General features: G+C 41.3%; 57 protein-coding genes (1 of these 57 running past the window's edge). 31 read left to right on the top strand and 26 right to left on the bottom strand.

Annotated elements, in window-relative coordinates:
• Window positions 1-395: hypothetical protein (locus Q0L00_RS15330; protein WP_297337763.1), on the top strand; the 395-nt coding region annotated here is incomplete at its 5' end.
• Window positions 396-425: 30 nt separating this feature from the next.
• Here Q0L00_RS15330 and Q0L00_RS15335 read toward each other — a convergent pair.
• From Q0L00_RS15335 to Q0L00_RS15355, 5 genes are all read right to left on the bottom strand, one after another.
• Window positions 426-1,295 carry a hypothetical protein gene (locus Q0L00_RS15335; protein ID WP_297337764.1) on the bottom strand — a complete coding sequence of 290 codons (870 nt, stop codon included), beginning with the start codon at window positions 1,293-1,295 and terminating at the stop codon, window positions 426-428.
• A 171-nt stretch (window positions 1,296-1,466) separates the two neighbouring features.
• Complete coding sequence (typA, locus tag Q0L00_RS15340; protein ID WP_297337765.1) at window positions 1,467-3,272, bottom strand: translational GTPase TypA; 1,806 nt, start codon at window positions 3,270-3,272, stop codon at window positions 1,467-1,469.
• A gap of 216 nt (window positions 3,273-3,488) precedes the next feature.
• On the bottom strand, window positions 3,489-4,187 hold the full coding sequence (locus Q0L00_RS15345) for a hypothetical protein (RefSeq protein ID WP_297337766.1): 699 nt from the start codon (window positions 4,185-4,187) through the stop codon (window positions 3,489-3,491).
• Entirely contained in the window at window positions 4,184-4,870 is a 687-nt protein-coding gene (locus tag Q0L00_RS15350; protein ID WP_297337767.1) for a hypothetical protein, read from the bottom strand. Before Q0L00_RS15350 ends, Q0L00_RS15345 begins: the two co-directional genes overlap by 4 nt.
• A 114-nt stretch (window positions 4,871-4,984) precedes the next feature.
• Window positions 4,985-5,329, bottom strand: coding sequence for a helix-turn-helix transcriptional regulator (locus Q0L00_RS15355; protein WP_297337768.1), 345 nt, complete (start codon window positions 5,327-5,329; stop codon window positions 4,985-4,987).
• A 128-nt stretch (window positions 5,330-5,457) separates the two neighbouring features.
• Between Q0L00_RS15355 and Q0L00_RS15360 the strand changes: the two genes are divergently transcribed.
• Window positions 5,458-6,372: a glutaminase gene (locus tag Q0L00_RS15360; protein WP_297337769.1), complete on the top strand. Its 915-nt coding sequence runs from the start codon at window positions 5,458-5,460 to the stop codon at window positions 6,370-6,372.
• 14 nt (window positions 6,373-6,386) lie between these two features.
• Here Q0L00_RS15360 and Q0L00_RS15365 read toward each other — a convergent pair whose 3' ends face one another.
• Window positions 6,387-6,839, bottom strand: coding sequence for a YciI family protein (locus Q0L00_RS15365; RefSeq protein ID WP_297337770.1), 453 nt, complete (start codon window positions 6,837-6,839; stop codon window positions 6,387-6,389).
• A 762-nt stretch (window positions 6,840-7,601) separates the two neighbouring features.
• Between Q0L00_RS15365 and Q0L00_RS15370 the strand changes: the two genes are divergently transcribed.
• The 4 genes from Q0L00_RS15370 to Q0L00_RS15385 all read left to right on the top strand — a co-directional run bounded on the left by Q0L00_RS15370 (window position 7,602) and on the right by Q0L00_RS15385 (window position 10,544).
• Window positions 7,602-7,961: a response regulator gene (locus Q0L00_RS15370; RefSeq protein ID WP_297337771.1), complete on the top strand. Its 360-nt coding sequence runs from the start codon at window positions 7,602-7,604 to the stop codon at window positions 7,959-7,961.
• Between the two features lie 62 nt (window positions 7,962-8,023).
• Window positions 8,024-8,821, top strand: a complete 798-nt coding sequence (locus Q0L00_RS15375; RefSeq protein WP_297337772.1) for an ABC transporter permease — start codon at window positions 8,024-8,026, stop codon at window positions 8,819-8,821.
• Window positions 8,821-9,573 (top strand): ATP-binding cassette domain-containing protein, encoded by a 753-nt coding sequence (locus Q0L00_RS15380; RefSeq protein WP_297337773.1) that lies wholly within the window; start codon window positions 8,821-8,823, stop codon window positions 9,571-9,573. Before Q0L00_RS15375 ends, Q0L00_RS15380 begins: the two co-directional genes overlap by 1 nt.
• Entirely contained in the window at window positions 9,570-10,544 is a 975-nt protein-coding gene (locus Q0L00_RS15385) for an MlaD family protein (RefSeq protein ID WP_297337774.1), read from the top strand. Before Q0L00_RS15380 ends, Q0L00_RS15385 begins: the two co-directional genes overlap by 4 nt.
• 11 nt (window positions 10,545-10,555) lie before the next feature.
• Here Q0L00_RS15385 and Q0L00_RS15390 read toward each other — a convergent pair whose 3' ends face one another.
• Window positions 10,556-11,602 (bottom strand): endonuclease/exonuclease/phosphatase family protein, encoded by a 1,047-nt coding sequence (locus tag Q0L00_RS15390; protein ID WP_297337775.1) that lies wholly within the window; start codon window positions 11,600-11,602, stop codon window positions 10,556-10,558.
• Window positions 11,603-11,752: 150 nt separating this feature from the next.
• On the opposite strand from Q0L00_RS15390, the gene acnA reads away from it, so the two are divergent.
• Window positions 11,753-14,527 (top strand): aconitate hydratase AcnA, encoded by a 2,775-nt coding sequence (gene acnA / locus Q0L00_RS15395; RefSeq protein ID WP_297337776.1) that lies wholly within the window; start codon window positions 11,753-11,755, stop codon window positions 14,525-14,527.
• Window positions 14,528-14,558: 31 nt separating this feature from the next.
• Here the strand turns inward: acnA and Q0L00_RS15400 are convergent, their stop codons facing one another.
• Window positions 14,559-15,338 (bottom strand): hypothetical protein, encoded by a 780-nt coding sequence (locus tag Q0L00_RS15400; RefSeq protein WP_297337777.1) that lies wholly within the window; start codon window positions 15,336-15,338, stop codon window positions 14,559-14,561.
• Window positions 15,339-15,462: 124 nt separating this feature from the next.
• On the opposite strand from Q0L00_RS15400, the gene pgi reads away from it, so the two are divergent.
• Window positions 15,463-17,106, top strand: coding sequence for a glucose-6-phosphate isomerase (gene pgi, locus Q0L00_RS15405; RefSeq protein ID WP_297337778.1), 1,644 nt, complete (start codon window positions 15,463-15,465; stop codon window positions 17,104-17,106).
• Window positions 17,107-17,163: 57 nt separating this feature from the next.
• Here pgi and Q0L00_RS15410 read toward each other — a convergent pair whose 3' ends face one another.
• From Q0L00_RS15410 to recQ, 4 genes are read right to left on the bottom strand one after another with little or no spacing between them, the layout of a single operon-like run.
• Complete coding sequence (locus Q0L00_RS15410) at window positions 17,164-17,616, bottom strand: gliding motility lipoprotein GldH (protein WP_297337779.1); 453 nt, start codon at window positions 17,614-17,616, stop codon at window positions 17,164-17,166.
• The gene (gene ricT / locus Q0L00_RS15415; RefSeq protein WP_297337780.1) at window positions 17,609-19,027 is read right to left on the bottom strand and encodes a regulatory iron-sulfur-containing complex subunit RicT; all 1,419 of its coding nucleotides are present in this window, start codon (window positions 19,025-19,027) and stop codon (window positions 17,609-17,611) included. The genes Q0L00_RS15410 and ricT overlap by 8 nt, the downstream gene beginning before the upstream one ends.
• A 40-nt stretch (window positions 19,028-19,067) precedes the next feature.
• A complete protein-coding gene (purD, locus tag Q0L00_RS15420) occupies window positions 19,068-20,357 on the bottom strand; it encodes a phosphoribosylamine--glycine ligase (RefSeq protein WP_297337781.1) in 1,290 nt (429 codons plus the stop codon).
• Window positions 20,358-20,372: 15 nt separating this feature from the next.
• Window positions 20,373-22,553 (bottom strand): DNA helicase RecQ, encoded by a 2,181-nt coding sequence (recQ, locus tag Q0L00_RS15425; RefSeq protein ID WP_297337782.1) that lies wholly within the window; start codon window positions 22,551-22,553, stop codon window positions 20,373-20,375.
• A 97-nt stretch (window positions 22,554-22,650) separates the two neighbouring features.
• Here recQ and Q0L00_RS15430 point away from each other — a divergent pair, with 97 nt between their 5' ends.
• The gene (locus tag Q0L00_RS15430; protein WP_297337783.1) at window positions 22,651-23,619 is read left to right on the top strand and encodes a KpsF/GutQ family sugar-phosphate isomerase; all 969 of its coding nucleotides are present in this window, start codon (window positions 22,651-22,653) and stop codon (window positions 23,617-23,619) included.
• An 8-nt stretch (window positions 23,620-23,627) separates the two neighbouring features.
• The gene (locus Q0L00_RS15435) at window positions 23,628-24,701 is read left to right on the top strand and encodes a mannose-1-phosphate guanylyltransferase (protein WP_297337784.1); all 1,074 of its coding nucleotides are present in this window, start codon (window positions 23,628-23,630) and stop codon (window positions 24,699-24,701) included.
• 21 nt (window positions 24,702-24,722) lie between these two features.
• Here Q0L00_RS15435 and rlmB read toward each other — a convergent pair whose 3' ends face one another.
• Entirely contained in the window at window positions 24,723-25,499 is a 777-nt protein-coding gene (rlmB, locus tag Q0L00_RS15440; RefSeq protein WP_297337785.1) for a 23S rRNA (guanosine(2251)-2'-O)-methyltransferase RlmB, read from the bottom strand.
• A complete protein-coding gene (locus Q0L00_RS15445) occupies window positions 25,472-26,707 on the bottom strand; it encodes a GWxTD domain-containing protein (RefSeq protein WP_297337786.1) in 1,236 nt (411 codons plus the stop codon). Before Q0L00_RS15445 ends, rlmB begins: the two co-directional genes overlap by 28 nt.
• Window positions 26,708-26,768: 61 nt before the next feature.
• Between Q0L00_RS15445 and Q0L00_RS15450 the strand changes: the two genes are divergently transcribed.
• Window positions 26,769-27,545: a class I SAM-dependent methyltransferase gene (locus Q0L00_RS15450; RefSeq protein ID WP_297337787.1), complete on the top strand. Its 777-nt coding sequence runs from the start codon at window positions 26,769-26,771 to the stop codon at window positions 27,543-27,545.
• 50 nt (window positions 27,546-27,595) lie between these two features.
• On the opposite strand, the gene Q0L00_RS15455 is transcribed toward Q0L00_RS15450, so the two are convergent.
• Window positions 27,596-30,580 (bottom strand): DUF2723 domain-containing protein, encoded by a 2,985-nt coding sequence (locus Q0L00_RS15455; protein WP_297337788.1) that lies wholly within the window; start codon window positions 30,578-30,580, stop codon window positions 27,596-27,598.
• Window positions 30,581-30,741: 161 nt separating this feature from the next.
• Here Q0L00_RS15455 and trxA point away from each other — a divergent pair, with 161 nt between their 5' ends.
• The 13 genes from trxA to Q0L00_RS15520 all read left to right on the top strand — a co-directional run bounded on the left by trxA (window position 30,742) and on the right by Q0L00_RS15520 (window position 42,949).
• The gene (trxA, locus tag Q0L00_RS15460) at window positions 30,742-31,062 is read left to right on the top strand and encodes a thioredoxin (protein WP_297337789.1); all 321 of its coding nucleotides are present in this window, start codon (window positions 30,742-30,744) and stop codon (window positions 31,060-31,062) included.
• Window positions 31,063-31,149: 87 nt separating this feature from the next.
• Window positions 31,150-32,571, top strand: coding sequence for an MBL fold metallo-hydrolase (locus Q0L00_RS15465; RefSeq protein ID WP_297337790.1), 1,422 nt, complete (start codon window positions 31,150-31,152; stop codon window positions 32,569-32,571).
• 90 nt (window positions 32,572-32,661) lie between these two features.
• Window positions 32,662-34,074, top strand: coding sequence for a hypothetical protein (locus Q0L00_RS15470; RefSeq protein WP_297337791.1), 1,413 nt, complete (start codon window positions 32,662-32,664; stop codon window positions 34,072-34,074).
• Window positions 34,075-34,111: 37 nt separating this feature from the next.
• On the top strand, window positions 34,112-34,684 hold the full coding sequence (locus Q0L00_RS15475) for a YeeE/YedE thiosulfate transporter family protein (protein WP_297337792.1): 573 nt from the start codon (window positions 34,112-34,114) through the stop codon (window positions 34,682-34,684).
• Window positions 34,685-34,696: 12 nt separating this feature from the next.
• The gene (locus tag Q0L00_RS15480) at window positions 34,697-35,185 is read left to right on the top strand and encodes a DUF6691 family protein (protein ID WP_297337793.1); all 489 of its coding nucleotides are present in this window, start codon (window positions 34,697-34,699) and stop codon (window positions 35,183-35,185) included.
• Window positions 35,186-35,429: 244 nt separating this feature from the next.
• Window positions 35,430-36,584 carry an MFS transporter gene (locus tag Q0L00_RS15485; protein WP_297337794.1) on the top strand — a complete coding sequence of 385 codons (1,155 nt, stop codon included), beginning with the start codon at window positions 35,430-35,432 and terminating at the stop codon, window positions 36,582-36,584.
• A complete protein-coding gene (locus Q0L00_RS15490; RefSeq protein WP_297337795.1) occupies window positions 36,581-37,327 on the top strand; it encodes an acyl-ACP thioesterase domain-containing protein in 747 nt (248 codons plus the stop codon). Before Q0L00_RS15485 ends, Q0L00_RS15490 begins: the two co-directional genes overlap by 4 nt.
• Before the next feature lie 75 nt (window positions 37,328-37,402).
• The gene (locus Q0L00_RS15495; protein WP_297337796.1) at window positions 37,403-38,467 is read left to right on the top strand and encodes a c-type cytochrome; all 1,065 of its coding nucleotides are present in this window, start codon (window positions 37,403-37,405) and stop codon (window positions 38,465-38,467) included.
• On the top strand, window positions 38,464-39,816 hold the full coding sequence (locus Q0L00_RS15500) for a hypothetical protein (protein ID WP_297337797.1): 1,353 nt from the start codon (window positions 38,464-38,466) through the stop codon (window positions 39,814-39,816). The genes Q0L00_RS15495 and Q0L00_RS15500 overlap by 4 nt, the downstream gene beginning before the upstream one ends.
• A 487-nt stretch (window positions 39,817-40,303) precedes the next feature.
• Entirely contained in the window at window positions 40,304-41,293 is a 990-nt protein-coding gene (locus tag Q0L00_RS15505; RefSeq protein WP_297337798.1) for an acyl-CoA desaturase, read from the top strand.
• Window position 41,294: 1 nt separating this feature from the next.
• The gene (locus Q0L00_RS15510; RefSeq protein ID WP_297337799.1) at window positions 41,295-42,491 is read left to right on the top strand and encodes a DEAD/DEAH box helicase; all 1,197 of its coding nucleotides are present in this window, start codon (window positions 41,295-41,297) and stop codon (window positions 42,489-42,491) included.
• Between the two features lie 9 nt (window positions 42,492-42,500).
• Window positions 42,501-42,749, top strand: a complete 249-nt coding sequence (locus tag Q0L00_RS15515; RefSeq protein WP_297337800.1) for a cold-shock protein — start codon at window positions 42,501-42,503, stop codon at window positions 42,747-42,749.
• A 5-nt stretch (window positions 42,750-42,754) separates the two neighbouring features.
• Window positions 42,755-42,949, top strand: coding sequence for a cold-shock protein (locus Q0L00_RS15520; protein ID WP_087937637.1), 195 nt, complete (start codon window positions 42,755-42,757; stop codon window positions 42,947-42,949).
• Between the two features lie 55 nt (window positions 42,950-43,004).
• On the opposite strand, the gene Q0L00_RS15525 is transcribed toward Q0L00_RS15520, so the two are convergent.
• Window positions 43,005-43,994, bottom strand: coding sequence for a 2-hydroxyacid dehydrogenase (locus tag Q0L00_RS15525; protein ID WP_297337801.1), 990 nt, complete (start codon window positions 43,992-43,994; stop codon window positions 43,005-43,007).
• 2 nt (window positions 43,995-43,996) lie between these two features.
• A complete protein-coding gene (locus Q0L00_RS15530) occupies window positions 43,997-45,184 on the bottom strand; it encodes a hypothetical protein (RefSeq protein WP_297337802.1) in 1,188 nt (395 codons plus the stop codon).
• 124 nt (window positions 45,185-45,308) lie between these two features.
• On the opposite strand from Q0L00_RS15530, the gene Q0L00_RS15535 reads away from it, so the two are divergent.
• Window positions 45,309-45,734 carry a Dabb family protein gene (locus tag Q0L00_RS15535; RefSeq protein WP_297337803.1) on the top strand — a complete coding sequence of 142 codons (426 nt, stop codon included), beginning with the start codon at window positions 45,309-45,311 and terminating at the stop codon, window positions 45,732-45,734.
• Here the strand turns inward: Q0L00_RS15535 and Q0L00_RS15540 are convergent, their stop codons facing one another.
• Window positions 45,735-46,136, bottom strand: a complete 402-nt coding sequence (locus Q0L00_RS15540) for a hypothetical protein (protein WP_297337804.1) — start codon at window positions 46,134-46,136, stop codon at window positions 45,735-45,737.
• A gap of 99 nt (window positions 46,137-46,235) precedes the next feature.
• Here Q0L00_RS15540 and Q0L00_RS15545 point away from each other — a divergent pair, with 99 nt between their 5' ends.
• Window positions 46,236-46,841: an alpha-ketoglutarate-dependent dioxygenase AlkB gene (locus Q0L00_RS15545; RefSeq protein ID WP_297337805.1), complete on the top strand. Its 606-nt coding sequence runs from the start codon at window positions 46,236-46,238 to the stop codon at window positions 46,839-46,841.
• On the opposite strand, the gene Q0L00_RS15550 is transcribed toward Q0L00_RS15545, so the two are convergent.
• Window positions 46,838-47,224: a response regulator gene (locus tag Q0L00_RS15550; RefSeq protein WP_297337806.1), complete on the bottom strand. Its 387-nt coding sequence runs from the start codon at window positions 47,222-47,224 to the stop codon at window positions 46,838-46,840. The genes Q0L00_RS15545 and Q0L00_RS15550 overlap by 4 nt on opposite strands.
• Window positions 47,225-47,557: 333 nt before the next feature.
• Window positions 47,558-48,658: a peptide-methionine (S)-S-oxide reductase MsrA gene (msrA, locus tag Q0L00_RS15555; protein ID WP_297337807.1), complete on the bottom strand. Its 1,101-nt coding sequence runs from the start codon at window positions 48,656-48,658 to the stop codon at window positions 47,558-47,560.
• Between the two features lie 182 nt (window positions 48,659-48,840).
• On the opposite strand from msrA, the gene Q0L00_RS15560 reads away from it, so the two are divergent.
• On the top strand, window positions 48,841-49,437 hold the full coding sequence (locus tag Q0L00_RS15560) for an outer membrane beta-barrel protein (protein ID WP_297337808.1): 597 nt from the start codon (window positions 48,841-48,843) through the stop codon (window positions 49,435-49,437).
• On the opposite strand, the gene Q0L00_RS15565 is transcribed toward Q0L00_RS15560, so the two are convergent.
• Window positions 49,438-50,091 carry a GDSL-type esterase/lipase family protein gene (locus Q0L00_RS15565; RefSeq protein WP_297337809.1) on the bottom strand — a complete coding sequence of 218 codons (654 nt, stop codon included), beginning with the start codon at window positions 50,089-50,091 and terminating at the stop codon, window positions 49,438-49,440.
• A 220-nt stretch (window positions 50,092-50,311) separates the two neighbouring features.
• Here Q0L00_RS15565 and Q0L00_RS15570 point away from each other — a divergent pair, with 220 nt between their 5' ends.
• From Q0L00_RS15570 to Q0L00_RS15580, 3 genes are all read left to right on the top strand, one after another.
• A complete protein-coding gene (locus Q0L00_RS15570) occupies window positions 50,312-51,412 on the top strand; it encodes a DUF4407 domain-containing protein (RefSeq protein WP_297337810.1) in 1,101 nt (366 codons plus the stop codon).
• Window positions 51,413-51,493: 81 nt separating this feature from the next.
• On the top strand, window positions 51,494-51,751 hold the full coding sequence (locus tag Q0L00_RS15575; protein ID WP_297337811.1) for a DUF6364 family protein: 258 nt from the start codon (window positions 51,494-51,496) through the stop codon (window positions 51,749-51,751).
• Window positions 51,748-52,164 carry a PIN domain-containing protein gene (locus tag Q0L00_RS15580; protein ID WP_297337812.1) on the top strand — a complete coding sequence of 139 codons (417 nt, stop codon included), beginning with the start codon at window positions 51,748-51,750 and terminating at the stop codon, window positions 52,162-52,164. Before Q0L00_RS15575 ends, Q0L00_RS15580 begins: the two co-directional genes overlap by 4 nt.
• Window positions 52,165-52,182: 18 nt before the next feature.
• Here the strand turns inward: Q0L00_RS15580 and Q0L00_RS15585 are convergent, their stop codons facing one another.
• The 5 genes from Q0L00_RS15585 to Q0L00_RS15605 form a co-directional block, all read right to left on the bottom strand.
• Entirely contained in the window at window positions 52,183-52,941 is a 759-nt protein-coding gene (locus tag Q0L00_RS15585; RefSeq protein WP_297337813.1) for a DUF5995 family protein, read from the bottom strand.
• A complete protein-coding gene (locus tag Q0L00_RS15590; RefSeq protein ID WP_297337814.1) occupies window positions 52,938-53,669 on the bottom strand; it encodes a VIT1/CCC1 transporter family protein in 732 nt (243 codons plus the stop codon). The genes Q0L00_RS15585 and Q0L00_RS15590 overlap by 4 nt, the downstream gene beginning before the upstream one ends.
• Window positions 53,670-53,813: 144 nt before the next feature.
• Window positions 53,814-54,101 (bottom strand): hypothetical protein, encoded by a 288-nt coding sequence (locus Q0L00_RS15595; protein ID WP_297337815.1) that lies wholly within the window; start codon window positions 54,099-54,101, stop codon window positions 53,814-53,816.
• A 423-nt stretch (window positions 54,102-54,524) separates the two neighbouring features.
• The gene (locus tag Q0L00_RS15600; protein WP_297337816.1) at window positions 54,525-54,941 is read right to left on the bottom strand and encodes a DUF779 domain-containing protein; all 417 of its coding nucleotides are present in this window, start codon (window positions 54,939-54,941) and stop codon (window positions 54,525-54,527) included.
• Window positions 54,942-54,992: 51 nt separating this feature from the next.
• Window positions 54,993-56,519, bottom strand: a complete 1,527-nt coding sequence (locus Q0L00_RS15605; protein ID WP_297337817.1) for an aldehyde dehydrogenase family protein — start codon at window positions 56,517-56,519, stop codon at window positions 54,993-54,995.
• Between the two features lie 173 nt (window positions 56,520-56,692).
• Here Q0L00_RS15605 and Q0L00_RS15610 point away from each other — a divergent pair, with 173 nt between their 5' ends.
• Window positions 56,693-57,005: the 5' portion of an AraC family transcriptional regulator gene (locus Q0L00_RS15610; protein ID WP_297337818.1), read on the top strand. It continues 614 nt past the right edge of the window; the window shows 313 of its 927 coding nt (coding positions 1-313); its start codon is at window positions 56,693-56,695; its stop codon lies off the right edge, out of view.

Raw genomic sequence — 57,005 nt, forward strand, 5'->3', positions numbered from 1 at the left:
AAAATTATGTACTTATTATTTCTGAAAACTGTGTAATGTTATTTTCTGGTGACATTCCCCGGTCAAAGTATTTGAAGTATAAAGAAATTGAATTTAAAAAAGAATACTTAGGCTTAAATGCAAGAGAACAAAGCCAATTCCGTGAGGATATTTTGATTGATATGGTGGTAGTTGATGATTGGTTTTTACAATTATGGGCTATTTTTGGGGATTTCGGGGAGGATATTACCTATAAGCAGCTTCTATTAGTGTCTGATGGGGAAAGGATGAAAGAAAAAATTGTAGAACCCAATTTTCTAAATTTTGATAAGAAAGGAAACAGCTATCAATTAGTTCAATCAAAAGGAAAATCCATGTTGATTACCCATCCGATTTTGGAATTGGTAGATTGGTAAAGTGAAATATTTTAAAAAATTTTCTCTCTTTTATTTTTTAAAAAAGGGGTGATTTTCCGTCAAAAGCAAATAATTGGTGATTCCATTATCATCCCTTTCCATTAGGGTAATAGAGTCTTCTTTGTAGCTGATGACTTTCAACTGATTTGATTTTGCCCGAAGTGAGGGGATGGTGACAAAAATCGCATCTTCTGATCGGGTGATTTTTTCGATATTGAGTGCAATGCTTTCCCCTGAGTCGGTAAAAGAGGGTTTATCAAAGGTTTTTGGAGACCAGCCATTTCTTTTTAATACGACTTTTTGAAATGAGGTCAATTGCTGAGTTTTTAACAACTCCTCAATTCCATCCAGATTCAGTTTTTTGTTCGAAAAGGCCATTCCCGAATAAGAGGTCTGAGTACTGTTCCCCGGGGTGTACTCATTTCCATATTGATTTCCTCTTTGATATTGGTTTCCGATATAGACCGCATTGGCACCCATCATGGCAGCTTCGTACTTCAATTTTTCTAAGGCTCGATTGTTGACATTATTAATGCTGGAGAGGGTGGTGACACCTGTAGCTTTTGAGAAGAGATTGCCCAAATTATAAAGTCCTGTTACTTCATCGGGGTTAAACGTGAGGTAAACATCTTTGGCATCTGCTAAATTATAAACCGGTTTCAGTGGTGATTTGAAATTCTCCACTCTACCGCTTTTAAATTCTACTTTGGAAACCAAAAACTTATTGATGGAGTAAACGACCTCCTCGTCTGGATAAGTGTATTTAATATTGGATTGGCCTATTTCTTTGACCTTGACTTCTTTGGGGCCTTCGGGAAGGTAAAGAATATCGTGGTTTGATTGAGCCAATGATTGAAAGCCAATTAAAAAAACAGAGAAAATAAGAAGGATAAGACGCATGATTAGAAATTAAAGTTTCAATGAATACACGGTTAAGAACTTAAAAAAGTTTAAGTTAATCAAAGAGAAATTCATGAATCGCTGGATAATAGGCAAGAAAAAAGACCTCAGTAAGGTTCTCACTGAGGTCTTTGATCAAATTTTTAAATTACTAATAACTCCCTTTTATGATCAGGATTCTTTCTTAGCCATTCGATTTCGCTCGTTTTCATCCAAGTAAATTTTTCTCATTCGGATGGATTTTGGCGTAATCTCCAAGTATTCATCTTTTTGGATATATTCCATGGCTTCCTCTAAAGAGAATTTCTTTGCTGGAGCAATTCTGACGTTATCGTCTGAACCTGAGGCTCTCATGTTAGTCAGTTTTTTGCCTTTCTGCACATTAACAACAATATCACTGTCCCTTGAGTTTTCACCGATTACCTGTCCTGCATATAGTTCATCTCCCGGCTCGATAAAGAAGGTTCCTCGATCCTGCAATTTGTCAATCGCATAAGCGGTGCACTGTCCAGCTTCCATGGAAATTAACGAACCGTTATTTCGTTCAGGGATATTTCCCTTGAAAGGCTCGTAAGCAGAAAACCGATGGTTCATGATGGCCTCTCCTTGAGTGGCAGTTAGGACGTTGTTTCTTAAACCAATCAATCCTCTGGAAGGAATTTTGAATTCCAAATGTTGTAAATCACCTTTTGGCTCCATGACAAGCAATTCACCTTTTCGTTGAGTGGCCAGTTCGATTACTTTTCCAGCAGTTTCCTGAGGAACATCGACTACGAGCGTCTCGATCGGTTCGTGCTTCACTCCATCGATTTCTTTGAAAATCACCTGTGGCTGGCCTACTTGAAGTTCATAGCCCTCTCTTCTCATCGTCTCGATCAAAACCGACAAGTGAAGAATACCGCGACCATAAACCAAAAACTTATCCTCGGAGTCGGTTGGTTCTACGCGAAGCGCCAAGTTTTTCTCCATTTCTTTCATCAAACGATCTCTTAAGTGACGAGAAGTCACGAATTTTCCTTCCTTGCCAAAGAAAGGAGAGTTGTTGATGGTAAAGAGCATATTCATCGTAGGCTCGTCAATGGCGATTCTTGGAAGTGCTTCAGGCTTTTCCAGGTCTGCCAACGTATCTCCGATTTCAAAATCATCGATTCCGGTTACCGCACAAATATCTCCGGCGACCACTTCTGAAACTTTTGCTTTTCCAAGGCCTTCGAATACATGAAGTTCTTTAACTTTTACTTTTTTGAAAACGCCATCTGCTTTGCAAAGGGTGAGTTGGGCACCTTCTTTGATCGTTCCTCTTTTTACTCGTCCGATGGCGATACGGCCTACGAAATTGGAGTAATCCAAGGAAGTGATTTGCATCTGCAAAGTACCTTCATCAATTTTAGGTTCTGGAATATATTCCAAAATGGCATCTAAAAGCGGAAGAATGGAATCAGTTGGGTTTTTCCAATCAGGCCCCATCCAGTTGTTTTTGGCCGAACCATACAGGGTATGGAATTCCAATTGCTCTTCGGTTGCATCCAAGTTGAACATTAAATCAAAAACTGATTCGTGCACCTCATCTGGACGGCAGTTTTCTTTATCCACCTTGTTAACGACCACAATTGGGGTTAATCCCAAAGCAAGCGCCTTCCCCAATACAAATCGAGTTTGAGGCATAGGGCCTTCGAAAGCATCCACCAATAGGATTACTCCATCGGCCATTTTCAATACGCGCTCTACTTCTCCTCCAAAGTCAGCGTGACCCGGAGTATCAATGATATTGATTTTGGTGTCTTTGTAACGAACCGATACGTTCTTTGAAAGAATGGTGATTCCACGCTCTCGTTCCAAATCATTGTTGTCCAGGATCAAGTCTTCAAACTGCTGATTTTCCCGGAAGATTTTGGAAGCATGGATGATTTTGTCCACTAGCGTAGTTTTGCCGTGGTCAACGTGTGCGATAATCGCGATATTTCTGATATTCTGCATGATCTGCGTTTTTCGAGCCGCAAAGGTAGCGAAAAATAATGGGAGTTAGATTATGGTATTGTGAAGTAAAATTTGATCCAAGCAAAGGGTAAAAGTAATCAGAGGTTAGGGATTTTGACATCTAAGGTAAAAAATTGGATAAAGTGGGCAGTTCCAGTGGTCAAAAAAGAGGACCTACGCTCCAAGGTGGAAAACCTAGGAAGTGGAAAAAGACGCTTACTTTTCCGCTGATTCATAGCGTTTTTTGAGCCTTTCAGTCTCAGTGATCGATTGCTCGAGAAGTTTGGGAAGAATAAACGAGCTGATGGCGCATCCAACAAGTATTAAAATGATCAAAATTTTGAAAATGAAGAGGAAAAGAAATGACCCCTCTTCGGTGGATTTATAAACGAACTGATAGGAATAGAGGCTAGCCAAGATTCCCATATTCAAGGCTTGAAAGACTTGAGTCGAACCTATAAACGAAGCAAAATTTTTTAAGTATTGGTATTTTTTCCAATAAGTAAAGATAAAAATAGAATTGCCCCCTAAAACGAAACCTGCCAAGACTAAAACCCAAGCTTCGGGGTCTTTCAATAGAATGGAGGTTTGGTAAATAAGTAGACCCAGTAGAATAGGAAATAAGAGCCTATAGCTGGTTAGAAGGTGTTTTAACTCTTTCCAATAATTCAACCGTATTCTTTTCTCGATAGCCTTTTTGTAAGATTCTTCCAACTCACTAAATCCAAAAATTCCAAAACTGGCATGTACTTTTCGAAAGGCGTCTTCTAAATTTAAAGAAGGGTGGTCTTTGAGTAAATCCTCGATTTTACAGGCCACATGATCAAGAATCTCATATTGCACGTCAATCTCCGAATAGCCTTTTTTGGAGATCAGTTTTTTGAGCTGTTTGATTTGGTCTTTAGAGCATGTCATACCCAGGCAGTTTTAGATTTGATTTTCCAGACTTCCATCAAGGAAAGAAAATACAGAATTAAACCAGCAGTCAATAGGGTAGCTAGTGGAGCTTGGATTTGATCATAGGGTATAGGAAGTTCAAAAAGTCTGGAAAGAAAGAAATTTGCCGTATAAATCAGTAAAACCGGCAAATGCATGCGTTCTGAAATAGGCAAAGCCAGAGAGGATTGAATCGGGATGCCATTTCCCCTAAAGGCTTTTTTTATCGGCTTCAGTTTTACATAATTTTTCCAATGGAAAATAAAGGAAGTGATCGTTAGTAAAACCAAAGGAGAAAGTACTAAAAGCTGGGTTTCTCGTTCGCTTCGGGACTGAGTTGCAATTAAAAAAATTATCACCAAAACCCCTGCTAAAAACAACCACCGAGAAGTACAGAAATAGGATCGGATCACTTTCCATTGAGTTTGATAGATGTCCTTTTTCGCCTCTGTTTTAAAATTGGCTTGCAGTGCATGGCAATACCCATAGGTGAATTTTTGATCCAATTCAAAAAGCTGATTTGAAAATTCTGATAGGGAATATTCCTCTAAATGACTGATGTAATGGTCATATATTTCCATCAGAATTTCGGCTGAGGAAATTTCTTTCCGCAGGATGGATTTGCGTATTTCTTGGAGTTCTGGGTCTGTAAGTTGGCGCATAGTCTTTGGTTTCTCATGACGGGCGCATAGTTTTCGCCGTGTAATCCTTTTTCTTTGGTGTCCTAGTTATGAAATTACTTTTTATAATTGCTTTGCGTGTGTTAGGTTAAATAATTAGGCTAATCCCGGCTTCCACTCTGGATCTAGGATGCGTTGGAGGTGGCCAACGAAACGCTGAAACTCGCTCATTTTGGCGCTAACTTCCTTTTGACCGTCTTGGGTCAGGCTATAGTATTTCCGTACCCTATTGTCAACCTGCTGGATTTCGGTGGTCAACATTCCCTCTGCCTCCAACTTGTGCAGGGCAGGATAAAGCGCACCTTCGGTGATTTTGATTTCACCACCAGTCAGTTCTTTTACCCGTTGGGTTATCTCATAGCCGTACATTTTTTCATTTTCCTCAAGGAGCTTGAGGATGATGGTCTGTAAGCTTCCTTTAATCAGACTGTTGTTTGACATAGCCGTTTCAATGCATTAGCAAATCAAATATATCAAAAAACTAGATACATCAGTTTCTTATGTATGGTTAAATTAGATTCTCAGGCTTTTTTCTTTTCAAGTCCCCATAATTTTCCCAACTTACTCCGATGGATTATCAGGAAATCATTGAAGAAGTTTACCAAGAGGTAAAGCAGGAAAACCAAAGAGGCAAAGTGGCCACCTACATTCCTGAGCTAGCTAGTGTCAATCCCGATCAGTTTGGGATCGCTCTGGTAGATCTTAAGGGAAAGGTATATGGTATTGGCGATTATCAGAAGTCCTTTTCGATTCAAAGTATTAGCAAGGTGCATACGCTGACCATGGTTTTTCCAAAATTCGACCCCCAGCTTTGGTCACGAGTCAATGTGGAGCCCAGCGGTAATCCCTTCAATTCAATCGCACAGTTGGAATATGAAAAGGGAATTCCCAGAAACCCCTTCATTAATGCCGGAGCCCTAGTGATCACCGATGCCCTTTGCAGTAAATTCGAAAATCCAACTCAGCAGATTTCGGAATTTATCAATGAAATCGCAGGGAAAAATTGTGTAGCAATTAATTCTGCAGTCAAAAGTTCGGAGCAAAACCATGCCGAGCGAAATACAGCTTTAGCCTATTTTCTGAAATCCTACAAGAATTTTAACAATTCCATCGACGAAGTACTGGACGTGTACTTTTCCCACTGCGCCATGGAGATGAGTTGTGTGGATCTGGCCAAATCCTTTTCCTTTTTAGCCAATGATGGCTATTCCATTTTTGCTCAACGGGAAATTCTCTCGGAAAGTCATGCTCGGCGGATCAACGCCATCATGTTGACTTGCGGATTTTATGATGAAGCTGGAGAATTTGCCTATCGGGTTGGCCTTCCGGGAAAGAGTGGAGTAGGGGGTGGGGTCGCTGCGGTAATGCCGCATAAGTTTAGCATTGCTGTCTGGAGTCCTGAACTCAACGAAAAAGGAAACTCGGTCAAAGCTATTCGAGCTTTGGAACTATTGACCAACAAGCTTTCTTTCTCGCTCTTCTAATTTTTTGATCAGGGTCAGATGGCTTCCTTTGCGATTTTTGAATGAAGTTCAAGTAATAAAGGGAGAGCTGCAGATGCATACCATTCTTTGAGCTCCATTTTGAGAATTCCAGCCTTGACTGAAGGGTCGGACTCGGTTAGTTTCTGTGCCTCTTCAATGGACTCCACATTGAAGAAGAACAATCCTCGGAGTTCTTCATTTCCGAAGAAGGGACCCGCCAAAACCATTTTACCCTCCTTGGCCAGTTTGGTGATATTTTCTAGGTGTCCACGCTGAAATTCGGCACGCTCCTCATCGCTATATTCACTGACTCGATCCCCGCGGTATAGGAAGGCGACCACATATTTTTTCATCCCATATTCATCTGCTCCCAGTTTGGTGGCGAGCTCTTGATCAAATTTTTCTTGGGCAGGGGAGATCGTCCAAAAGGCCAAAAAGAAGAGAGCTGATAGCAAAATTTTTTTCATGGTGTTGGCGGTTTCTAGTGATGAAATAACTGATCGAAATTACGACAATTTTTGAAAGGAATTGATTTTTTGAAGAGGTAATAAATTCTGGGAAAAGTTAAATTATGGAGTTGATTCGCTCATCATTAATGAATAAAATATAAGCGAGATTAGAAGCCGTTTTTATTAGATTTTTGACAAGATAAAGATGGGGGATTCCTCTTTGCATTCCTGACAAATTAGCTTGTTTGCAATTTTCAAAAGAACGGTTGCTCCTCATGATTTAAGAACGGGGTTTGATCAGGAAGCAGAAAATGGAGGCGTATAGTTTTGCTCTTGGGATAACCATTGTTTTAAGAGGTAAAACCCTCTGATAGGTAAAGTCTATCGTTTGGAAACCCTTATTTTCCTGGCTTAAAACTTGCAGTTAATTAGTTATTCTTGATTCAATTTTCTTCGGTTCATAACGTTTTATTTCACTTTAGATTTTGTTAGTCAAATGACTGATCTATAATTTTTTAAGTATAAATTAGCGAAGACTTAATTAGATTAAGCTAAAAAAATTAGTCTAGGCTAAACTATTGAAGAAATTTACTTTTGTCCAATGGGGCTAAAATCCATTTGTTTATTTTTTACGTACTTGCCATTAATGTAAAAATGGGAGATGGCAGACCGGAATCCCGGTAGATTTGTGTGTCAAAACCAATTAGGAAATACAGTTTTGGAGCATAGGCAAGTCAAAAAATATATCTGAAAACCGTATCAATTTAATGAATTAAAAAAATGACTAAGAGACAAATTTTGATGATAGATGATGACAAAATTCAACATATTCTCTTACAAAAAAGGCTTTCTAAAGTGGACCCGAAATCCGAATTACATTGCTTTGATAATCCTATTTTTGCGGTTGATTTTTTAAAAAATAATTCAGTTGATTTGATCTTGCTGGATCTTCATTTACCGGAAATGGGTGGCTGGGAAATTATTACAGAAATGAAGAAAATTGGAACTAAGGGCAGGGTTTTTGTTTTAAGTGGTTCAGTGGATCCTGGAGATAAAAATAGAATTAAAGACGATCCATTTATCCAAGGACATTTTGAAAAACCCCTCTCACAGCAAGATCTAGAATCGATGCTGTCCTAATCAAATCAGAAAGGGGTTCCTTTAGAATATTTTAATTAATTTCGGGCATTCGAATCAACATTATGGCTGAAGAAGCAGATGACAGAAAGCCCTTGCTTTCGAAGAAAATAGATAAGTTTTTCAAAGGATTGGCAGATGCCTGGAATTTTGTCAGGCGATATTTTCAGGAAGTGTTTATGCCTCCTTTTGAATTTAAGGAACTCATTCACCAATGCTACCGCATTGGGGTGGAATCACTCCCCTTGATTTCTTTAACAGGCTTTATAGTCGGTATCGTATTCACCAATCAGTCTCGACCCTCTTTGTCCGAGTTTGGAGCGAGTTCTTGGTTGCCTTCTTTGATTTCTATTGCAGTAGTTAGAGCCATGGGACCTTTGGTGACCGCGCTAATTGCAGCGGGTAAAGTAGGCTCCAGTATTGGAGCGGAGATCGGTTCGATGAAGGTAACCGAGCAGATTGACGCTATGGAAGTTTCGGCAACAAATCCCTTTAAATTTTTGGTCGTAACTCGCGTGACAGCTACTACGATTATGATCCCGCTTTTGGTGATGTATACCGACTTTGTGGCTTTGATGGGCTCCTTCTTGAATGTAAATGCCAATGAAATGGTATCGCTGACGACCTTTTTCTTTCAGGTATTTGAGTCCATTACCTTTTTGGACATTTGGTCTTCAGTGCTCAAGTCTATTCTTTTCGGATTTACGATCGGAATTGTAGGTTGTTATAAAGGCTACAATTCGACCAAAGGAACCGAGGGAGTGGGTCGCGCTGCGAACTCTGCGGTGGTGATTTCTATGTTTTTGATATTTATTGAAGAGCTTTTGGCCCTTCAGATCGTCAACGCAATCCGGAATATGTAATGAAGGAAAAAGTAGTAGAAGCAATTGGTCTGAAAAAATCTTTTGGAGATCTTCATGTCCTTAAGGGAGTAGATTTGGATTTACATCGAGGGGAAACGGTGGTTATTCTCGGGAAATCTGGTGCAGGGAAATCGGTATTCATTAAAATTATGGTCGGATTGCTGACTCAGGATTCCGGTGTGATGCGTGTGTTGGGCCAGGACGTTGAAAAGTTGAAAACCAAAGCGCTGAATGCACTACGGTTGAAAATTGGTTTTTCATTTCAAAATTCAGCTCTTTATGACAGTATGACGGTCAAGGAAAATCTGGAGTTTCCATTGGTTAGAAATATCAAAAATTTGTCTCGAAAGGAGAAAGATCTGAAAATCGAGGAAATGCTCGATAGTGTGGGTTTGCCTCAGACCATCAACCAAATGCCATCAGAGCTTTCGGGTGGTCAGAAAAAAAGAATTGGGGTAGCCCGAACTTTAATCCTCAATCCTGAAATTATGCTCTATGATGAGCCTACCGCAGGATTGGATCCAATTACCTGTATGGACATCAATAATCTGATTAATGAGGTGCAAGAGAGATACCGTACTTCATCGATCGTTATTACCCATGACTTAACCTGTGCTAAAGTCACCGGGGATCGCATGGCGGTATTGCTGGATGGGCAGTTCCGGTCCAAAGGCTCTTTTCAGGAAGTCTTTTCTAAAGCAGAGGACGAGCAAGTAAAATCATTCTACGATTATAATTTTATCGAATCATGAGAGGTGAAAATAAACGATCCGTTATCGTTGGCATATTTGTTTTTATAGGTATTGCCATTTTGGTTACCGGGGTACTTACCCTAGGAGGACAACAGAAGAAATTTGTTCAGGCGATTCAGCTCAAGGCAGTGTTTGATGATATCGGAGGTTTACAGCCAGGGAATAATATTTGGTTTTCCGGAGTAAAAATTGGAACGGTCAAAAAGATCAATTTCTATGGAGATTCTCAGGTAGAAGTGGAGATGAATGTGGAAGAATCGGTTCAGGATTTTATCCGAAAGGATTCCAAAGCGACCATCAGTTCGGATGGATTGATAGGAAATAAGATCATTGTTATTTATGGGGGTACAACTATGGCTCCTGCAGTGGAGGATGGTGACCGACTAGAGGCCGTCATGCCCTTGGATACAGACCGAATGATGGAAACGCTTCAGGAGAACAATAAAAACTTGGTAGACATCACCAATGATTTGAAAAAACTAACCTCAAAACTAGCTGCCGGAGAAGGGATTGTTGGCGCGGTGATGACTGATCCTGTTTTGGCGGATAATTTTAAATCTATTCTTGCAAACCTGAACCAGGCCAGTATCAACAGCAATAAAATGCTCACTGATCTGAATAAATTCACTTCCACACTCAATCAGGAAGGAAACCTCTTCAATGATTTAGCTTCAGATACCACCATGGCCAGTGACCTGAGAGCGACGCTTGAAAGCTTTAAAAGCTCAGCGGCAAATACAGAGGAGCTTACCGCAAAACTCAATGAAATATCCGCAAAACTAGATGATCCCAACACTTCCATGGGAATGCTGCTTAATGATCCCGAATTTGCAGAAATTCTGAAAAGTACCCTGAATAATACCGATTCGGCCACTTATAATTTGAACCGTGGCCTGGAAGCCTTGGAATATACCTGGCCATTTAGAAAAGGATTCAAACGAAAAGCCCAAGCGGAAGAAAACGAGAATTAAATCGATCGTTTTTAATTCATGGCAAGCCCACTGGCAATTTTCTGGTGGGCTTCTTCTTTATCTTCCCCATCTGCTTTCAGCGTATCGGTGTCGTTGGTCATGGTCAACACGGCCTTGATACTAATTGGAAAATGATCTGAGCCGACTCCCCGGTGAACCTTCAAACTGGACAGGGCAAAGTGCTTGCTGAGAAAAAAATGGTCTAGAGGCCATCTAAATACAGGGACTTTAGCGTGGAAAGTATTGTACATCCCGCGTCCTCTTCTGGGATCAGCCATTTCAGAGACTTTCAGGAACAATTCGGATGTGTAGCTCCACGCTACATCGTTTAAGTCCCCAAAAACGATAGAGGGTAGGGGATTGTTTTTTGACTTTTTGCCTACGATCAAAATTTCAGCATCCCGCTCAGTACTGAGCGTATTTTCTCCAGGCACCGGAGGTGTAGGATGAATCGCATAAACGGTGATTTTTTTGCCGTTTCGAAGTAGGAGATCCAATTCCAGAGAAGGGATCTCCGGGTCTACCAAATAGTGTATTTCTTTCCTGACAATTTCCAGGTTCGTGTAAAAAAGCAAGCCATAGGTATTTTCAAGAGGGATTTTGATGTGGTAGTTGTACTTTTCTTCCAGTGGTATCATGTGCTTTTCCCATTCTTTATTGGTCTCGACCAGAAAGACCAAATCGGGAGATCTTCGTTTGACTAACTTGAGGACTTTATCGTACTTTTTATTGAATTGGTAAATGTTGGCCACTAACGCATGAATCCCACTATCGATGTCATAATTGACCTTGGAAATCATTTTTTTTCCTAAAAAAGTAAAGGGATAGACTTTTTTGACTAAAAAACTGGAAGCTAGAATTAATCCAAAACTATAGAGTAGTGTTTTATGGGAAAAAGCTGGATCCAAAATTATCCAAAAAGAAAGCAGTATGAGGTTGATAATTAGCTTTTGAAGTCTGGGATAGTCAAAGACCCGAATCCACCAATAATCCCATTTGATTAGAGGAAGAAAGGTAGCAAGAATAAAAAACGAACTGAAAATTTCTAAAATCAACATTAGATAAGGGTTTGAAAGAAGGAAGTTAAATCTTCATGGTCAATTTTCTATTCATTTTGACAAAAAATAGATATCTTAAAATCCCTAGAAATTAAAATAAACCAATTCTAAGAAGCTAATCGAATTAGATTTTTAACCAATACCAAAAGTATGAAGCTAGATCCATTTAACATCAAATCAACTTTGAACACACCCCAAGGGGATGTGACTTATTGGAGTCTTAAAAAACTGGAAGAATCAGGTAAAAAAGTAAAACACTTGCCTTTTTCAATTCGGATTTTACTCGAAAATGCCTTACGAAATTTCGATGATTTTGCCATTACTCAAGACCACCTCGATACCTTGCTTTCCTGGTCTCCCTCGCCTACAGATAAGGACATACCCTATAAACCTGCCCGAGTGTTGATGCAGGATTTTACTGGAGTACCGGCCGTGGTCGATATTGCATCTTTGCGGTCTGAGGCCAAACGTAAAGGGAAAAATCCGGCAAAAATTAATCCTTTGATCCCAGTTGATCTGGTGATTGATCATTCAGTTCAGGTAGATTTTTTTGGAACCAATTACAGTTACCTCAAGAACGTCGAAGTAGAATATGAGCGAAATCGGGAGCGCTACCAATTTTTGAAATGGGCGCAAAAATCCTTTGACAATTTCTCGGTAGTGCCTCCTGGTATGGGGATCTGTCATCAAGTGAACTTAGAGTACCTAGCTCAAGGGGTTATCCTACGGGATGGGATGGCTTTTCCCGATACACTCGTCGGTACGGATTCGCATACACCCATGGTCAATGGAATAGGAGTAGTCGGTTGGGGAGTAGGAGGTATCGAAGCAGAAGCGGCGTTGCTGGGACAGCCTATTTATTTTATTATGCCGGAGGTGGTTGGATTAAAGCTGACCGGAAAATTACCTGCTGGAACCACTGCCACAGATATGGTTTTAACAATTACTGAGCTTTTGAGAAGACATGGGGTGGTCGGGAAATTTGTGGAAGTTTTTGGCCCAGGCCTGGACCACCTTTCTGTGCCTGATCGAGCTACAATTGCGAATATGTCACCGGAATTTGGCTGTACGGTCACGTATTTCCCTATCGATGACCGTACCTTAGACTACATGTCTAAAACCAACCGAAGTGAAGAGCAGATCCAATTAGTAGCGAATTATTGTAAGTCCAATTTACTTTGGAGAGAGGATGAGGATTTGATCCAATATTCTTCGTTGGTAGAATTGGATTTAGCAACGGTGGAGGCTACTGTTTCAGGACCGAAACGGCCTCAAGATAAAATTTTGGTTAGAGATTTCAAGTCGAAGTTTGAGGAGCTTATTCATGCGGTTCATGGAAGAACTTATATTCCCATTGATCAGCGGGAAGTGAGTAGATGGTTTGCAGAAGGTGGAGGACAGGAGGGAAAAGAGAAGACCTCCAATGAGGCAGATGTAAGCTATGAAACTAAAGTTAAAAATGGGCTGAAAACCGTTACGGTGGATCTTCACCATGAAAAATTCGAACTGTATGATGGCTCTATCGTCATTGCTGCTATCACCTCCTGTACCAATACCTCCAACCCTTCGGTTATGTTAGGGGCGGGTCTGGTAGCCCGAAAGGCGCGGGAAAAAGGCCTTGATGTCAAACCCTGGGTCAAAACCTCATTGGCACCCGGCTCTAAGGTAGTGACCGATTATCTGGAAAAAGCTGGACTGATGGATGATTTAGAAGCGATGAGGTTTCACACGGTTGGCTATGGCTGCACCTCTTGCATTGGTAACTCAGGTCCTTTACCCAGACACATTGCTACTGCTGTTGAGGAAAATGATTTGGTGGTGGCTTCGGTACTTTCGGGTAATCGTAACTTTGAGGCGCGAGTCCACCCTCAAGTTAAAATGAACTACCTGATGTCTCCGATGCTCGTAGTCGTTTATGCCATTGCCGGTAGGGTGGATGTTGATTTGTACAATGAACCAGTGGGATATGATCCTAATTTGGAGCCGGTGTATATGAAAGATATTTGGCCTACCCAGGAAGAAATCGATGAGCTATCACGTCAGGTTCTTTCTCCATCGGATTATCAAAAGAGCTATGGGGAAATTTTCGAAGGAAACGAAATTTGGCAAAACCTGGAATCTGGAAAAGGCGAGATTTACCCGTGGGATGATTCATCTACTTACATCAAAGAAGCCCCCTTTTTCAAAGGAATCAGCGAGGAAGTTCCCAGTCCCAGAAATATTGAAGGGGCTCAGGTATTGCTGAAATTGGGAGATTCCATCACCACAGATCATATTTCTCCGGCCGGTTCATTCCGAGAAAACTCTCCGGCCGGTCAATACCTTATTGAGCGAGGAGTGCAGCGACCCGATTTCAATTCTTATGGCTCTCGGCGAGGAAACGATGAAGTGATGGTCAGAGGCACTTTTGCCAATGTTCGGATTAAGAATCAATTGGCTCAAAAAGAAGGTGGATTCACTACGCACATTCCTACAGGTAATGAAATGAGCATTTATGAGGCCTCTCAAAAATACCAAGAAGCCGGTGTGCCATTGATCGTTTTAGCGGGGAAAGAATATGGTTCAGGATCTTCGAGAGATTGGGCGGCAAAAGGAACAAATTTATTGGGAATCAAGGCAGTCATTGCCGAAAGTTATGAGCGGATTCACCGCAGTAATCTGGTCGGCATGGGAGTTCTACCCTTACAGTTTTTGGATGGTGAAAATGCCAGCTCCCTAGGTTTATCTGGAGCGGAGAAGTTTACGATTTCCGGGATCGAAGGAGGCTTAAAGCCGGGTCAAGAATTGGCCGTATTGGCTGTTTCCGAAAAAGGAGAAACTCAATTTAAAGTCAAATCCCGTTTGGACTCGGAAGTAGAAATCGCCTACTTCAGCCATGGAGGGATTCTCAATTATGTCTTGAGGGATTTTCTCAAAAACGAATAATATCTAAAAAAGCCCGAGTGATCGGGCTTTTTTAATGTTTTTTATAGGTAATTGGTACATAGAGCCATTTTTCAGTTGGATTCCCAAAGGAATCTAAGGCGGGTAGAAAATTTCTACTCCAACCTTTAACGGCAGCAATTGCTTTTTCTGCCAAATAGGGCTCAGCTCCCCGAGGATTGGCCCACTCTACTTTTTTAACCATCCCAATTTCATCGACCAAAATTCCGACGATGACATTTTGATTTGACTCTTTGACTTTCTTCTGGTCTATCGACAGATGATTTATAAGATATAAATTCCAGGTCTCCAACGGCTCAGTAAACCGTGGCTCAAAGTCATTTGAATTTTTCAAGCTTGGTTTTTCCTCCCCATTTCGAATGACATGATAGGTTTTATTTCCCTCGAATAGAACCTGTCCTACCTGTTTTTGGTCAAAAAAGAAAGTTTCAATGAACTTTCCATTTGCCAAATTGGCAATTCGATGAGAGAGTATATTTCCTTGTGGATCGTAGGTATCTGTCGTTTTTTCTTTAAAATCGGCAACTGGATTCAACGCTGTTTTAATCACTCTTATCAGTCGATTTTTCCGATCAAAAATCCGCTCCAGTTTAACCGAGTCTTTGGTCAGAGAAGTCATTTTAAAATAAGAGAATGAAGCACTGTCTTCTTCAGAAACCGGGTAAAAATGCGTATTCAATTTTTCAATTGTCTTATTTTGGCTCATGCCAGGGAGCGGAGGGCCCATAGCCAATCCAAAAGTCAACAGGAAAGTTAAAAGGACTTTGGGATTCTTAAATTTTAAAAAAAACATTTTTAGTATTTTTGATTCAATTGGCTAAGAAATAAGAAAGATTCAATTCTTCAAAAGCCATCGGTACTTTTCCCCTCCAAGATAAATCTTAATTTTGTGCATCATTCCTATTCATAACCTTCTTATGCACCAGATTAACCCTTCAAAAACCCAAGCTTGGTCGCAATTGATCAGTTTGGCGTCAAACTATAAAGACCTCTCCATTACTTCACTTTTTGAAGATAAAAGCAGATTTGAGCGATACAGTCTCTGGATCGAAGATCTGCTGGTGGATTTTTCTAAAAATAAAATCAACGATGAAATCCGATCAGCTTTAGTTGATCTTGCCAGAGAAACCAAGCTTCAAGATGCTATCCAATCCATGTTTGAGGGGGAGCCGATCAATAAAACGGAGGGGCGGGCAGTGTTGCACACCGCCTTGCGTAATCGTTCCAATCGCCCAGTTTATGTTGATGGAGTAGATGTCATGCCCGAAATCAAGCAAGTGCTCGATAAAATGAAGCGCTTTGCCGATAAAGTCAATCGAGGAAAATGGTTGGGTTATACCGGAAAGCCGATTAAAAGCCTGGTAAATATTGGAATAGGTGGATCGGATCTCGGACCGGTAATGGTCACTGAGGCACTCAAGCCTTATCAGTCGGCATCGTTGGACTGCTTTTTTGTCTCCAATGTGGATGGAACCCATATCGCAGAAACGCTCAAAAAAATCGATCCAGAAACTACTCTGTTTTTTATCGCATCCAAAACCTTCACTACCCAAGAAACCATGACCAACGCTCATACGGCGCGAAATTGGTTTTTGGATCATGCCCTAGAAGAAGCTGCTGTCGCTAAGCATTTTGTGGCACTTTCCACAAATTTGAATGGGGTTCAGGCATTCGGGATTGATCCCGAAAATATGTTTGAATTTTGGGATTGGGTTGGAGGGAGATACTCTCTTTGGTCTGCGATTGGTCTTCCGATTGCCTGTGCGATTGGATTTGAGAATTTTGAGCAGCTGCTTTCCGGAGCTTTTGCCATGGATGAGCACTTCCGAAAAAGCGATTTTGACCAGAATATTCCGGTGCTATTGGCTTTGATCGGAATTTGGAATACTAATTTTCTGGGAGCGGCTTCCGAGGCAATTCTTCCATACGATCAATATTTACATCGATTTGCGGCGTATTTTCAGCAGGGGAATATGGAAAGCAACGGGAAGTATGTCAGTCGAAATGGTGAGCGAGTGAATTACAGCACCGGACCAATTATCTGGGGAGAACCAGGAACCAACGGTCAGCATGCTTTTTATCAATTAATTCATCAGGGCACCCAAATCATCCCCTGCGACTTCATTGCTCCCGCAGTTTCTCATAATCCTATTGGAGATCACCACCAAAAGTTATTATCCAATTTCTTTGCGCAAACCGAAGCCTTGATGAAAGGGAAGACGATTCAAGAGGTCAGAACGGAGATGAATCAAGCAGGTAAATCGCTTGAGACCATCGATCAAGTGGCTCCGCATCGGGTATTTGAAGGGAATCGACCTACGAACTCGATTTTGGTTCGCAAAATTACCCCCTATACCTTAGGAATGTTGGTAGCGATGTACGAGCATAAGATTTTTGTTCAAGGGGTGATCTGGAATATTTTTAGTTTTGATCAATGGGGAGTGGAATTGGGAAAAGTTCTGGCCAATGGGATTTTGCCGGAACTGGAAAACGATGATCCGGTAACTGCCCATGATGCTTCGACCAATGGTTTGATTAATGCTTACAAGAAAATGCGCTAAAAATAGCCCTCTTTTTCATAAAAAAAAGCCGCCATTTCAGTAAATATGGCGGCTTTTTCAGTCTATAATTTTTATCCCAGCTGCTTCTATTCCAGAAAGATGCTCTGTTCGCATGTATTGGAGCAGGGTAATCGACACGGTATGATTTGGGATTGAAAAAGGCAAGGTGTCGTATTTAGTAAAAGTACTACCAAATCCATCCCCTAGAGGCTCTCCTGTTTTTGAATCAAAAAGTGGGATATCCAATAATTTATTCGCAAGAATTGATCGCGTGGAATCTCTACTGATTACCCGAATGTAACAGTTGGAGTATCTGTATTCTTCATTAAATCGAAGGGCAATGAGCGCTTTTTTACCTGTTAAATCAATCGCTTCAAGTTCAAATTGCAGGCTGTCGGAAATATTCCAAGATTGATTTTCAAGAGAAATAAATTCCTCATAAACCCTTCTTTGGCCACAAGAGAAAAACAGGAAAACCAAAGCCAGAAATAAATAGGTTGACTTATTCATTACTTGAACCTTTAGTTGAATTAGGCCCCTGGTTTTTCCTGGGAGGAAATTTCCGTTTCCCTTCCTGGGTATTTTTGTGGGGATTTGGTTTTGGTGCACTGCTTCCAGTTTCCAGATTTTGGGGTTTTGGCACTTTTCCTTGAGGGTTGGGAGGTCGGCGGCGACTTTTATTCCGACGTTTCCTGTTTTCTGGATTAGTTTGGTCAGGTTTCCTGTTGTCAGCCTCTTTACTTCGAGGATTTCTGGGCGAAGGAGCCGCTGACTTCGAAGGAGTAGGTAAATCCTGATTCGATTGATTTCGGGTTTTGTTTCTAGGCTTTTTCTTTTTCTTCTTTTTAGCAAATTTCTTATCTAAAATCTCTAGTTCCCGAGTGGATTGGGCAGCTAGATCTTCCAGCTCAGAGGACTCGTTAAACTGAAGATTAAATACCTTTTTTCCTTGACTATTAATTTCTTGGATTTCCTTTACCCGATCGCAAGTAATGCTGTGCCAATCATTGTCGTGGTTATAACTGAACCACATGAGTTTTCTGAAAATGTCTGTTTTTTGAAGTTTAGCAGGCCCCTGCTCAGTTTGAAGGGGTCTTTCTACTGATGGAATGTCCTTAATGGCATCCATGTAAGTATCCAGCTCATAATTAAGGCAGCACTTCAGTCGACCGCATTGTCCACTGAGTTTACTGGGATTAAGTGATAGATTTTGATAGCGAGCCGCTGAGGTACTGACATTTTTAAAATCAACAAGCCAAGTCGAGCAACAAAGCTCCCGGCCGCAAACTCCTATTCCTCCTAATCTTCCAGCTTCTTGTCGAAGGCTGATTTGGCGCATTTCTACTCGGATTTTAAATTCTCCGGCCAATACTTTGATTAGTTCACGAAAATCTACCCGCTCATCGGCAGAATAGTAAAAAGTAGCTTTGGAATTGTCCGCTTGATATTCTACATCAGACATTTTCATTTTAAGCCCGAGTTCTTGGACTATCTGACGACAACGGTAAAGCGTGGGCATTTCCCGATTTCGGGCTTCTTCCCATTTTTCCAAATCCTTTGCATTAGCAATCCGATATATTCTCAAAATTGAATCATCATTTCTGATTTTTCGCTTTTGCATTTGCAATCTCACGAGTTCTCCTTGTAGGGAAACATAGCCAATATGATGGCCACTCGGAACATCGACAACCACGGGATCTCCTGTATTGAGTGCGAGGTAATCGACATTGCGGTAGTATTCCTTTCTACCGCCTTTGAATTTAATTTCGACAATATCGTAGGTATCGACCTGAGGAATTCCCATGTGGGAAAGCCAGTCGAATGCATTCATTTTATTACAATCGCTCGTACCGCAGGTGCCGTTGTTTTGGCAGCCTCCGGAACCACCCGGAGTGGTGGAGCAGCTACTACATCCTGACATATATTTAGACAAGGTATGAAAACCTTGATTAGTTTTGGGTTTAATTTTTTAATGCTAAGATATCTTGACCGATATCCTTTCGGAAGTAGGATTTTTCCCAAGAAATTTGGGAAACCGTTTCGTAAGCATTTTCCAAAGCATTTTCCAGGGAATTTCCCCTTCCGGTCACGGCTAGTACTCTACCTCCTTGATTAATCAATTGGTTCTCCTGATTAAATGCCGTTCCTGCATGGAAGATGGTCGCATGGTTTGTTTTTTCTGGCAAGCTGATGGGGAATCCTTTCTGATAAGATTCCGGATAGCCACCACTGACCATTACGACTGTAGTGGCATAGTCATCTGATATTTTCAGCGAATAATCTTGCAAAGTGCCGGTTCCAATAGACCAGAGCAAATCCACAAAATCGCTTTCGATTCGGGGAAGTACTGCTTCGGTTTCGGGGTCGCCCATACGCACATTGTATTCGATCACATAAGGCTCGCCATTTTTATTCATTAAGCCGATGAAAAGAAAACCTTTGTAGGGAATATCCTCTGCGGCCAAACCGGCTACTGTAGGTTGGACGACTTGAGTTTCCACTTTTCTCATGAATTCTGAATCTGCAAAAAGCACAGGAGAAACAGCACCCATTCCACCAGTATTGAGACCCGTGTCTTTTTCACCGATACGCTTGTAGTCTTTTGCTTCAGGAAGGATACTGTAGCTTTTGCCGTCGGTAGCCACAAAAACTGACAATTCTATCCCCGTCAAAAACTCCTCAATTACCACTTTGGATGAGGCGGCGCCAAACTTTTGATCCAGAAGCATTTCTTTTAAAGCTGACTTGGCTTCCTGAAGACTATCAAGAATCAAAACACCTTTACCTGCCGCTAGTCCATCGGCTTTTAGGACGATAGGTAGGGATTGTTTCTCCAGATAAGCCAAGCCTTCTTCCAGCTGGTTTGCATCGAAGGTTTCATAAGCCGCTGTTGGGATTTGGTTTCGCTGCATAAAACGCTTCGAAAAGTCCTTACTCCCCTCCAAAGTCGCTCCTAACTTAGGTGGTCCTACAACAGGAATTTCTTTGGTTTTGTCATCGGAAAGCAAAAAGTCGATCAATCCTTTGACCAATGGCTCCTCAGGACCTACCACGACTAGGTCGATTTTATTTTCCAGGACCGCAGTTTTTATCTGCTCAAAGTCAGTGACCGAAATCGGGAGATTGGTCGCAATAGACTGCGTTCCGGCATTTCCAGGTGCGACAAATAAGTTGCTGCATTTTGGGCTTTGTACAATTTTCCAAGCGAAGGCATGTTCACGTCCTCCGCTTCCCAATAGGAGTATATTCATGGATAAGATTCAGGTTTAGTTGGCATGCTCAGAAATGAACTTGATTCGATAGACTCTTAGCTCGTCTTCGGCAAAGTCTTCCTCTTCAAGTTCCTCCAATGCTGCCTTGATATGATCAGTTTCAGCATTCATGAAATAATCGTGGAGAATTTCTTCCCGCTCATCATCCATGATATGGTGAATGTAGTAATCGATGTTTAATTTTGTACCGCTATAGATAATCTGCTCGATTTCCTGCAGTAATTCGGCCATGGTGAAATTGAGGTTATCCGCAATTTCATCTAAGTCGATTTTTCGATCGATTTGCTGGATAATTGAAATTTTGACTTTTGATCGGGTGCCAGAGGATTTGACTACCACGTCAGATGCAGTTTCTATTTCATTTTCTTCGACATAATTGTTGATAAGCTTCAAAAAGCTTGATCCAAATTTAGCCACTTTTCCCATCCCCACACCGTTGATTTGGGCGAGTTCCTCTCGAGTTGTTGGGTAAACAGTGGCCATTTCCTCCAAGGATGGATCTTGAAAAATCACATAAGGGGGAAGGCCTTTTGACCGGGCTACTTTCTTTCGCTCAGCTTTGAGTAACTCGAAGAGTTTTTCATCATAAGCCACGCCGCCAGCATTGACTTCCACTTCAGGTTGGTCGTTTTCCAACTCTTTTTCAAAGTCATGATCTTCGTAAAATGCCAAAGAGTAGGGAGCTTCAAGGAATTTTGAACCTTTATCGGTTATTTTTAAAATTCCATAGTTTTCGATGTCTTTTTCCAAAAGATTCATCACCAAAGCTTGTCGATAGACCGAGGTCCAGCGTTTTTCACTTTCCTCTTTTCCGGAACCGAAAACTTCAAGTTGATCGTGTTGGTAGCTTTCGACGTAATCGTTTTTCTCTCCCAGGATCACTTTGACTAGATGATCGAGCCCAAAGCGCTCTTTGGTCTGTTTCACAGCTTCTAATGCTGTGACCGCCAACTCCATTCCCTCGTAGGTTTCTCGCTCTCGCTTACAGTTGTCACAAAAGCCGCAGTCTTCATCCATGGTTTCCCCAAAGTAGTTGAGGATAAATTTTCGACGGCATACCCCTGTTTCGGCGTAAGCGGCCATTTCTTGGAGCAGTAACTTAGCATTTTCTCGCTCAGTAACCGCTTTGTCTTTGTTGAATTTGTCGAGTTTGATAATGTCATCGTAACGATAAAACATCAGGCAATGTCCTTCCAGTCCATCCCTTCCTGCTCGACCGGTTTCCTGGTAGTATCCCTCCAGTGATTTTGGCACATCGTAGTGAATGACATACCGCACGTCTGGTTTATCTATTCCCATCCCAAAAGCGATGGTGGCCACGATTACATCCAATTCCTCATTGAGAAAATCATCTTGATTTTTAATCCGAACTGCGGATTCCAAACCCGCATGATAGGGTGCTGCATTGATCTGATTTACCTTGAGAAGATTGGCGATTTCCTCTACCTTTTTTCTGCTTAGGCAATAGATGATCCCTGATTTTCCCTTGTGGGACTTAATAAATTTAATCAGGTGCTTCTTGGAGTCGTTTTTGACTTTTGGACGGACTTCGTAAAATAAATTGGTCCGGTTAAAGGAGGATTTAAACAGGTCGGCTTCCTCCATTTGAAGATTTCGTTGAATATCCTGCTGCACTTTAGGAGTAGCGGTGGCAGTCAGGGCAATGATCGGAAGATTCGGAGCGATCTGTGCGACAATGGATTTTATCCTTCGATACTCGGGTCTGAAATCATGGCCCCATTCGGAGATACAGTGTGCTTCGTCGATGGCCACAAAACTCAAATGGGCTTCTTTCAAAAAGGCCACATTTTCTTCCTTGGTCAAGGATTCGGGTGCCACATAGAGGAGTTTGGTTTTTTTCTTCAAAACCTCGGACTTGACTCGATTTGATTCGGACTTGCTCAGAGTTGAATTGAGAAAATGAGCGTTGATCCCGATGGCGTTAAGTTGGTCTACTTGATTTTTCATCAAGGCGATCAAGGGAGATATCACCACAGCGGTTCCTTCGGATACAATTGCCGGGAGCTGATAGCAGAGAGATTTACCCGCACCAGTAGGCATAATGACGAAGGTATTTCGCTTTTTGAGCAAATTATCTACAATCGGTTCTTGGTTTCCGCGAAATTGACTGAAACCGAATATCTTCTTAAGATCTTCTTTTACTTTTTCTTCCACTTGGACGAGGGCTTTTAAGGTTAGTTAAACCCTGTAAACAGGAATGATTAATTACTTTTATACCTTTGTGCAAAATTAGTGATTAACACAGGTAAAATTGAATTTAGCTAAAAATATTAGAAATACAGCGCTCAGAGTACTGCAAAATGAAGCGGATGCAATCTTAAAGTTGAAAGATTACCTAAATGGTGATTTTGAGGCATGCGTACAGCACATTCTTCAGACCAAAGGACGCGTGGTGATTACCGGAATTGGAAAAAGTGCCATTATCGCCAACAAAATTGTGGCGACATTAAATTCCACGGGTACGCCAGCTTTGTTTATGCATGCCGCCGATGCGATCCATGGAGATTTAGGAATGATCCAATCCGATGACGTAGTTATTTGTATTTCAAAAAGTGGTAATACTCCTGAAATTAAGGTCTTGGTACCTTTGCTTAAGCGATTGGGATCCGTATTGGTGGCCTTGGTGAGCAACCCTCACAGTTATTTGGCGGAGCAGGCGAATTTTATACTGAATGCGACCATCGGGGAGGAGGCATGTCCTAATAATCTCGCACCTACCACAAGTACAACTGTTCATTTGGCGCTGGGAGATGCTTTGGCTGTCTGTCTGCTTGAGGCAAGGGGATTTACTTCGGAGGATTTTGCAAAATACCACCCAGGAGGTTCATTGGGTAAACAACTTTACCTAAAAGTATCTGATGTTTTGGGAAGTAATGAAGTGCCTAAAGTAAGCGAAACGGCAAATCTCGCTGAAGTGATCGTAGAAATAAGCGGCAAAAGACTAGGAGCAACAGCAGTAGTCAATGCTAACGATGAGCTGAAAGGAATCATCACAGATGGGGACTTGCGTAGGATGCTGCAGAAAACTCTTGATATTGCGCACTTACGAGCCTCGGATATTATGACTGCTTCTCCAAAAACGATTTCAAAAGATGAATTTGCCATTCGTGCTTTAAATATGATGCGTAATCATAATATCACACAGCTTGTGGCCATGGATGGGGAAAAAATCGCTGGATTTGTCCATATTCATGAATTAATGAAGGAAGGCATCGTTTAACCTAGTCCATGAATAATAAACCCTATATCGTCATAATGGCAGGTGGGATTGGTTCCCGCTTTTGGCCCTACAGCAGGAGAAAAAAACCTAAGCAATTTTTGGATGTACTCGGTACTGGACGTACGCTACTTCAGATGACTTTTGATCGATTCAGTGAGATAGCAGATACAGTGCAGTTTCGCATAATTACCTACAAAAAATATGTTCACCTGGTCAAAGAGCAACTTCCAGAGCTACAAGATGAACAGATTCTGATCGAACCTAATCGAAAAAATACCGCTACCTGTATTGCATATGCGACTTATAGAATCCATAGTTATGATCCTAATGCTACACTGATCGTCACTCCGGTGGATCATTTGATTTTGCAGGAAAGTAAATTTTTGAGAACGATCCAAAAGGCAGTAATTGCCGCACAAGAGGGCGACCGATTGATCACGCTTGGAATCAAACCCAATCGTCCTGAAACAGGCTATGGGTACATTCAGTATATCGAAGGGGTTGAAAAAGAGGTTCTTAAAGTTAAAACTTTTACTGAAAAGCCCAATTTAAAGTTAGCAAAGACCTTTTTAGAGAGTGGGGAATTTGTCTGGAATTCGGGGATGTTTGTCTGGAAATCAGCCAGTTTGATCAATGCCTTCCGAAAATACATGCCAGATTTGGCAGAAGTTTTTGAGGAGGCTACTGAGTATTTCGGTACAGAAAAGGAAGCCGAATTTGTGTCCAAAGCCTATTTACAGGTAAAAAATATTTCCATTGACTACGGTATCATGGAAAAATCCAGCGAAGTCTATGTGATTTTAGGCGAATTTGGTTGGGCAGATTTGGGTTCTTGGAATAGTTTGAAGGAGAACCGAGATAAAGATGAAAATCAAAATGTAGTAGAAGCGAATGCGTTGCTCTACAATACCAGAAACTGCTTTATTAAAACCGATAATGACAAGCTCGTGGTGGTCGAGGGGCTGGATAATTTCCTGATTAATGAAACAGATAATGTTTTGTTAATCTGTTCCTTAGACGGGGATCGAAAGTTCAGGGAATTTGTCTCTAATGCACGCAAAAAAGGAGAGGACTTTATCTAAGTCCTCTTTGAATGGATTTGTTTAAGCTTTCCGCTGACGGATGGCCTCGTAAATCGCTACACCGGCAGATACCGAAACATTTAAACTGTCGATATTTCCCGCCATCGGGATTTTAACCTTATGGTCAACGATTCCCATGATTTCTTGAGATATGCCATCTTCTTCAGATCCCATGACCATGGCTACGGGTACAGAAAAATCGGCTTCATACATGTTTTTTTCAGTCTTTTCAGTGATGGCGATCAGGGAAAGTCCCATTTTCTGAAGGTCTCTACAAGCGTAAAATAAATTTTTAACCCGAGCAACAGGGATATAATTTAATGCGCCGGCGGAGGTTTTTACCGCATCAGAATTAATCTGGGCACTGCCCTTTTCAGGAATGAGGATCGCATCCACCCCTGCGCATTCTGCCGTTCGGGCGATGGCGCCAAAGTTTCGCACATCGGTGATATGGTCCAAAATCAAAATTAAAGGGGATTTTCCCACAGCAAAACAGCTGTCTACTACATGGTCTAATGAAGCGTAGGAAATCGAAGACATTTGAGCAACGACCCCCTGATGATTTTTTCGGGTAATTCGGTTGAGTTTTGCTTCAGGGACCCGGACAACTGGAAGGTTTGCACTTTTGCAAACTTGCAAGAGCTCTTTGATCAGCTCATTATTGAGTTCCTTTTGAACCAGTATTTTATCAATATCTTTTCCGGCATGGATGGACTCCATCACCGCCCTGGTACCAAAAATAAAATCTTTTTCGTGGGCTCCTTTTTCGATTAAAAAGCCATCTTTCCGCTTCTCCATTGGGATATATTTTTAAACCAGATCGGCTGATAAGCTCTCGATCGATTTAAGGTGTAATAATGTGGGTTAAGTATGTTCTTAACCCGCGCAAAGGTAAATCGAATTTTTGAACTCTCGTCTACCCCTTGGTAAGTCCAGACCTCCCTGTCTAAAAAGAAATTGACTTCCTGAGGTGGCCCCATGACGATGTACACCATTCCCTTATCGGTTTTCCAGCCAGCTTTGAAGTCGGTAAATAGGATATTGGCAAACTCCACTTGCCGAAAATATTCTCGAATAAGTTCCTTAGCAGTTTCCGGGTTTTTAGTCAAATTAATCCAGTATTCGTCTAAAGCTCGTTTTTTATCTTCAGCGGTAAGCAGCGTTTCGTGTTCGCGCCGAGTAGAAATATAAGTAACCATTTGAACCATTTCTTCCCAATCTTTCACTTTTGGGAAAGCTTCGTGTGTGGTCTTGACCAATACTCCATTGGTATCAGCAGTGTCTTGCTGAAAAAAATAGTATCCGAGTTCGCTTAATTCTTTGGGAACATTGGCCAGGAAGTCACCTTCGTCCACTACATTCAGTTCTCTGGGAACTGGTGCAGGCTTGGTTTCCATGGGTGGGTAAGGGACTTCAAATTCCATGGGATAATAGAATCCATGAAGATTTGGTCCTTGGGACGATTTGAAAAGTAAAGCTTCTCCAGCTGGTAGATAGGTCTGGTCAAAAGGGACATCATTGGCATAATAAGCTCCGAAGGTTGGGTGAGAAAAAACAAAGGGGCTTTTTAAATCGACATGGTAATAATAGGAGTCGCCTTGTCGTGTATCCAGGGCCGTTAATAAAACGATCGCCTGTTCTTGATCGCTAGGGATTTCAATTTCCCGTTCAAATACCCAGTGACGATCCGTATCAAATTTCAACTCACTTTCACCCAATAAGATCGTATTCTCCGCAGTAATCGGCTCGTCATAGCCACTCACCAAATTATAGGAGAAGCTATAAGTATTGAACGCTGAATTCTCTTCGATTTTTTCTACAACGAATTGGGTAATAAATCGATCTTTACCTTTTTTGATCGGGATTATTTTCAATGCCAATCGAGAATATCTCGAGTAGCGGAGCGTCTGATTTAATTCGCTAATTGAGCTTTGAGAAATGGCCTGATACGGAGCTCCTGTTATCAAGAGTAAAAAAAGTAAAATCGGAATTAGGTTTTGCTTCATTGGGTATTGATCTTCGGTTTTAAAAATTAACCTTACTTTTGCCAAAATAGTAAAATTTCTAATGGCTACCTATACAACGGAAATTGCATCTGATAAGTTAATCAGCGATAATCCCATTCATCAGCGCTTGCTCAAAGCCTATTTTGCTGCCCAGCCTTGGGTTAGTGGATCCCTGCTGGAGATCGGTTGTGGCGAAGGTCGAGGAGTGGAGACCTTGCTGCCACTGGCCGATTCGTATTTAGGTATTGATAAAATCGGAGAGGTTATTCAAAGCCTCAAACAAAGCTTTCCCGAGGTGGAGTTCAAGCAAGCAGTAATTCCTCCATTTGAAGGAATTGCAGATCAGTCCTTTGACACAATTGTGAGTTTTCAGGTAATTGAGCATATCGAGAATGATCAACTTTTCCTTCAGGAAATTTACCGGATGCTCAAACCTGGAGGGAAAGCCATTATTTCCACTCCAAATAATACCCATACCCTGTCAAGAAATCCTTGGCATGTCAGGGAGTACTTACCTCAAGAATTAATCGATTTATCTACCTCCATTTTTGATCGTGTGGAGGCAAAAGGGATTGGTGGAAATGAAAAAGTCTGGGCCTATCATGAAGCCAATCGAAAATCAGTTCAGAAAATCATGCGCTTTGATGTTCTAGACCTGCAGCACAAGCTTCCTGCTTGGATTTTAAAAATGCCTTATGAAATTCTCAATCGAATGAATCGTAATAAACTGCACAAACAGCAAGGCGATTCGGTTACTCGAATCAGTCACGAAGATTATCCTTTGGTCGATAAACCTGCTTTGGGTTTGGATCTTTTTTACATTCTTTGGAAAAAGTAAAAAGGCCGGACATTTCGTCCAGCCTTTCGGTTTAACCAGATAATATAGTACTATTTACGCTGTAATACGCCCGGCTGATTGCTCTCAGCCCCGACAAAGTCCTCGAGCCTAAGCTTGAGTTCTTGGGCTCTTTCTTGATAGCCTCTTTCTTCCAATAGAGGAATGAAGTATTTGACCATTTCGATTGAAATCATCATTTCCCGATCGTAATCTCTATTTTCTAGGGTATAATATTCAATCATATCCAGTGATTTTTTAGAGATTTTATCGATGATTTCCAAGGCTTTTTCTTCCTCACCTACTTCAAAAAACAAAGGAACGGATTGACCACTTGCCAAATCGTATGGGATCGCTTCATCAGGCATGACTTCAAGACCGTAATTGAGAATGTTAGCTGCTCGCTCCATATCATCTTGGTCCAAGAGAGCGATAGCTATACTATTGATCGCACTTCGATGGTTGGAGGCAAATCGTCGATATTCCTCATCCAAATAGGCTTTAGGGTTGTCCATGCCTCGGAAGGCAAACTTAGTCATGTAGTTTTCATAGGCTAGATCCACATTGACTAATTCTTCTCTGACATATTCAGGTTTTCGGATAGGAAGAAGTCGGTAGGTCAATCCTTCCATTACGACATGATCTTCGATATTGATTCCAATGGTGGCCAGTGAAGTATTATTAAAATAAATGGGGCGTTCCCAATTGTTGCTGGCGATCAAGTCAAGAAGCATCAAGGTTCCCTTAGTTACGTATTGACCTTTAATCTGCAAATTGATTTGTGGGGTGTAAAGGGAGATAAACTCCTCCGGAATGATGTTTTTCTCAGCTACCGAGCTGCTATCCACGTCTAGAATAAGATTTCGGGAAGGCACCATATTAACTTGGGCTTTTCCTCCGGTCCGCATGCGCAGTAAATCGGAACCAGAATTAAGTAGTTTTAAGTATTCACGGGCGGAAATTGCATCCATTCCATCCCGCTCCATGACATAAAGGACATCATTGGTTCCTTTTTGATACCGTTCCGGGTCTAATGAAAAAGGAAGTGGTTCAGATTCATTGGCAGGAAGGGTCATTTGATCCACATACCAGTCGGTGTCGAAGTAACTCAAGACGATTACTCGGACGTCAGTTCGGAACCCTTCGACTTCCTGAACATACCAAAGTGGGAAGGTATCATTGTCTCCTCCAGTAAACAAAATAGCGTTTGGCGCACAGGAAGCAAGGAAATTTCGTGCAGAGTCAACAGAAAAATATCTCCCTTTTCGGTTGTGATCATTCCAGTTTTCGGCTGCCATTAGGCCTGCAACCGGGATGGTCAGCAAGGTAGCTGCGATCCCTGCAGTTGCTAGATTTTTGGTAACCTTAGCCAAGCTGTGTGCAATAGCTAAAACGCCCATTCCAGCCCAGATGGCAAAGGCATAAAAACTACCCACATAGATGTAATCCCGTTCCCTAGGTTCCACAGGCGGAGAATTGAGATAAAGTACCAAAACCGCTCCCATCATCAGAAAAAGCATCAAGTTGATGTAAAAGGATTTGGGATCCACTTTTGCCTGGAAAAACAATCCGATAATTCCCAGCAAAAGGGGGAGCATCAGATAATTATTATGTGCTTTATTTTCTTTGATGTATTCGGGGAATTTATCCGAAAAGGCATCGGTCAAACCGATCCAAGGTGCATCGGTAAAGTCACTTTCTCTTCCGGAAAAATTCCACATGAAATACCGCCAATACATGTGACCGAGTTGATGACTAAACATAAAATACAAATTATCTCCGAAAGTGGGTTCTTGACCTTCTCTCAAACCCAACTTTTGACGATAAATCCGTTTATGGTTTTCCTGTGTGGAATAGATTCTTGGAAGGATGGTTGTCTTTTCTGGATCGTAGGTATTTTTCAATTCATAGTCGGCGATTTCATACTTCTCATTTCCTTTACGGTAAATGGGGGCTCCTTCCACTTGATCCACCAGTTGGGCTGTGAAATATTGTCCATGAATTAAAGGACGGTAGCCATATTGCTCTCGTTTCAAATAGGAAATATAGCTAATGACATCTTTAGGAGCATTTTGATTAATCACTGGATCCTGATTGGCACGAACTACAATCAGGGTGTAAGAACTGTAGCCTATCAAAATAAAGATCAGTGAAAGTAAAATCGTATTCAGACCGGCCATTGCTTTTTTGCGGGAATAACGATAGGCAAAATACAAGGCTGTAAAAAAGACAATCCCAAAAAAGATAATACCTGATCCAAAAGGAAGTCCGAGGCTATTGACAAAAAAGATTTCGGTCGAACCAGCAATACTTGGCAATCCCGGGATAATGAAATTATTGATAATCACTAAAGCCACTCCACCTAATAAGAAAGCAATGATGCCACCTTTGAGTGTGGGTTTTTGGTATTTTTTGAAATAATAGATTAAAGCTAATGCAGGCAATGTGACCAAGTTGAGCAAGTGAACCCCAATCGAAAGTCCCACCAAATAGGCTATGAAAATCATCCATTTATTTTCTTCCCGAGGAGCTTTGATTACGTCCCATTTGAGAAAAGCCCAAATCACAATGGCAGTGAAAAAGGAGGACATGGCGTATACTTCAGCTTCGACTGCAGAGAACCAGAAACTATCAGAGAATGTATAAATCAATGACCCGACAATTCCGGCTCCCATTAAGCTGATTACTTGCCCTTTACTTTCTTGGTTAGAAACCACTCCAAGCAGTTTTCTTCCGAAAAGCGTGATTGACCAAAATAAGAAAAGGATAGTAAAACCAGAAAATAAGGCACTTCCGATATTCATCCAATAGGCTACGCTTAGTTCATTACCAAAGGCTAAAAAACTGAATATCCGATAGACCAATAGAAAGAACGGAGCTCCCGGAGGGTGGGGTACCTGAAGCTTATACGAAACGGCAATAAACTCTCCAGGATCCCAAAAACTGGCAGTTTGCTCTACTGTTAGCACATATACTAAAGTAGCCACTGCAAAGACAACCCAACCGGTAATGTTGTTAATTTGCTTGTAATTGAGCATTTATATGGAAATTTTGACGGACGAAATTAGGAAAATTATTCCCAAATCGTGGAATTTTAGCACTTTTTAAAACTAAGTATAAAAAGTGTCTTGTGATTTTTATTACTGAACGGGGGAGGGTACAACCTTTATATTTGTGAAGTATTTTAAATCACATCCAAATGAGTACACAACCTAAATCATTTCAGGAATTGATCGAGGGGGAAACCCCAGTCTTAGTTGATTTCTTCGCTACCTGGTGCGGACCTTGCAAAATGATGCAACCTATCTTAGAAGATACAGCTCGACAGTTGGGAGAAAAAGTAAAAATCGTTAAGGTCGATGTGGATCGAAATCAACTGGCCGCGAGTAAATTTCAGGTTCGTGGAGTGCCTACTTTGATTCTCTTCCACAAAGGAAAAATTCTTTGGAGACAATCGGGCGTCGTGCCGGCTCACCAGTTGGTTCAGCTGATCCAATCCCAGCAAGTAGTTGCCTCATGATGGCATTGTGACAAAAGTCATGTTGACATTCTAATGTTCTGAATAGTTTTGAAAATTAGTATCAATTGAATCTAATAAATTAAGCATATGAAAATCGAACAAATCTATACGGGCTGCCTAGCCCAAGGTGCCTACTACCTCGAGTCCAACGGAGAGGCTGCGGTGATTGATCCGCTTCGAGAGGTTCAGCCCTATATTGAAAAAGCTGAGCGTAGAGGAGCAAAAATCAAGTATGTTTTCGAAACACATTTTCATGCAGACTTTGTGTCTGGGCATCAAGATTTAGCTGCTAAAACAGGGGCCAAAATCGTTTATGGTCCCACGGGAATGAAGATGGGATTTGAGGCGACTATAGCAGAAGATGGGCAGATTTTTGAATTGGGGAAATCAAAAATCAAGGTGATCCATACCCCGGGGCATACCATGGAATCGGTTTGCTATCTTTTGATTAATGAAGATGGAAAAGAAGAGGCGATTTTTACCGGTGATACCTTATTTATTGGTGATGTAGGTAGACCTGATCTGGCTCAAAAAGTGGTCAAGGATTTGACCCAGGAAAAATTAGCCGGTCATCTTTACGATTCACTTCGGAACAAAATTATGCCACTATCTGATGATTTGATCGTTTATCCGGCACACGGTGCGGGTTCGGCTTGTGGTAAAAATATGAGTAAAGAAACTTCCGATACGTTGGGTAACCAGAAGAAAACTAATTATGCGCTTCAGGAAATGACCAAAGAAGCGTTTGTTAAAGAAGTACTGACCGGATTAACTCCTCCTCCCGCCTATTTTCCTCAAAACGTCATGATGAACATACAGGGGTATGATAGTATAGATGAGGTACTGGAAAGAGGAATTAAACCCTTGAGCCCTTCAGAATTTGAAGCGGTAGCCAATGAAACCGGTGCCATGATTTTGGATACCCGCGACCCGCAGAGTTTTGCCAAAGGATTTATTCCCAACTCGATTAACATCGGGATCGATGGAAGTTTTGCGGTTTGGGTTGGAGCGATGATCCCCGATTTGAAACAGGAAATCTTGGTCGTTGCCGACCCGGGAAGAGAAGAAGAAGTGATCACTAGACTAGCCCGAGTGGGATACGATTATGCCCTTGGATATCTTCAAGGAGGATTTGAAGCTTGGAAAGCAGCCGGTGAGGAAGTGGACTCGATTACTTCCATTTCTGTAGAGGAATTAGCAAGAATTAAAGAATCTGACCCTGAGGCCTTGGTTTTAGATGTAAGAAAGAATTCCGAGTTTCTTTCAGAGCATGTCATTGGAGCAGAAAACGCACCACTTGATTACATCAATGACAGTATGCTCAAAGTCAAAAAAGATAAAACTTACTACGTCCATTGTGCGGGAGGATATCGGTCAATGATTTTTAATTCCATCTTGAGGGCACGTGGATACGATAATTTGATCGATGTAGACGGGGGATTCAAAGCAATTAAGGAATCCGGGAAGTTTAAGGTTTCCGACTATGTATGTCCCACTACCTTACTTTGAAAACAAAAATAAATTCAATTAGAAATGGCAGGCCTTCGGGCTTGCCATTTTTGGTATCTACCCTAAGGATGTGATTAAAGTCACAATTTTATGCCAATAATCATCCGCAAATTTGCAGTGTTCCTCGGATTAGGGATTTCCCTATTCCTGAGTTTTCCGGTAAACGCTCAACATGAGCACGAGCCGGAATCAGAAAATCCAGACGAAAAGTTGTTTGGAAAAGTACTGGAGAGTGGCTCATTTGAATTTCACCTTCGATCCTTCTTTATGAGTACACTCAACCAGGGCGATTTGACAGACTATATGACTTGGGGTACAGGAGCTGGTTTAGGGTATTTCAGTCCGAGATGGAAAGGTTTTGGGGTTGGATTTAGTGGTTTCTTTGTTTTCAGGCATTTCGAAAACAACATCACAGAAATGGACCCTCAGACCGGTTTATTCAATCGCTATGAGATGCTTTTGTATGACGCTCACCATCCCGACAACAATAAGGACATGGACCGGCTAGAGGAGTTTTATCTTTCTTACCAAAAAGAGCAACTCTCGATCTGGGCAGGAAGACATCACTTTGAAAGTCCACTGCTCAATGCTTCAGATAATCGGATGCGTCCCAATCTCTACAGTGGGATCTCAGTGGATTATGAGCCCGGAAAATTCCGAATAAACGGAGCTTGGTTTTCCCATGTCATTTCGAGAGGATCTTTGGAGTGGGTATCCGTAGCAGAGTCCTTTGGGACCTATTCTACTGGAAGAAATCCGGTTTATGGCCTACAGGAAAGTTACCAGCATCATGTAGAGTCCAAAGGAATAGCTGTGATCGGTGCCGAATACAAAGGAGAAATGCTAAATCTTAAAGCCTGGAATTACCTGGCCGAAAATGTCTTTAACCTGACGTTTTTAGAAGGTACGGGAACATTCGGTGCTCAACATGGGCAGCAATTCCTCTGGGGGGCCCAAGGGTTTTATGAAAGTGCTCTAGCAGAAGGAGGAAATCCAAAGGTAGAAAATGCTTACCTGCTAAAGGATGAAAGCACTTTTGGATTAGGTTTTCAGCTTGGAATGGCTTGGCCACATGCTAAGTGGACGGTGAATTACTTGGGGATTTCCGATCAAGGCCGTTTTCTTTTCCCTCGGGAATGGGGACGAGAGCAGTTCTTTGTGAGTTTGCAACGTGAGCGGCATGAAGGTATGGGAGGGGTCAACGCAATAATGACTCAATATGATCACACCTTTATTCAGGATAAACTCAAAGTCAGTTTGGGAGCAGCACATGTGAAAAGCCCTGATTTGAATAATGTTGAATTGAATAAGTATGGTGTACCTACTTATTATCATTTCTCTGGTCTTTTGGATTATCGCTTTGATGGATTCTTCAAAGGATTGGATTTTCAGCTTTTGGCCGTATATAAAAAAGAAGACCGAGATCAGCAGATTCCTTTAGAATATGTCCTTAATCGGGTAAATATGCTGAATATGAACTTAATCTTGGATTACAGATTTTAAATCAAAAAGCAACTAATAAACAAAACAACTTTAGAATATGATGGAGTGGATAACTCAACCTTGGCCATGGTATGTAGCAGGTCCCTTGATTGGGCTCACTGTACCGGCGTTGTTAATTTTAGGAAATAAGACTTTTGGGATTTCATCTTCACTGCGCCACGTTTGTGCCGCCTGTGTTCCTGCTGGGATTCCTTTCTTTACCTATAACTGGAAAAAAGAAATCTGGAACTTACTCTTTGTAGTAGGGATATTGATTGGGGGGGTTATTGCCACCAATTTCTTGGCAAATCCCAATGAAATCATCATTGCAGAATCGACCAAAGCAGACTTGACTGCACTAGGGGTGACTGATTATGGCAATCTGTTGCCTTCGGATATTTTCTCTTGGGAAAATCTATTTACCGCTAAGGGACTTTTGTTCTTTGTGATCGGTGGGTTTTTGGTTGGATTTGGAACTCGCTATGCGGGAGGATGTACATCCGGTCATGCGATTATGGGGATTAGTTCTTTGCAGTGGCAGTCTGTTGTAGCAACAATGTTCTTCATGATCGGAGGGTTTTTGATGACCCACGTGATGTTGGAGCCTTTAATGAAATGGGTAGGATTTTAATCAAGAAAGAAAATGAAAGTAGCAGAAAAAATAACGAGACAGGATTCGCATTGTGAGGCCCCCAATCTTCGAGCAAATCATGACAAAGGAGTAGAGCTGTTGAAATATTTGATTTTAGGGGTTCTTTTTGGGATCGTCTTTGTCAAAGCCGAAGTGATCTCATGGTTTAGAATTCAGGAGATGTTTCGACTGCAATCGTTTCACATGTATGGGGTGATTGGGTCAGCGGTGATAACGGGAATTATTTCGATTCAAGTAATCAAGCGATTTGGAATAAAAACTATCCATGGAGAAGCCATTAATATTCCAAAAAAGGAGTTTAGAAAAGGACAGGTAATCGGTGGATTTATCTTTGGATTGGGATGGGCGCTGACGGGAGCATGTCCGGGTCCGCTATTTGCGCAGATTGGAAGCGGATATACCGTGATTTTGGTAACACTGTTCTCTGCTTTAGCAGGGACTTGGGTCTATGGGCGATTTGCGGATAAATTTCCAAACTAAGTATTGACTTCATCAAAAAGCCGCAAGATTTTAGTTTGCGGCTTTTTTTAGTTAAATACCTTCTTGATAATAAACCTAATCATCATAATAATCGTCGCCAGTATCGCCCCCACAATTACAAATTCCATAATCTCGATTTTTAAAATAACCCGTGGGCTCTAAAATAGTTTTAGCCAGTCGGCTGGTATCCTCTTTTTTTACTGTGAAACTTCTTTTATTTGCAGGACCTATTAAACCCTCATCTATGAACCCGCTGATCAAAAGGAGAATAGCCTTAGGAAGTTTATTCTTTTTTATCGGACTGTGTTTTGCCAGCTGGGCAGCTCGGATCCCTGATATTCAATCTAAGTTTGATCTTTCCGAAGGTCAGTTGGGAACCCTTTTGCTTTTTTTGCCGATAGGCTCCATGATGGGTTTGCCGATAGCCGGATGGTCAGTACATCATTATGGAAGTAGAAAGGTGATTTTGTTTGGCAGCTTTGCCTATGCGATGAGTCTTCCGTTGATTGGAATGAGTCCTAGTACTTGGATTTTGATTCCGGTGTTGATTTTATTTGGGTTGCTCGGAAATATTATGAATATCGCGTTGAATACTCAGGCTTTGGATTTGGAAGATCAAATGGGTAAGAGTATTCTGGCCTCTTTTCATGGGCTTTGGAGTATGGCTGGTTTTGCAGGAGCAGGGTTGGGGGCCGGAATGATTTATTTGGGTTTTACTCCTTTTTTGCATTACCTGATCGTGATGGGGATTTCGCTTGTGATTGTTTTGCTTTCCCATCGATTTATAGTTCAGGAAAAGTCAAGTGGTGATGCCGGGGGCTTGGTATTGAAGCGTCCGGATGATTTGCTTTTGAGAATTGGTTTGATCGCGTTTTTGGGAATGATGGCTGAAGGGTGCATGTTTGATTGGAGTGGGGTCTATTTCAAAAAAGTGGTGATGACAGATCCCTCTTTGGTGGCGGTGGGTTACGTGGCCTTCATGGGGGCAATGGCTTCGGGAAGATTTGTTTCTGATCGATTTATTTATCGGTTTGGTAAAGTTGCCATCCTCAGAGCCAGCGGAATTTTACTCTTTTCGGGCTTGTCGATTTCGGTTATTTTCCCCACATTCTTCACCGCTACGTTGGGCTTTTTAATGGTCGGATTTGGGGTGGCTTCGGTCATCCCAGTAGCCTATAGCATTGCCGGTAGATCAAAACTTTATTCTCCTGGGGTAGCATTAGCCCTAGTTTCTACCATTTCTTTTTTCGGGTTTTTACTTGGTCCCCCATTGATTGGGTTCATCGCAGATTTGTTTAATTTAAAGACATCCTTTGCCTTGATTGCGGTAAATGGCCTAGGAATCGCCTTATTGGCTACGATCAGGACCCAAGTCTTTTTTCAATCTGAACCAAAATGAGTGAACTTCCCGAAGGATTTCAATTTTCAAAGTCGTTTGAAATCGGCTCTTATCAGGTCAATCCCAAAGGATTGATCCGGCTGAAGGATTTGGCGGATTTGTTTCAAGAAGTAGCCTGGAAGCATGCAGATTCGGCGGATTTTGGGAGAATTCTTCTGGAGAAAAAATTTATGTGGGCGCTTTCTCGACTTGAAATTAAGCAGTTTCAATCTCCGGTTTGGGGTCAAAAAATTATCCTCTATACCGGCGGAAGGGGCCTGGATAAGCTGTTTGCATTTCGTGAGTTTTTGGCAGTGTCTGAATCGGGAGAGGTATTGGCTAGAGGCATGTCTTCCTGGCTTTTGGTGCACACAGAGACCAAGCGGGTTCAACGTCCAGCTCAGGTTTTGACCGATAGGCTTTTTTCTCCTTCAACGCTTCCAGAATGGCAGCCACCAAAAATAAAATTGCCTGAAGTCAAAGCCTTAGTTTCGACAGAATATGAAGTCCAAGCCTCAGATTTGGATCTTTATTATCACGTGAATCATACCAGTTATATCCGAATGGTAGAAGATGTATTGGCCGGCCAAAATTTTGCCGGAAAGGACCTTTTGATTAATTACTTGGCTGAATGTAAGTTTAAAGATCAAATTCAGCTTTCGCTTTTTCGTTTTGGGAATAGTGCAGTCATCAAAGGTCAGGTAACTAGCCGAATTGTGTTTTTGGCTTCAGTGATATTGGCGGTAGATAAACAACCGTTTTAATTTATTGTCATGTGATGGAAGTCACAGCTTTTGCTCATTAAATCACTGCATTTTTGTAGTGTAACCTCGAAATCTATGAATCAGATTGGAAAACCTTTCATACAGCTGATTTCCCTTATGCTGGGCTTGTTGGCTTTGGCTACAACTTTGGTTGGTGTGGTTGGATGGGTTGTTTACCTTTCTTACTCAGGAGTCAACTTACCTGAACTCTCTCCGTCTGAACCTGAAGAGGAGTTGAGGGGAGCCGTAGAATTTCCCCAAACCAAAGCACTGATGGATCCAGCAGGGATGTGGGTAGCTCCAGATTGGGCAGTTGTGGATAGCGAGCCCAATGCCGAATCCATCAAGTATGGAAAGGAATTGATCGCTAATACGGCCGAATACCTCGGTCCAAATGGAAAAGTGAGGAAAATGTCCAATGGATTAAATTGTCAAAATTGTCATTTACAGGCCGGAACTGCCCCCCTGGGGAATAATTACAGTGCTGTGGCTTCGACTTATCCTAAAATCCGTGCAAGATCAGGTCAGTCTGAGGATATCGAAAAACGAATTAATGATTGTTTTGAGCGGAGTTTAAACGGTCAGCCTCTCGAACGAAGCTCTAAAGAAATGATCGCTATGGTGGATTATATGAAATGGTTGGGAAAAGAGGTGCCTCGTGGAGAAAAGCCAAAGGGAGTTGGAATCTATGAAGTTCCCCTTTTGGATCGAGCCGCTGATCCTGTAAAAGGAAAAGTAATTTACGAGCAGCAGTGCCAAAGCTGTCACGCCTCCGATGGGCAGGGGCTTCCCAAGCAAGATGGCTCGGGGTATATTTATCCGCCACTTTGGGGAGAGCACAGTTACAATAGTGGAGCGGGGCTTTATCGTCTTTCTAGATTTGCAGGCTATGTGAGAGCCAATATGCCTTTGGGGGCTACGTTTGAAAATCCTTTGATCTCCGATGAAGAGGCTTGGGATGTGGCAGCCTACGTCAATAGTCTTGATCGGCCTTCAAAGGATTTAAGTGCAGATTGGCCTGATATTTCCAAAAAACCTATGGATCATCCCTTTGGACCTTTTAGTGATGGTTTTTCTGAGCTACAGCATAAATACGGGCCTTTTAAATCCATTAAAGAAGCAAAAGCCAAATCTGAATGAGACGTATTTTAATGGGGATAATATTTTCATCCCCCTTTTTTTTGTTGGCCCAATCTCAAGGTGAGCAGAAAAAGTTCTCGGTAATTCCACAGGTTCATTTCCGGACTTTTTGGATGAGTACCACTTATCCCGGTAAATTTAAAGATGATTATTCGTTGGGTGCTTCACTGAGCGTAGGTGCGAAATTGACGTATGGCTCAAATTGGTCTTTACAAAGTAGTTATAGGGGATTTGCGGATATTTGGAGTTCACAAATCTGGGAAGCTAGCCCGATTACAGGACGAAGAAATCGGTATGAAATAGGACTTTATGATCTGCAAAATCCTGGCGACCGGGTATTTGGGAGTTTTGAAAGGTTGACGATTCGGTATAAAGGCCAATTCTGGGAGGTGGCCTTGGGGAGAATGGATATCAATACTCCTTGGGTCAATCCGCAGGACGGGAGGCTTTCGCCCACCTTGATGGAAGGAGTAAGTGTGGCCTACCAACCCAATGAAAATTTGGTTTTTTCAGCATGGTACATCGATCGGCTCCGCGTAAGAGGAATGAGTCAATGGACCAATCCAGGCGAGTCAGTAGGGATATTCCCTGTGGCCAGAGACCCGAATGGGATGCCTTCTCAATATTTTGGAAACACTTTGAGTAAGCGGATTACCATTATGGAAGTGACAAAAAAACTTCCGAAGGGGAAATTGCAGGTCTCTCAAACTCAGGCTCATAATATTTCCAGTACATTTTGGGCCGAATGGAACCAAAAATGGAGCACTGGAGATAAATTAGGGAACTGGCTTTCGGGTGTTCAAGTAGGCTATCAAAGTGGGATGGGGGAAGGAGGAAATCCTGATCCAATCTTAAGGTATAAAAATCCCCAGGATAAAAATTGGTTACTTTCCACACGAATAGGTTTTGAGACAAAGCGCTTGGAGACTCATTTGAATTTTACAAAAACAGGTGGAAAAGGCCGATGGCTCAATCCTCGGGAATGGGGGAAAGATCCTTGGTTTACTTTCATCCCCCGTGAGCGAAATGAGGGCTATGAAAACTTTGAAGCAGTGGTGTTGTATTTGGCATATAATTTTCCCAAAACTAATTTATTGATTTATGCTCACTCGGGAATTCACTGGCTTCCGGACATTAATGACGCTCCGGCCAATAAATATGCGTTCCCCTCTTATAGACAAGTTAATTTAGGTCTAAAATGGAAGCCAAAAAAATGGGAAAAACTAGATTTTCATTTACTCCTGATGAATAAGGAAGCGATTAATTCAACCCCGCTTACGCCTGTACAGCAATACAACAAAGTAGGCATGATTCATGTCAGTGGGATTCTCAATTGGAGACTCCATTGAGTTTTATTTTTGATAAGGAAATGTAAGCAGGGATCAATACCATTTGACACTTTATCCTAAGGACAGTGCATGAGTTGAGAAGAAATAAAAAATCCCAGGAGCAGGGCTGGTTTTATTAGAAAATTAGGAAAATCAAAATCTTATCCTCACCTTTGATCTGTGGAAAAGGAAATTATAAGAATTTCATTCACGATAGTTAAAGTAATCCAGCGTTGATTATCAACCTGCTTAAGTAGCAAATTCCAGAGTTCCTCCTTGCAAAGGTTTTATTCTCTTTTTCTACTTTTTTAATAGATCTACCTTAGGGCGATCAATTAAAACCTGCAGCAAAATCCTATGGGAACAATTAAGTTTATCACCAAATACTACCCTTATTAAAACAGTAAGATTCTCAGAATCAGTTTTATCTGAATTCTCTCAAACACTCCGAAGTAGAGTTTATGGTCATTTCAAGGCCACAAATCAATCGAAATACGGCAATGTGCAAATGGTCGTCAAGACTGTAGTGCTACTTTCATTATATCTCCTGCCCATTACAGCAGTCATAGGTGGTTTAGTTACCGAGACCTGGCAATTGTTTGGCTGTTTTGTTTTGGCCGGATTTGGGATGGCAGGAGTAGGAATGGGGGTGATGCATGATGCAAATCACGGCTCATATTCCAAAAATCCCATGGTCAACAAATGGGTGGGCTACACGCTCAACCTTGTCGGTGCGAGTTCTACCGTTTGGAAGATTCAACATAACGTACTTCATCATAGCTACACCAATATCGATGAGCATGATGATGATATTAATGCCCCTTTCTTTTTGAGATTTTCTCCTAGTGCGGAAAAAAACTCACTTCATAAATATCAACATTTATATGCTTGGTTTTTTTATTCTCTTTCCACAATTGGTTGGGTAACTGCTAAGGATTTTGTTCGATTGACCAGATACCACAAAAAAGGATTGGTTAAAGGTGACAATGCCTACCGGAATAACCTTCTTAAAATTGCTGCATGGAAAATTGGTTACTTCAGTGTGATTTTGGGTTTACCAATTATTTTCTCCCCTTTTTCAGCGGGTCTGATCATTTTAGCTTTCATAGCGATGCATGCAGTGACGGGTTTTGTCATTACGATGGTATTTCAGACTGCTCACATTGTGCCGGAGGTTGAATTTCCAATTGCCAATGAAGACGGTATTGTCGAAGGGGAGCGGATGCTTCATCAATTGGCTACAACCTGTAACTTCGCTCCAAACTCCAGAATTCTGGAATGGTTTATCGGAGGTTTGAATTACCAGGTAGAGCATCACTTGTTTCCCGATGTATGCCATGTCCATTATCGAGAAATCTCAAAAATCGTAAAATCTACGGCTGAGGAATTTAATATTCCATACTATTCAAAGCCGAATTTTGTAGGGGCTGTACTTGATCATTTTAAAATGCTCTATCTCTTGGGGAATAGTCCTGAGCTGGAGCCCGTAAAAGCCTAATATGCAATTTAATACTAGAAATAAACCTAAACCTCAAGGAAAGCCTCAGGCGAATAGAGGGGGACGGGTCAACCAAAAAGCAGCTAAAGTTTCCAAATTGGATGCGAACCTGCTCATCAAGAAAGCTCAGCCGAGTGGACAGGAAGGATTTAGATCTGAGCGTCCCTTCTCGGAATTACCCTTATCCAATCAACTTCTTAAAAATCTAGTGGCCAAGGGTTACCAAACCTTGACTAATATTCAGGAACAGGCAGTTTTGCCTCTTTTGAACGGACGGGATTTATTGGGGATTTCTAATACAGGTTCAGGGAAAACTGCAGCCTTTTTGATTCCAATAATTGAAAAAATAAAGTCATCAAGCGAAGTAAAAACCGCTTTGATTGTCACCCCTACAAGGGAGTTAGCTTTGCAGATTGAAGAGGAATTTAAAAGCTTGACTAAAGGGATGGGGTTGTTTTCAGCCACTTTTATTGGTGGGACAAACATCAACTCGGATTTCAAAACGCTGAGCCGAAAGTTGCACGTTGTAGTCGGGACCCCTGGTAGACTTTTGGATTTGACCAATCGCAAACTTTTGCATTTGAATAAATTTGATACGCTGGTATTGGATGAATTTGATCGAATGCTGGATATGGGTTTTATCAACGACGTGAAAAAGATCGTCAAGTTCATGACTAAAAGAACGCAGACCATGCTTTTTAGTGCGACCTTGGAGCCTTCTCAAAAAGCGATGATCGATTCGCTTTTGACCAATCCGGTGGAAGTTAAAATTAATAATGGTGGCACTACCAGTGAAAACGTCGATCAAGAAATTATTCGTTTGAAGTCAACTGAAGATAAGTTTTTGGTTTTGGAGGGATTATTTCAAAATCCAGATTTGGAAAAGGTTATCATCTTTACCGAGACCAAAAGACTTGCCGATAGACTAAGTAAAAAACTGAATCAAGTGGGGATCCATTCCGGGTTGATTCATGGTAATAAATCCCAGAATTTCCGAAATCGAACGATTGAGGAATTTAAGAAAGGATTAACACGAGTACTAGTAGCCACCGACGTGGCCGCTAGAGGTATAGACGTGGCTGATGTGACCCATGTGATCAATTATCAGCTTCCCATGTCTATGGATAGCTATATCCACAGAATCGGCCGTACGGGTCGAGCTGGCAAGACCGGCAGAGCCATCACATTTGTCAATTAAAAAGCTACAATGTCGAAAAATCAAAACACATTCATCAAAAAACAAAAAGCAGAACTTAAAAAAAGAAAACAAAAAGAAAAATTAGAAAAGAAACTAGCCCGCAAAGAACAGCCTAAAAGCGGGGAACTGGAAGACATGTTGGCCTATGTCGATGAGTTTGGAAACATTTCCGAAACTCCTCCGGAACCGGAGCCACCAAAAAAACAACCGATTTCTAGAAATCAATATTCAAATAACAAACAACAAAGTAAAAATTAGTAATCATGAATGAAGGAACAGTAAAATTCTTTAACACAACCAAAGGTTTTGGTTTTATTACACCAGCTGATCAAAGTGAAGATGTATTCGTACACCACTCAGGCTTGGTTCACGAGATCCGTGAAAATGATAAAGTTACATTTGACGTAGTTCAAGGTAAGAAAGGTGTTAACGCCGTAAACGTGAAAGTAGTAGGATAATTCCAGCCGCTTTTTAAAACGAAATCCCCGATTCCTTCATTGGTTTCGGGGATTTTTATTTCACTTCATTGACAAGTGTCTCTCCATGTTCAAAAGCGACAAGGTTGTCTAGGGTAGTTTTGGCGATTTGATAAAGTGCCTCGTGAGTCAAAAAGGCTTGATGTCCAGTTACTAATACATTGGGAAAAGTCATCAATCGGGCGATTTGCTCATCTTGGAGAATTTCTTCAGATCGATTTTGGAAAAAGAGATCTTCTTCTTGTTCATAAACATCAATGCCTAAATATCCGATTTTCCCGATTTTTAGTGCTTGAATAGCGGCTTTTGTTTCAATGAGTGCTCCTCTTGAAGTATTGATCAACATGCAGCCATTTTTCATGAGTTGAAGTGATTCTTTATTGATCATGTGCTTGGTGGCAGGAGTAAGCGGACAGTGCATCGAAACGATATCCGATTTTTTTAGCAAATCTTTTACCGGCAAAAAAGAAACTCCCAATTTCTTTAATTTTTGATTTTCAAAAGGATCAGATGCTAAAACTGTACAACCCAATCCCAGGACAATTTTACAAAATGCGGTTCCTATGGCTCCAGTGCCTATAACTCCAACCGTTTTTCCATACAAGTTGAATCCAGTTAACCCCTCAATCGAATAATTATTTTCGCGAACTCGATTATAGGCTTTATGAGTTTTTCGGCTTAAAGTTAAAATCAAAGCCAGTGCATGTTCAGCTACAGCCTCTGGACTATAGGCCGGGACCCTGACTAGTGTGATTCCGAGCTTTTTTGCCTCATTAAGATCAACTTGGTTATATCCCGCACAGCGAAGGGCAATGAGCTTTACCCCCTCGTTTTTCAGGTTTTTCAATGTGGCTTTATCCAGTTGATCATTTACAAAAGCGCAAACTACTTCATGTCCATGTGCCAAAATAGCCGAGTTGTGATCCAGTTTAGCTTCAAAATAGGTGATTTGATGGGAATAACTCGGGAGTAGCTGGTCAAAGCTGGCCCTGTCATAGGACTTGGTGCTAAAAAATGCAACATTCATACTTAGATTTCTTTTATTTGATAAATGCCAAATCGGGTGACTTCCTCTTCTAGCTCTGGATTTGGATTTTCCCGAACTAGAAATTTTCCCTCGCCTAGTCCAAATAAAATCGTCCCTTGAATAGAAGGCAATTCGATTGGTAATTGTTTTTGATTTTTGACCAATAAAATCCCCTGCTCCTCCGGATCGGATAAGGGGGAATAGAGTGCATCGATTTCATTTCTGGTCTGATATTCTGATTCCGATACTCCGGTATAGTATTTTACTAAATAGAAATCCGTGTCAATTTTTATGAGGTCGAGATTACGCCCAGCCATAACTCGAAGTTTATTCACTCGCTCGTCATTTCCAGGAGTTTCAATAGGCAGAGGAGAATATCGAAGGAATTCACGGGGATTGAGAGGCACCGTACCCTTTAATGTCAAGCCGGGTAATTCATAGATTTCAATTTCTTTTTCCAGAGAATGAAGAAGCAACAGTTCATTACTTTCCTGGTCAATTAAAAATGATTTGGTCATTAATTCCTGATAAATGTTTTCAGATTCGAAATAAATGGAGTTTTCCCGATAAGGTACTACAGATTGCATGTCGCCGGTTTCAAGGTTGATTCGATAAAAATTTTGAAGTGTATCCCTTCCTACTTCATCTCGGATTAAAAAATGGGCTGATAAGTAATTGGTCGGACCAACCAAAAAATAGGTGCTGTCCTGGATTTGATAATAGGGAGGCTTTCCCATTGGGCCAAAAGTTCGGATAGGAAGAGGAGATTGAATTCGCTGCTCGTGTACTACGTTATAGGCTGAATCATAAGCGAAAATGGTAAATGGAAGTTCTGCTACTCGTAATCCCTTTGGACCAAAAGTTAACCCAATCGGATTCCAGTTTCCATAGAGTCCAGGTCCTTCGCCTTTTTTTTTGACTCGTTTTATAATTTCTCCAGTTTTGCTGATTTCTAGAATTTCATCTTCTACCATCGAATAACCCAAATAGCGTTTTTCTTCAGGGGAATAATCTCTAATCAAAACCTGAGTGAAATTTTCAACTTCAAAAGAATCGATTTTGACCAATTCATAAGAAATATCTTCTGTATTTTCGGTGGAATTTTGTTCCGAATTGCAGGAAAAGAGGATTAAAACCCATGTGCCCAATAAGATTGAAAGGCCAGATCGTAAAATTCTTCTAGTTATCATAAATTAGTTTTTCTATTAATAATTCGTTGAATTTACAAGAAAATCATTAAATCCAAACTTGCCAGATAAAAATTAAAATTTATTCAGGTACATTTTGTAACTATGGCCATCAAATCCTCTCAAAATGAAAAAAATCCTGTTGAAATTACCCTTTCTCCTGCTCTTAGGATGCGGTACGGTCAATGAAAAAGAGCAAATAGTAGAAAAAGAAATAATCAAAGAAAAGGTCATGAACTCACCCGATTCTGTGTTAAGGCATGTGGTCTATTTTTCATTTAAAGAAGAATCTTCCCAAGAAGATATTCAAGGAGTGATTGATGCTTTCCGGGATTTGCAAAATGAAATCGAGGGAATTAAAGGGTTTGAATGGGGAGTAAACTCCAGCCCAGAAGGATTGAATAAGGGGCTGACACATGCTTTCACGCTGACCTTTCACTCTGAAGAAGATCGGGACGCCTATTTACCTCATCCGGCCCATAAACGATTCGGGGAAATTCTAGGTCCACATTTGAAAGACGTTACGGTTGTTGATTATTGGAATAGAGAATAATTACTGATTAAAAGGTACTCCCGAGCTTTTACCATTATCTTCAACCGTGAGTACTTCAGTCACGATAAAATTACTGGCTCCTCTCCAGGGAAGCTGTCCGTTGTATTCCTTGTATCGAAGTTCAACAAATTTGCCTGAGGCACGCTCCAATTTCACAGCGATGCTATCGTCAGCGACACTGAATCTGAATTCATTGCTCTGAAGGGCTCCGGCAGTCGGACTCTGAAATCCTTCTTGGACGACTCGACCCTCATAGGTTTTGAAAATTATACCTTTTTTGACAAAGTAATTTAAGGACCCGGCTTTTACTCCTTCACCAAAAACAAAATAAAATTTGTACCAAAATAATCCGGCTAGTACTGCTATGAGGACCAAGCCGATGATGTATGCTGTTTTTTTCATTTTGAGTATTTTGTCTATTAAAGATAAGGAGCCTTTTGAAAAATTGAATAGCTAGTCTGAAAAATAAACTTTCAAGATAGCAGATCAGTTTTGATCATTATGCAGCAAAAATTATTTCTACCTCCAAATGGAAATTTTCTCCCCTTTCAGGGCGAGGTACATTTTTATGAGAAGTTTTTTGTTCAAAAAGAAGCGGATCAATTTTTCAAATTCTTAATCGACCAAGTCCCTTGGAAGCAAGAGCCCATTTGGATGTTTGGAAAGAAAGTTATGCAGCCTCGCTTGACAGCTTTATACGGAGATCCTAAAGTGGCTTATTCCTATTCCGGAATTGAAATGAAAGCCTTAAATTGGATTCAGCCTTTAGTTGAAATTAGAAAGCGGATAGAATCCCTTGTTTCTATAAATTTCACCCATGTTTTGCTAAATTATTACCGAACTGGTCAGGATAGTATGGGCTGGCACCGAGATAATGAGGCAAGCTTGGGCAAAAACCCATGCATTGCTTCGGTGAGTTTTGGCGCTACCCGCAATTTCCAGCTTCGGCACTATGAGTCAAAATCCAATAAACTTACTATTCCTCTCCATCACGGAAGCCTTTTGATCATGGCTGGGGAGAGCCAACACTATTGGGAACATCAAATTCCAAAAACCAAAAGAGATCCTGGTCCCAGAATTAATTTAACCTTTCGGAAATTGATTTAAAAGATAGCCTGCTCTTTCAATCGCTCCAGGTAATGGAGCATGAGTGGTTTTTCGATATACTCGATCACCGAAGGATAGTCCATCGCCTTTCGTTTGTCATCGAAATTAACTGAGGAACTCAGTAGCATCACTTTGAGGTTTGGGTGAAGTCGGAGTTGTTCGATGAAATCCAGCACCTTCCAACCATCAATGTCAGTCATGTAAATATCCAAAAAGACTAGGTATTTCTCTTTTTTAGGCTGGTGCTCTCGAAGAAAATCAATTATTTTTTGACCACTTTCAAATTTCTTTGGACTTGGACTCAATCCCGATTTTTTGATGAGTATTTCATGTAAAAACAACGTATCAGGATCATCATCAACTAAGAGGATATCAAATTTCATAGGGCTGAGGGTGGTGATAAAACGTGTCTAAAATATTGATTTTTATGGATGAAAAGAATAAAAAGCCTTAGATATGTTTTATTTTTCTTAGAAAAACCTAATTCCTGAAAAGTATGACAGGTTGTGTTGAATAATTTAAAAGAGCAAAAGAAAAAATACTGCTTCTGATAAATCTCAACTTTGATGCCATCTGAATAGATTTTGCGTAAGAACGGGAGGTTTAAAAATGGTTTCTCCCCTAGTAAGGAGCCCAGAAAGAAAAATTGTTTAGGAAGAATTTATCTAAAAAACAGAAAAGAATGGGTTGCCTAAATTGGGCAACCCAACTCGTACTTAATCCACTAACCAAATGAAATCACCATATCCTGCCGCTTCCATTTCAGTTTTTGGGATGAATTTCATGGCTGCAGAATTCATGCAATAGCGCAATTGGGTCGGCTCTGGACCATCGTAAAATACGTGTCCCACATGGCTATTTCCTAGTTTGCTGCGAACTTCCACACGACTCATTGCCATACTTTTATCAATGGGTTTGTCAATGATTCGAGCGTCAATTGGTTTGGTGAAACTCGGCCATCCCGATCCTGACTCGTATTTATCTTTTGAGCTAAACAAAGGCGCCCCCGAAACAATGCAGACGTAAATTCCTTCTTCTTTATTTCCGTTGTATTCATTTTGGAATGCGTATTCGGTTTCATCCTCCATAGTGACCTCGTATTGCAGTGGGGTCAAGGTTTCTTTCAGTTCTTTTTTGGACTTGGCTGGATACTTTTCTTCGGATAATTCTGGCCAATGTTTTTTAATAAAGGCGTCTCTTCCGCTACCATTCCGATAGGCATAATATTCGGTTGGATTTTTTTTGTAATAATCCTGATGATACTCCTCGGCCGGGTAAAAATTGGTGTATTTGATGACCGGAGTGGCGACTGGTTTGTCAAATTTCCCAGAGGCATCCAGCCGTTTTTTAGACTCTTCGGCGACTTTCTTTTGCTCTGCATCGTGAACGAAAATAGCAGATTCATATTGACTTCCTCGATCGTAAAATGATCCACCGACGTCTGTGGGGTCAAAAGTTTGCCAGAATATATCCACCAATTCGGAATAACTGATCACTTCTGGATCAAAGGTGATTTGTACAGATTCGCGATGGGAGGTTTTTCCACCGCTGACCTCACCATAGGTAGGATTTTTTTCTTTGCCACCGGCATAGCCTGAAATCACAGAGATAACTCCATCCAACTCCTCAAATGGTGCTTCTACGCACCAAAAACAGCCGCCTGCAAAGGTAGCTTTTTCGGTTTTTCCAGAGAATTGTTCTGTTTTTGGCTCTTTCGAACTTGCTTGCTCGTTGGATTGCTCAGGAGAGGCGCAAGCCATCATGGCAGCCATAAAAAGCGATAGTATCATAGGTTTTACCTTAAATTGATTTTGCATGAAGTGATAAATTATACAGGAGTTTCTACAGTTTGGTCTTGTATTTGAAACTGGAAAGAAAACATCAAAGTTCGCCTTGTGTTTGGAGTCATTTCTTAAGATTTACGAAAATCATCAAAAAAGAGATCATTTCCGGTTACAAATTGAGTTTTGGTTTAGACTTTCCTTAAAAGCAAGAAAATATGAAATTAGTAAAGGTAGGAATTGCGATAGTTAGTCTGTTTTTCTTTTCAGGATTTGCAGCTTCAGCACAGCAAGGATCAGGATTTGGAGTGAAAGGGGGGATGAATTACAATACTTCCGGAAACTATTTTCGTGATGCAGAATCAGTTTGGAAAGACCCTTTGGGTGGAGTGGGGTACCATGCCGGGGTTTTTTACACCATGAATTCCTATGATATTTACCTAAGGCCGGAACTGGTTTATACAGAAACCCGATTTAATACCGGTTTGGTCGAGGCGGAGGCCAAGCGAATAGATGCCCCGATTTTGGTAGGAATTCGTCTATTTAGAATTGTAAATGTGTTTGGTGGGCCATCCTTTCATTATACGTTGGAAGATAATTTTATTCCCGATACCTCAGAAGATTTTAATCGACGGTTGCGGATGGGATATCAGTTTGGGTTGGGAGTTTCCATGGGGCCGGTGGGCCTAGATTTACGCTATGAGCGAGAATTTAATGATCAGAAATTCAAATTCGACCGAGTCTTTGGCCAAGATCAAAGCTTCCGGTCTCAGCAAATTGTGCTGGCCGTTTCCCTCCGAGTTTTTGGCTCCTAATCAATCAAAATAAGGTCTGAAAATCGATTTCCAGATTTGATATCCTTTGGCATTTAAATGTAGCTGATCATTCAGGTAAAGTTCTGGTCGTGATTTTCCTTGGGAATCGGTCAAGGCTTTCCAAGTGTCGATGTAGGTTGCCTTTTCCACTTTTTGAGCAAACTCCTCTAGGCGTTGGTTAAATTCTCGGTAGAGCGATTCTTTTTCCCAGCGGCTTGGACTTGGCTTGGCGCCGATTAAATAGATTTCTGTTTGGGGATTGGCTAGAAGTATCCGGCTAATTATATCTTCGAAAGTTTCCATGATTTCCTCAGCAGGGACATCTGCCCAGAGGTCATTGTCTCCTTCGTAAATAAAAACTCGGGCAGGCTCATATTTTAAAACTAGGGGGAATAAATGGCGCTTAAGATCGATGGCTTGGGAACCCCCAAATCCCGTATTGATGAGCTCGTTGTTTGGAAAGGTTTCGGCTAGGTCATTCCACATTCGGATCGTAGAGCTACCCGTAAAAACCGTAGCTCCGGGACTCCATCCCAGACTGTCGATTTTCTGGGTGAGACTTCTCACTTCCTGATCGAATGGATGAGATTGACTCAAGCAAATCTGCTCAGTGGCAATGAAAAGGACGATAATTAGGCCGAAGAGTTTTTTCATAACTCAAACATAAACTAAAATCAGGCATGTGCAAAACCGTTCATCCGCTGCTCATATTCGAACAGCTCGGACGGAATATCTACTTGTCCAAATTGGATTTGATCCTGAAAAAATGCCTTTCTGTCCCTGATTTGGGGGTATTGTCCCAGGTGTTACCTGAATACATCTTTTTGGTGAGATTTTAGCGTTTATATTTCAGACCAATCATAAGACTCTATTCATGAATCATCTAAGCCGATTTTTCTGGTTTTGCAGTGGCGCCAATTTTTCCATTCTCAAGCGAACCCCGACTGAATCAAATAAATATGTAGGGATTGGAGCTACGGTGTTTTTCACCGGTGTGCTGGCTGCTATTTCAGCCGGATATGCCTTATTTACAGTGTTTCAGAGTTTGATTCCCTCAATTGGCTTCGGTTTGCTTTGGGGTTTGATGATTTTTAACCTAGACCGGTTTATCGTGTCCAGTATGCGAAAAAAGGAAAATGCTTGGACCGAATGGAAGCTGGCGATTCCTAGGCTAGTCTTGGCTATTTTGTTGGCATTAGTGATTTCCAAGCCGCTGGAATTAAAGATGTTTGAGCGAGAAATCAATCGAAAATTAGATGAGAAAAAAATAGAATTTATAGCAGAGTCAAAAGCTAATTTGGCTAAGGGCTTTCCTGAAATTTTGGAATTGGAAGGAAAAATTGAAGCGCTGAAAGATGAAATTTCAAAGGCGGAGGCCTTTCGGGACCAGATTCAGCAGGAATACGATGCGGAGCGTTTTGGAGAGAAAACCAGTGGCACCAGTGGGATCGTTGGACTAGGGGCCAATGCGAAGAAAAAAGAAGAACAGCTGGACGCTGCACAGCTAGCTTTGGAACAATTGAGAAGTAGAGCTCAAATCCGAATAGATACTCTAGAAACTCAGATTCGGGAATTTATGGCTTTTCGTCAAGCGGAATTTGAAAAACAACAACCCGGAATCGAAGGGTTTGATGGACTGGCAGCCCGAATGGATGCACTGTCGGTCTTGACCACAGAGAGTTCAGCGATGGCCATGGCTAATATTTTTATCCTATTGCTTTTTATTGCCATTGAGACGGCACCGATTTTCGTCAAATTAATTTCGCCACGCGGACCCTATGACGAACTTTTGGAATTACATGAAGATCGGGTTAAACTTTTCAAAGGTGAAAAATGGACCATTGCCAAAGGAGAATCAGAGGCTCGTGTAGGTTATTTTCAGGAAACACATTTTTATGCTACTGATTTGAAAAAGGAAAAAACCAACAGAAAAAACCGAGCTGAAACTGATCGGGAATTGGCAAATTGGGATTGAAAAAGCGGAGAAAATGAGAGAGTTGCTTTGAAATACGTGTAAATATTTTTTTCTTTACGACAGAAAGTAATTGAGAGTGCCATGGATACTAAAATTACATTGTCTTTTAATAAAGACATCATAGACAGAGCCAAGGATTTTGCCGACCAAAATAACATCAGCCTTTCCAGACTGACCGAATTTTTTTATGCCCAGATGACTTCCAAAAATTACCAATCGTTGGAGGAGCTTCCGATTGCTGATTGGGTAAATATGGTGTCTGAGGGTGAGGTAGAATATAAGCGCTCATCATCGAGTCGAAAAGCAATGAAAGAGGAGTTTTTTGGTAGCAAAAAATGAAGGTTTTTCTCGATGCGAATGTTTTGGTTTCTGTATTAAATAAGGAATATCCGCTTTTTCCCCATTCGGCGCGAATCTTAAGCTTGGCTGATAACCTCAGCTATCAACTTTTTACGACACCCATTTGCTTGGCAATTGCCCTCTATTTTTCAGAGAAAAAAAGTGGAGCTGGTCTTGCCAAACGGAAAATGGAAATCCTTTCTTCCAAGCTTCATATTGCTTCGGTCGATTCGGTGGTGGTTTCTCAAGCAGTTTCTGATCCTAGTGTAGTTGATTTCGAGGATGGCTTGGAGTATTATTCCGCTTTGCTGCATGATTGTCAAGCCATCATCACAGAGGACTCGGAAGGCTTTTATTTTTCTGAGATTCCCGTTTATGACTGTCGAAAGTTTTTGGATGAGTTGGTATTTTAGACCTCCTTGGATTCAAACCTATTGTATAGTTTCGTGAGCTACTTGATCCAATTGTTCTAGTGTTTTGCTGACGGATTTCCACTCTGCAAATGCCACGATTTTGATCAAAAAACTCAGGAATTTGCCGGGGTTTACCAATTTTCTAGCTAGTGCAGCTATGTTTTTGTCTCGGTCTTGAATTTGAAATTCCTTGTCTGGGTCAGCATGATATTCGTTGGCATATTTCCAAGCGCCATCTCGAGCTAATTGAATGGAAAAGTTGAGCAGCATTTCATCTTTGCCCTTGGCCAGTGGAATTACCCAGCCAAAGATGGGGGATACTTTGCTGATATTAGCTTTGACTCCATCCACCAATTCAGCGAGAATTTCATTGATTTTATCAAAATCGGCTTTAATGTCCACTAGATTTTTTCCGTGCATGGTTTCAGAGGCAGCAATTCCTAAGTCCAAATTAATGTGGGCATTTATTCCCAAAAAAAGATGTTGCAAAACCAAGTGATTCGATTTTTCGCTTGCCTCAAAAGCAACTTTCCAGCTTTGGGTGGGTACTTGTTCCGATTTCCAAAGATCATAGGCTTGGATGAATCGTTGAGCAAAAAGGACGTCTAGCAGTTCCATTCGTGGATTGTCCAGAAATTCTCCAGTAAAAATCCCGTCTCGTATTCTGCGCGTCACTTGCCGATAAAGGATGGCAAAATATCCCATTCGGCTTTGGCTTTGATGGCATTCGGCTACGATTTGATCCATTCGGACCAAGACTTCATCTAGGGTTGTCATACCTTGTTGATAAAAAATCCTTCCAATATATCTCCTACATAATAGGCTACGAGTGCTGCCAAAAGGCCCAATCCCACCGTTTCAGTAATGCTTCTCAAAGTAGAGGTGTGGTTAACCCAGCTTTTCATCCAGCCTACGAGCATAAAAGCGAAGCCTGTTAATAGGCTGGTGAAAAGGAAGATATTGCTGTCAATTGGGCTGAAAAAATCAATCAAATATACCAATAAAGGAATGAATCCAACCAAAACAAAAGAGATCAAGGTGGCTAAACCAATTTTGAAAGGACTCTTGGTTTCTTCCATCATTTCCAATTCGTCCTTCATCATTTCAGCAACCCACAAATTTTTGTCTGAGCAGATTTGTCGGACTACCTTTTCCAATAATTCTCCTTTAAAGCCTTTTGAAGCATAGATTTCCCGGATTTCCTCTTCCTCTTTTTCGGGGATATTTTCCACCTCCCAATATTCTATTTTTTCGTGTTTTTTAAAGTTTTCCTTGTCTGTTTTGGCGGAAAGGTATGCCCCCACTGACATGGAAAAACCATCGGCCAAAAGATTGGCGAAGCCCAAAATCAAAATAATCCCAGTGTCCAAATTGGCACCAAAACCTCCAGCTACTACCGCAAAAGTGGTGACAGCGCCATCAATTCCTCCGTAGACAAATTCGCGCATGTATTCCTGCAATTTCCCGAGTTTTTGGTTTTGCCCATGAATTTCAAGTTCGCTCATAGATTTTGGGTAAAGTAAAAATTACTTGAGTCTTGAATATAAGAAATATTGGAGTTTGAATATTACTACTTTAAGATCTTCCTTTAGCAAGTAATGTTAATCGATATCTTGTTGTCATTTTAGGTGCCTTGTTTTAATTTTTTTTCAGAGGTCATATGGAATCTTCGCATAGATTATAATCATCCCTCTGTGTGTCTCTTTAGTCGTGCTCGATTTCATCTGGTCCCGCTTTATTTGGAATTGTTGGGGAGTTCCAAACTTGGAAACGATCGTTAGGATTCTATAATTTCTTACACGGAGTAAGGGGGTATCCACTCCGTTTTCAATCCGTTCGTTCCTCATGAAAAGTGTTGCCATCTCCACCGACTCAGCCAAAGGCTGCTCCATTCGCAATGCATTTACTTCTGAGGCTTGGAGCTGAAGTTTTTTCAATACAGCGGAGTAATCCCATGTTGAATTGGAGACAAACTATTGGTATCTGCGGTATTCGCCCAGATCTAGGGTTTCTTCCATTCTTTCCAAATTAGCGGTATTTTTTCACGAGCGATATGTCCCAAAATATGCTCCAGGGCAGTGGAAGAATTGTCCTAGCGGGGGCATAAAAATTCTGGCTGGTAGCGGCAAATGAATAGTGTAAGTTTACTTGCTGACTCAAAAAGGATTGATTTCTAATCAAAATTTTTTCTATCCGATTGAAATGTCCTAGTTAATTTCAATCGGCGAAGTTAAAACTGCTTTATTTATTTCCTTAATACCCTATTATAAACCTAGTTTTACAATCCGAGAAACACAACTTTTTATTTTGTAAAGTATTAATATTCAGTAAATCGATGAAAACGAGACTATCTCAGAACTTTAAGAATTCAAAACTTCCTCTCCAGTTTTGGTCGGTTCTAAGTTTTCCAGTTCCTTCGTCGTAAACAAGCGAGAGCGGATCATAAATCGGATCCCCATGGGGATTTCAATGGAAAAGCTACTTCCCCTTCCGGGAGTGATATCCAGGGTCAATTGGGTGTGTTTCCAGTATTCGAACTGATCTGCGGACATAAAAAAATCACAGCCATAAACTTCCCCCATCCAAATGTCTCGAGATCCGACTTTAAAATCTCCCTTTTCGAAGCACATGGGAGAAGACCCATCGCAGCATCCCCCGCTTTGATGAAACATCAGCTCATTTCCAAAGCGTTTTCTTAAGGTATCAATGGTTTCTTTTGCGGCGTCTGTAATCAGGATTCTTTTGGTATGAGTCATGTTTTTTTGGTTTTTAAGCATTTAAAGGCGGGGTTTATTTCCCCCGCCTCTGATCCAAAGAAATGGTTAATTCTAGAAGAATCCCAATTTCTGCTTGCTATAGGATATCAGCATGTTTTTGGTTTGACGGTAATGATTTAACATCATGGCATGGTTTTCACGTCCAAATCCTGATTTCTTGTATCCTCCAAATGGCGCATGTGCCGGATAGGCATGATAGCAATTGACCCAAACACGTCCGGCTTGAATTGCTCTGGGAACTTGGTAGAGTTCATGGGCATCTCGGGACCATAGTCCTGCCCCCAGTCCGTACATGGTGTCATTGGCGATTTCGATTGCCTCTTGGGTAGTTTTAAAGGTTGTTACGCAGGTTACCGGGCCGAAAATTTCTTCCTGAAATACCCGCATTTTATTATGCCCTTTCAGAATGGTAGGCTGGATATAATACCCATTTTCCAGACCGGAATTTAGTCCAGCTTTGGCTCCTCCTGTCAAAACTGTAGCACCTTCTTCCTTACCAATTTCGATGTAGGAAAGGATTTTTTCATATTGATCATTGGAGGCTTGAGCACCCATCATGGTATCTTCAGCAAGAGGATGGCCCATTTTAATAGCCTGGGTTCGGGCGATGACTTTGTCCATAAAGATATCATAAATGTCCTCATGGACTAAAATCCTCGAAGGACAGGTACATACTTCGCCTTGGTTAAGGGCAAACATGACCGCTCCTTCGATACACTTGTCAAAGAAGTCATCATCGGCATCGGCGATGGATTTCATAAAAATATTAGGTGATTTGCCACCAAGCTCCATCGTCACGGGAATCAAGTTTTCCGACGCATACTGCATAATCAAGCGTCCGGTGGTGGTTTCTCCGGTGAAAGCAACTTTGGCAACTCTTGGAGAGGTGGCAAGCGGCTTTCCTGCCTCAGGACCGAATCCTGTGACCACGTTCAGCACTCCAGCAGGAAGTGCATCTGCAATCAATTCCATGAGTACCATGATACTCGTCGGTGTTTGCTCGGCAGGTTTAACCACCGTACAGCAACCAGCAGCAAGGGCAGGCGCGATTTTCCAAGTCGCCATCAGTAAAGGGAAATTCCAAGGGATGATTTGTCCTACTACTCCAAGCGGCTCACTCAGAGCAATACTTACAGTATGCTCATCATGTTCTGAAATGGTACTTTCATCGGCACGAATCACTCCTGCAAAATAGCGGAAATGGTCCACGCAAAGAGGGAGATCTGCAGCTCTAGTTTCTCGAAGCGCTTTCCCATTGTCCATCGTCTCTATTCGGGCAAGCAGTTCCAAGTTTTCTTCGATGATATCTGCGATTTTGTTTAGAACTCGAGATCGTTCGGCCGCTGAAGTTTTTGACCAGGACTTGAATGCTTCATGTGCGGCGTCCAATGCCTTTTCCACGTCTTCTTTGTTTCCGCGGGCGGCTTTGGAAAAAACAGATCCGTCCACAGGAGAAATATTGTCAAAATATTCTCCGCTGCTGGGTGCTACCCATTTTCCACCAATAAAATGGTCGTATTTCTCTTTAACTTGAGGCCGCTCCACGGGAGTAGCCTGGGATAAGGTTTGTGTACTCATTTGTTAAGTTATTTTGGTTTTTATCAAATTTCCAGAATAAGTCATTTGAAAAATGACACTCTGTGCTCAATCTGTTGTACTCAATTGCTGGCTTACTTCATTTTTTAGAAAAAATCACAAGTCCATTGCGCTCTGGGTCTTTTTTTGTCAGGATGTTCTTGGTAAATTACCGAATGACCCAAAGTAACTTTATAGCAGGAGTTCCTTGGAGAAATCCTAAGGATCTTAAAACTCTGGTGGAAAACAGGACGACCTATACACTAGATAATTGTGAATTAAATATTTTTGAAACCCATCAGGAGGCCGAAAACGTTAATCTTGTTTTTGGTGATTTGGTATTGACGACTATGCTCAAGGGTAAAAAGGTCATGCATTTGTTTGAAAAGCCCGGCTTCGACTACCTACCTGGTGAATCGGTGATTGTTCCTCCCAATGAAGTAATGAAAATAGATTTTCCAGAGGCCAAATGGGAAAACCCTACTCAAT

This window comes from Algoriphagus sp. (genome assembly GCF_024305035.1).
Lineage (GTDB): Bacteria > Bacteroidota > Bacteroidia > Cytophagales > Cyclobacteriaceae > Algoriphagus.

Excerpts from the sequence above, each read along its gene's own strand:
- Q0L00_RS15525 (WP_297337801.1), bottom strand. The coding sequence starts at position 43,994 with ATGAATGTTGCATTTTTTAGCACCAAGTCCTATGACAGGGCCAGCTTT.
- Q0L00_RS15605 (WP_297337817.1), bottom strand. The coding sequence starts at position 56,519 with ATGAGTACACAAACCTTATCCCAGGCTACTCCCGTGGAGCGGCCTCAA.
- Q0L00_RS15375 (WP_297337772.1), top strand. The coding sequence starts at position 8,024 with ATGGCTGAAGAAGCAGATGACAGAAAGCCCTTGCTTTCGAAGAAAATA.
- Q0L00_RS15575 (WP_297337811.1), top strand. The coding sequence starts at position 51,494 with ATGGATACTAAAATTACATTGTCTTTTAATAAAGACATCATAGACAGA.
- Q0L00_RS15480 (WP_297337793.1), top strand. The coding sequence starts at position 34,697 with ATGAAAGTAGCAGAAAAAATAACGAGACAGGATTCGCATTGTGAGGCC.
- Q0L00_RS15410 (WP_297337779.1), bottom strand. The coding sequence starts at position 17,616 with ATGAATAAGTCAACCTATTTATTTCTGGCTTTGGTTTTCCTGTTTTTC.
- typA (WP_297337765.1), bottom strand. The coding sequence starts at position 3,272 with ATGCAGAATATCAGAAATATCGCGATTATCGCACACGTTGACCACGGC.
- Q0L00_RS15385 (WP_297337774.1), top strand. The coding sequence starts at position 9,570 with ATGAGAGGTGAAAATAAACGATCCGTTATCGTTGGCATATTTGTTTTT.
- trxA (WP_297337789.1), top strand. The coding sequence starts at position 30,742 with ATGAGTACACAACCTAAATCATTTCAGGAATTGATCGAGGGGGAAACC.
- Q0L00_RS15590 (WP_297337814.1), bottom strand. The coding sequence starts at position 53,669 with ATGAGCGAACTTGAAATTCATGGGCAAAACCAAAAACTCGGGAAATTG.
- Q0L00_RS15450 (WP_297337787.1), top strand. The coding sequence starts at position 26,769 with ATGGCTACCTATACAACGGAAATTGCATCTGATAAGTTAATCAGCGAT.
- Q0L00_RS15495 (WP_297337796.1), top strand. The coding sequence starts at position 37,403 with ATGAATCAGATTGGAAAACCTTTCATACAGCTGATTTCCCTTATGCTG.
- rlmB (WP_297337785.1), bottom strand. The coding sequence starts at position 25,499 with ATGGAGAAGCGGAAAGATGGCTTTTTAATCGAAAAAGGAGCCCACGAA.
- Q0L00_RS15350 (WP_297337767.1), bottom strand. The coding sequence starts at position 4,870 with ATGCGCCAACTTACAGACCCAGAACTCCAAGAAATACGCAAATCCATC.
- Q0L00_RS15560 (WP_297337808.1), top strand. The coding sequence starts at position 48,841 with ATGAAATTAGTAAAGGTAGGAATTGCGATAGTTAGTCTGTTTTTCTTT.
- purD (WP_297337781.1), bottom strand. The coding sequence starts at position 20,357 with ATGAATATACTCCTATTGGGAAGCGGAGGACGTGAACATGCCTTCGCT.
- Q0L00_RS15515 (WP_297337800.1), top strand. The coding sequence starts at position 42,501 with ATGTCGAAAAATCAAAACACATTCATCAAAAAACAAAAAGCAGAACTT.
- Q0L00_RS15550 (WP_297337806.1), bottom strand. The coding sequence starts at position 47,224 with ATGAAATTTGATATCCTCTTAGTTGATGATGATCCTGATACGTTGTTT.
- Q0L00_RS15500 (WP_297337797.1), top strand. The coding sequence starts at position 38,464 with ATGAGACGTATTTTAATGGGGATAATATTTTCATCCCCCTTTTTTTTG.
- Q0L00_RS15355 (WP_297337768.1), bottom strand. The coding sequence starts at position 5,329 with ATGTCAAACAACAGTCTGATTAAAGGAAGCTTACAGACCATCATCCTC.
- pgi (WP_297337778.1), top strand. The coding sequence starts at position 15,463 with ATGCACCAGATTAACCCTTCAAAAACCCAAGCTTGGTCGCAATTGATC.
- Q0L00_RS15470 (WP_297337791.1), top strand. The coding sequence starts at position 32,662 with ATGCCAATAATCATCCGCAAATTTGCAGTGTTCCTCGGATTAGGGATT.
- ricT (WP_297337780.1), bottom strand. The coding sequence starts at position 19,027 with ATGTCAGGATGTAGTAGCTGCTCCACCACTCCGGGTGGTTCCGGAGGC.
- Q0L00_RS15345 (WP_297337766.1), bottom strand. The coding sequence starts at position 4,187 with ATGACATGCTCTAAAGACCAAATCAAACAGCTCAAAAAACTGATCTCC.
- Q0L00_RS15370 (WP_297337771.1), top strand. The coding sequence starts at position 7,602 with ATGACTAAGAGACAAATTTTGATGATAGATGATGACAAAATTCAACAT.
- Q0L00_RS15570 (WP_297337810.1), top strand. The coding sequence starts at position 50,312 with ATGAATCATCTAAGCCGATTTTTCTGGTTTTGCAGTGGCGCCAATTTT.
- Q0L00_RS15490 (WP_297337795.1), top strand. The coding sequence starts at position 36,581 with ATGAGTGAACTTCCCGAAGGATTTCAATTTTCAAAGTCGTTTGAAATC.
- Q0L00_RS15465 (WP_297337790.1), top strand. The coding sequence starts at position 31,150 with ATGAAAATCGAACAAATCTATACGGGCTGCCTAGCCCAAGGTGCCTAC.
- Q0L00_RS15455 (WP_297337788.1), bottom strand. The coding sequence starts at position 30,580 with ATGCTCAATTACAAGCAAATTAACAACATTACCGGTTGGGTTGTCTTT.
- Q0L00_RS15360 (WP_297337769.1), top strand. The coding sequence starts at position 5,458 with ATGGATTATCAGGAAATCATTGAAGAAGTTTACCAAGAGGTAAAGCAG.
- acnA (WP_297337776.1), top strand. The coding sequence starts at position 11,753 with ATGAAGCTAGATCCATTTAACATCAAATCAACTTTGAACACACCCCAA.
- Q0L00_RS15510 (WP_297337799.1), top strand. The coding sequence starts at position 41,295 with ATGCAATTTAATACTAGAAATAAACCTAAACCTCAAGGAAAGCCTCAG.
- msrA (WP_297337807.1), bottom strand. The coding sequence starts at position 48,658 with ATGCAAAATCAATTTAAGGTAAAACCTATGATACTATCGCTTTTTATG.
- Q0L00_RS15435 (WP_297337784.1), top strand. The coding sequence starts at position 23,628 with ATGAATAATAAACCCTATATCGTCATAATGGCAGGTGGGATTGGTTCC.
- Q0L00_RS15580 (WP_297337812.1), top strand. The coding sequence starts at position 51,748 with ATGAAGGTTTTTCTCGATGCGAATGTTTTGGTTTCTGTATTAAATAAG.
- Q0L00_RS15585 (WP_297337813.1), bottom strand. The coding sequence starts at position 52,941 with ATGACAACCCTAGATGAAGTCTTGGTCCGAATGGATCAAATCGTAGCC.
- Q0L00_RS15535 (WP_297337803.1), top strand. The coding sequence starts at position 45,309 with ATGAAAAAAATCCTGTTGAAATTACCCTTTCTCCTGCTCTTAGGATGC.
- Q0L00_RS15380 (WP_297337773.1), top strand. The coding sequence starts at position 8,821 with ATGAAGGAAAAAGTAGTAGAAGCAATTGGTCTGAAAAAATCTTTTGGA.
- Q0L00_RS15505 (WP_297337798.1), top strand. The coding sequence starts at position 40,304 with ATGGTCGTCAAGACTGTAGTGCTACTTTCATTATATCTCCTGCCCATT.
- Q0L00_RS15540 (WP_297337804.1), bottom strand. The coding sequence starts at position 46,136 with ATGAAAAAAACAGCATACATCATCGGCTTGGTCCTCATAGCAGTACTA.
- Q0L00_RS15545 (WP_297337805.1), top strand. The coding sequence starts at position 46,236 with ATGCAGCAAAAATTATTTCTACCTCCAAATGGAAATTTTCTCCCCTTT.
- Q0L00_RS15600 (WP_297337816.1), bottom strand. The coding sequence starts at position 54,941 with ATGCTTAAAAACCAAAAAAACATGACTCATACCAAAAGAATCCTGATT.
- Q0L00_RS15475 (WP_297337792.1), top strand. The coding sequence starts at position 34,112 with ATGATGGAGTGGATAACTCAACCTTGGCCATGGTATGTAGCAGGTCCC.
- Q0L00_RS15335 (WP_297337764.1), bottom strand. The coding sequence starts at position 1,295 with ATGCGTCTTATCCTTCTTATTTTCTCTGTTTTTTTAATTGGCTTTCAA.
- Q0L00_RS15365 (WP_297337770.1), bottom strand. The coding sequence starts at position 6,839 with ATGAAAAAAATTTTGCTATCAGCTCTCTTCTTTTTGGCCTTTTGGACG.
- Q0L00_RS15390 (WP_297337775.1), bottom strand. The coding sequence starts at position 11,602 with ATGTTGATTTTAGAAATTTTCAGTTCGTTTTTTATTCTTGCTACCTTT.
- Q0L00_RS15530 (WP_297337802.1), bottom strand. The coding sequence starts at position 45,184 with ATGATAACTAGAAGAATTTTACGATCTGGCCTTTCAATCTTATTGGGC.
- Q0L00_RS15565 (WP_297337809.1), bottom strand. The coding sequence starts at position 50,091 with ATGAAAAAACTCTTCGGCCTAATTATCGTCCTTTTCATTGCCACTGAG.
- Q0L00_RS15445 (WP_297337786.1), bottom strand. The coding sequence starts at position 26,707 with ATGAAGCAAAACCTAATTCCGATTTTACTTTTTTTACTCTTGATAACA.
- Q0L00_RS15485 (WP_297337794.1), top strand. The coding sequence starts at position 35,430 with ATGAACCCGCTGATCAAAAGGAGAATAGCCTTAGGAAGTTTATTCTTT.
- Q0L00_RS15520 (WP_087937637.1), top strand. The coding sequence starts at position 42,755 with ATGAATGAAGGAACAGTAAAATTCTTTAACACAACCAAAGGTTTTGGT.
- Q0L00_RS15400 (WP_297337777.1), bottom strand. The coding sequence starts at position 15,338 with ATGTTTTTTTTAAAATTTAAGAATCCCAAAGTCCTTTTAACTTTCCTG.